The organism is Rhizobium yanglingense (assembly GCF_977109285.1).
Genome location: NZ_CDSAWY010000004.1, coordinates 1 through 55,131, shown reverse-complemented (window position 1 = coordinate 55,131; position 55,131 = coordinate 1). Strand labels below are relative to the sequence as shown.

Genomic DNA, 55,131 nt, shown 5'->3' with positions numbered 1-55,131 from the left:
GCGGCCGATCTTGACACCGGGACCTATAAGCGCGCCGGCGCCGATCCGTGTTCCCTGACCGATTTCCGCATTCGCGCCGATGACAGCCAAAGGCTCGACGATCACCCCCGGTTCCAGCCGCGCCGTCGGATCGACAGCCGCAGTCGCCGCGATCTCTGTCGCCGAAGACATTGTTGCCAGCGGCTGCAGAGCAGCCGGATAGAGATGCCCGCCTGCCATCGCAAATGCGGCATGGGGATTTTTCGACAAGAGAACCGGAATATGACGAGGTACCGCCGATCTTATCGCGGGCTCGCAAAGGACTGCCGACGCCCGACAGGTTTCAAGCTCGGCACGGCTCCTGCGTGAGATGATGTAGCAAAGATCACCGGCCTTCGCACGGCTGACCGGCGACACCGATCGGATAAGGATGTCGCCATTTTCAGGGTCGGCAAGTTCCGCCCCGAGATATAGCGCCAACTCTGAAAGTTTGACGCCGTCGCGGGGCGGAAAGAAATTGTTCTGCTCCACCGGCAAAGCTCCAGTTTTCGATTCTGGATTGCCGATATCAGAATTGGTTGTTGATGCCAAACTTGAAGTACTGTGTTTGGTCGTAATCTTCCTTCACGACGGGGATCGCGTAGTCGACGCGCAGCGCGCCGAACGGCGATTGCCAGACAAGGCCAACACCGACGGACGCACGAAGTGCTGCGCTATCGCCTCTCACGAATTCTGGCGAACTGACGTCAACATCATTTCCAAACAAGGTACCCGCATCAGCGAAGACCGCACCACGAAGACCAAAGTCACGCGGGAATCCCGGCATCGGGAAGGTCGCTTCCGCCGACACGGTAAAATAAGTCGTTCCTCCGAGCGGATCATCCGGTCCGCCACCAACGCGAGGACCGATACCCTTGTTTTCGAAGCCGCGGATGTCGTTGTTGCCCAATGTGAACTGGTCGAAGATGTTTAGGTCTTTGCCAAGGCCGACAACATGGCCCGCACCGGCCGCAACAGATCCAATGATATCGGCATCGTCAGCCAGCAGATGATAATAGCGCGCCTTGCCGTAGATCTTGTAGAACTGCGAGTCGCCACCCAAGCCGGCAATTTCCTGCGTCAACGTCGCGTATATCCCCTCGCGCGGGAGCGTCATGTCATCGAGCGTGTTATAGGTCAGCGTATTGGAAATCGATGAACGAATCCAAGGTCCATCGTTCACAAGATCCTGATAGGGTGTCGAAAGATCGCTCAGATCGCTGCCGTCGGCATCGTAGTCCATCCGCTTGAAGTTGTAGCGGAACGTCGTCGCCAGATCCTCGGTGATCGGCGCCGTCGCGCGGAGAACGGCACTATCTTCGGTATAGTCGTAATTGTCGTTGCTTGAGGTTTCGCTGTGATTGAGGTCGAAACCGGTCGCAAGGCGATAACCGAGGAAGTAAGGCTCGGTGAAGCTCAAACCATAACTCTGCGAGCCTTCGACACCGCCACCAGCAGAAACCCTGATATACTGGCCCCGACCCAGGAAGTTCTTTTCTTCAATGGACGCTTCCAGGATCAGACCGTCGCCGCCTGCGGCGTAACCGGCACCGATGCCGAACGAACCCGTCGACTGATCCTGAACATCGACGATGACAACGACGCGGTCAGGCGAGCTGCCAGGCGCGGTCGAGATGTTCACCGACGAGAAGAAGCCGAGCGCTTCGAGACGGCGCTTCGCCTTGGTGATCATTTGCTGATTGAAGGCGTCGCCTTCGCTCATGTCGAATTCGCGGCGGATGACGTAATCGCGCGTGCGGCTGTTGCCGCGGATTTCGATGCGCTCGATGTAGGCACGTTCGCCCTGGTCGACGAGGTATTCGACACCGATCGTATTGTTGCCGAGGTCGCGGTTGCCGCGCGGCGTGACGCGGGCGAACGGATAGCCTGCCGAAGCAACCTGATCCGAAATGGCCTCCATGGACCTCTGGACGTCCTTGGCGCTGTAGACTTCGCCTTCACGCGTCACTACCAGGCCTTGAAGCTGCTCGCCGGTTACACCTTCTACGGTCGACTGTACGGTTACCGGACCGAAGTCGTAACGCGGACCTTCTTCGATATTGAAGGTCAGCGTGTACTTGTTCGTGGCTTCGTCAAAAGTAGCATCCGAAGAGATGATCTTGAAGTCGGCATAGCCGCGGTTGAAATAGAACTGGCGCAGCGCCTCTTCGTCGGCATGCAGGCGATCTTCGCTGTAAACGTCCTTGCGGGTCAGGAACGAGAGGAAGTTCGAGCGCTTGGTGCTAATGACGGCAGCTAGACGACCGGTGCTGTAGGCATTGTTGCCCACGAAATTGATGGCTGCGATCTTCGTGCGGTCGCCTTCATCGATGACGAAAGCGAGGTTGACGCGACCTTCGCCAAGCGGAACGACCTGCGTCGTGACCTGCACTTCGCTGCGGCCCGTTGCCGCGTAGGCTTCCTTGATCGCCGCGATATCGGCCTGGATCAGCGCATCGTTGTAGGGACCGGAGGCGTGCGTCTGTACAACCGAGGCCAGCTTGTCGTCCTTGACCTTGCGGTTGCCGTTGAAAACGACCTGATTGACGAGCTGGGCTTCCTCGACGGTCACGACCAGCGTGCTGCCAGAGACGGAGATTTTGACATCGGAGAAGTACCCCGTGCCGTAGAGCTGCTTTACCGAGTCATCGATGTCCGTATTCGAGAAGTTCCTGCCTGGGGCGATGGTGAGATTGGACCGGACTGCCTCAGCGCCGACGCGGCTCGCTCCACGCACATCGATCCGCTGGATAACCGCTGCTTCCGCAGCCGTCGCAGAGACGATTGTAATTGCGCCTGCGCCCGAAGCAACAATACCTGCAGACAGCGCAACCGCCGATACTGCGTTCAAAAATCTTGAACCAGCCTTCATTTCACCCATTACCTTTTTTCTCGTCCCCGTCGCCGGGCGAACCCGATTCCGGCACGTGTGTCGTTTTACCCGCTTTTGCCCTACAAGCAAGGCAGCAAGTTAATTTCTGTTTACTTCATTTCGAAGCGTGACCCATTCGCCACTACAGCTTTGAAACATCGTAAATAAACGGTAATTTCGCCTCACCGCGCGCGTTAACCTATCAAGGCGCTAATGTCATTCCAGGTAGCAAAAACCATCAGTGAAAGGACCATAGCCAGACCAATGCGAAATGCAATTTCCTGGGCCGATGCCCCTAAAGGCTTACCCCTCACCGCCTCAATCGCATAGAACATCAAATGCCCGCCATCAAGTACCGGAACAGGCATCAAATTCAGTAATCCGATGGAAACGGACAACACCGCGGCAAGCTGAAGCAGGGCTGCAACACCGAGCGTTGCCATCTGGCCGGACGCCTGGGCCACGCGGATCGGTCCGCCGAGCTGATCGGGCTTCATGTAGCCCGCGAAAAGATTGCCGATATATTTGAAGGTGCCGGTGACGATATGCCAGGTCTGAACGGCGCCTTCCTCCAAGGCTGCGAGCGGCGTATATGTCTGCACGCGGAAATGGCCGACCTCCTGGTTCGTCACGATGCCGATCAGGCCGATCTCCATCTTGTTGCCGAACTGGTCCGTCATGTCGGTGCGCTTCGGCACCATCGGCAGGTCCATCTTCTCGCCGCTCCGCTCGATGGTAACGACGATCCGCTGTTCCGGGCGAACGCTGACATAGCGGCGCACATCGTCGAACGTATCGACCTTCCCGCCGTCGATTGCGATCAGCAGGTCACCGGGCAGGATTCCCGCCTCCGCGGCAGCGCTCTCCGGCTTCACTTCGGCGACGACCGGATCGGCGATCGAGCGGCCGTAGATCGAGAAAAGAACCGCAAAGATGATGATCGCCAGCAGGAAGTTGGCGATGGGACCTGCGGCCACCGTCGCTGCGCGCTTCCAGAGCTTCGCGCCGGCAAATGAGCGCGCTCTATCCGCTTCCGACATCGATTCGAGCTTATCCATGTCCGGCTTGCTCGAGGCGTCCTCGTCGCCGAAGAAGCGCACATAGCCGCCAAGCGGGATCGCCGAGATCTTCCAGCGCGTTCCATGCCGATCGGTAATGCCCGCAAGCTCTGGTCCAAAGCCCACAGAAAAAGCGAGCACGCGGATGCCACTCCAGCGGCCGACCAGATAGTGGCCCATCTCGTGCACGAAAACGAGCAGCGAGAGGACCAGAACAAACGGAATGATATAACCCGTCAGAAAGCCGAATATGCCGGTCATGCCTTCCATAAATCCTTCCGCTGCGCCCAGCGCAGATATCAGAACCCGAACAAAGCGGCGCCTAGCGGCGCCATGCCGTCACCCTTTATCAGGGAAAATAATGTCGCGAGCAAGAAGGCTGCAAAACAAGCGAATATCAGCCCGTCGACGCGATCCATCACGCCACCGTGTCCCGGAATGAGATGACTGGAATCCTTCACACCGAATCGCCGCTTGATGAAGGATTCGAAGAGATCGCCTGCCTGGCTGCAGACGGAAAGAATGAAGGCGACGGCGGCCGCCATCAGCCAGTCCGCCTCGGGAATGAAGACGTAGGCGATGACGCTGCCCGCAATCACAGCCGAAACCGCGCCGCCCAAAGCGCCAGATTGCGTCTTTCCCGGCGAAATCCTCGGTGCGAGCTTTGGCCCGCCAACTGCTCGGCCGACGAAATAGGCAAGGATGTCAGTTGCCCAGACCACCGCGAAGACGAAGAGCATGGCTTGCAGCCCTGCAGCGTCCCCGCCCCGGATTTCGGCGAGTGCGATGCCGGTCAGTCCGGCATAGACGATGCCAGCCGGAAACCAGCGGCTGGCGCTCTGCGCCGCCACGAAGCCGACAGCAATCGCAAAAAAGAAGACAAGCAGGCTCAACGCAAAATCGAAGCGTCCGAGCAGGATTGCAGCCGCGATGGCCGCCTGCCCCACCCAGCCTGCCACATTCGCGACCGGCTGTTCGGTTTGCAGCCGCGTGATTGTCGACCATTCATAATAGATAAGCAGGGCAATTACCGCCGAGAGCAGGCGGAAGGCGAAGCCGCCGTACCAGGTCACCGCGAGCACGATGATTGCCAGAATGACACCGGAGACAATGCGGAGTTTCAGTTCCTGCTGCATCAATCAGGTGCCTACTGCCGCGGCCTGCGGCGACAGGCCGCCAAATCGGCGGTCGCGCGCCGCGAACTTCTCGAGCGCGGCGTAGAAGAGCTCCCGGCCGAAATCCGGCCAGTATTCCGGCACGAAGACGAATTCGGAATAAGCGGCCTGCCACAAAAGGAAGTTCGAAAGGCGCTCCTCGCCGCTGGTGCGAATGATTAGATCGGGATCGGGAATGCCGGCCGTATCCAGCCGGGCATTGACGAGCTCGGGTGTGATCTCCCGGGCTCGCAGCCGCCCGGCCTCGACATCCTCGGCAAGGCTCACCATAGCTCTCGCGATCTCGTCGCGCGAGCCGTAGTTGAAAGCGATGACCAGCGTCAGCGCGGTATTGTCCCGCGTCGTCTCTTCGGCTTCGAGCAGGAGGTTGAGGATATCGCTGCGAAGACTATGCCGGTCGCCGATGATCCTGATCCGCACATTCTGCGCATGCAGTTCGGCGAGGTCGCGCCGAATGAAGGCCTTGAGCAATCCCATGAGGTCCGAGACCTCCGCTTCCGGCCGGCGCCAGTTCTCCGAAGAAAAGGCAAAGAGCGTCAGGTACTTGATGCCGGCATCGCCTGCGGCGCGCACGGTCTCGCGAACGGCTTCCACACCTTTGCGGTGACCCATCGCGCGCGGCAGCCCTCGCTGCTTTGCCCAACGGCCGTTGCCATCCATGATGATAGCAACATGTTCTGGCATACTCAAGAATACTGGTTCCGACATTTCCCGTCCGGTCTCCAGGGGCGCAGGCAAAGCCCTAGACCTGCATGATTTCCTTTTCCTTGTCGGCAAGCAAGCGATCGATCTCGGAAATCATCTCATCCGTCATCTTCTGCACACGATCTGATTGCGCCCGGCTTTCGTCCTGGCTTATGACACCGTCCTTTTCGGCTTTCTTAAGGCCGTCCATGCCGTCGCGGCGTACATGGCGGATCGCAACCTTGCTTTTCTCGGCGTAGTCATGCGCGACCTTGACCAGCGACTTGCGACGCTCTTCGTTGAGTTCCGGCAAAGGAATGCGCAGGTTCTGGCCGTCGACGATCGGGTTGAGTTCGAGGTTTGACTCGCGGATCGCACGTTCCGTCGCGCTTACCATCGACTTGTCCCAGACGGATACCGAAAGCATGCGCGGCTCCGGCACGGTGATATTGGCGACCTGATTGAGCGGCAAGCGCGAACCATAGGCCTCGACCGTCACCGGGTCCAGGATGTTGGCCGAGGCGCGGCCGGTACGCAGCGACGCGATATCGTGTTTGAATGCGGAAATCGCGCCGTCCATGCGGCGCTTCAGTTCCTTGATGTCTGTAGCTTCAGTCATGCTCAATACTCCTGTCAGTCGAAGACGCGCGGCCTCGCAGCGCCGTCTCTCTATCAGTTGTCCGATACGATGGTCTTGAGGCCACCGCCCGTCAAGATTTCAGCAAAACCGCCTTTCTCGTGGATCGAGAAGACGATGATCGGAATTGAATTTTCGCGCGCGAGGGCGACAGCCGCGACGTCCATCACGGCAAGGCCCTTGTCGAGCACTTCCTGGTGCGTCAGCCGGTCGAAGCGCGTGGCAAACGGATCCTTCTTCGGGTCGGCGGAATAGATTCCGTCCACCTGGGTGCCCTTGAAGATCGCTTGGGCGCCCATCTCGGCGGCTCGAAGCGCTGCGGCAGAATCGGTCGTGAAAAACGGATTGCCGGTGCCGCCCGCGAAGATGACCACGCGGCCCATCGACAGATGGTAGAGCGTCGCGCGCTGCGAGAAGCTCTCGCAGAGTTCCGGCATGGAGATTGCCGAAAGCACGACCGTATCGATGTTCAGCTTGCGCAGCGACGTTGCGAGCGCCAGCGCGTTGATCACGGTACCGAGCATGCCCATGTGGTCGCCCGTCACTCGGTCGCCGCCCTTGGAGGCGACGGCTACGCCGCGGAAGATATTGCCGCCGCCGACGACAACACCGACTTCGACGCCCATCTGGCGGGCTTCGGCGATATCCGACGCGATGCGGTCCGCTACCGCAACGTCGATACCGAATCCCTGGCTACCCATGAGCGCTTCGCCGGAAGCCTTGAGTAGAACGCGTTTATAGACAGGCTCTGACGACATCTTGGCTCCTCGTATGTTGGCATGATTGCCGGATACACGAAGGGCATCGCGTTGTCACGCGATGCCCTGCCGTTTTCACATTATATGAGGTTTTATCAGCCCTTGGCGGCAGCCGCGACTTCGGCTGCGAAGTCGGTTTCTTCCTTCTCGACGCCTTCGCCTAGCAGCAGGCGTGCCATGCCGGTGATCTCGATCGGCGCACCGACGGTCTTTTCAGCTTCCTTGAGTGCGGCACCGACCGTCAGGTCCGGATTGATGACGAAAGCCTGGGAAACCAGCGCGACTTCTTCGAAGAACTTGCGCATGCGGCCTTCAACCATCTTTTCGATGATGTTGTCGGGCTTGCCGGAAGCGCGCGACTGCTCGATGAAGACGTTGCGTTCGCGCTCGGCGACAGCAGCGTCGACTTCTTCCGGACGGATGGCGAGCGGCGAGGTCGCAGCGATGTGCATGGCGATCTGGCGGCCGATGGCGTTCAGCGCCTCCTTGTTGCCGGTCGACTTCAGCGCAACCAGAACGCCCAGCTTGCCGAGGCCGTCGGAAACGGCGTTGTGGATGTAGGTGGCGACGACGCCGTCCTCGACGGAGAGGGCAATCGAGCGGCGCAGGTTCATGTTTTCGCCGATGGTCGCGATCGCATCCTTGATCGTGTCAGCAACGGACTTGCCGGAAGCCGGATAGGTCGCGGCTGCGACGGCCTCGACTGAACCGTTGGTCGAAACGGCAACCTTTGCGATGCCACGGACGAGATCCTGGAAGGCGTCGTTACGGGCAACGAAGTCGGTTTCGGAATTGACTTCGACCACGACGGCCTTGGTGCCTTGGCTGGCAACGCCGACGAGACCTTCGGCGGCGGTGCGGCCCGACTTCTTGTCAGCCTTGGCGATGCCCTTGGCGCGCAGCCAGTCGATCGCCGCTTCCATGTCGCCATTGGTTTCAGCGAGAGCCTTCTTGCAGTCCATCATGCCTGCGCCGGTCTTTTCGCGCAGTTCCTTCACCATTGCAGCCGTAATCTCGGTCATAAGCTTCCTCTTGTCGGTTTACGGTGGTCCGCAAAATGCTCTGCGCCACCGGATTGAGGCACGAAATGTACCTTTATGTATGACAGCGTGATGAAGACGCGCCATATCAGAACTCGTTGGGCGGACCGGCCTGAACCTACCGCCCTAAAAAGGTCAAGGCCGCCGGAGCTTCGCAAAGTCTCGCGCGGCCTTTCCCAATCCAGTCAAGCTGGACGGACCTTTAGGCCCGTCCCGCCTGTTTATCAGGCTTGAGCCTCGTCGAGCGTCGGCTCGATCGGAGCTTCAACGGAAGCGCCAAGGTCGCGGCCCGATGCGCTCTGCTGACGGGCGATACCGTCGATAGCGGCGCGGGAGATCAGGTCGCAGTAGAGAGCGATCGCGCGCGAAGCGTCGTCGTTGCCCGGGATCGGATAGTCGATCAGGTCCGGATCGCAGTTCGAGTCGATGATTGCGACAACCGGGATGCCGAGGCGCTTGGCTTCGTCGATCGCGATCTTTTCCTTGTTGGTATCGATGATGAACATCAGGTCCGGGGTACCGCCCATGTCCTTGATACCACCAAGAGCCTTGTCGAGCTTTTCCCGCTCGCGCTCGAGGTTCAGACGTTCCTTCTTGGTGAAGCCCTGGGCTTCGTTGGAAAGGATTTCGTCGAGCTTGCGCAGACGCTGGATCGAGTTGGAGATCGTCTTCCAGTTCGTCATCATGCCGCCGAGCCAGCGAGAGTTGACGTAGTACTGGGCAGAACGCTTGGCCGAGTCAGCGATGAGCTCGGAAGCCTGGCGCTTGGTACCGACGAAGAGAACGCGGCCGCCACGGGCGACAGTGTCGCTGACAACCTGCAGCGCGCGCGAAAGCATCGGAACGGTCTGAGCCAGATCGATGATGTGGATGTTGTTACGATCGCCGAAAATGTACGGCTTCATCTTCGGGTTCCAGCGATGGGTCTGGTGGCCGAAGTGAACACCAGCTTCCAGAAGCTGGCGCATAGAAAAATCAGGCAATGCCATGCCTTTGACTCCTTTTCCGGTTGAACCTCCGCAAGGCGAACAGCATCCTCTTCGAAGATGCCACCGGCGGAACAATCCGGATTTCTCCCGGACGATCCCATGCCTTACGTGTGGAATGCGGCTGCCCTTACCGTCGATCCGCCGAAAATGCAAGGCGTTCGCTCAAAAAAACTGGCATCTGACTGCCCCTAGCCCCGCACTTGGATAAACTCGACCGGTCCGCCGGCCAGCGAATCTTCAAACACGGCGCAGGAAAGCGGACCGCCGAACACGCATCCGCTGTCGATGTTCGTGCGGTTGCCAACGGTCAGGGGATTCGCGTCCGAGGGCGTGTGTCCATGACACAGGTGTTTTCCCCAATAGTCCGCTGAATAGTCGTCGGGAACCCGAAGCCAGAGCAGGTCTTGGGGGGCCTGCATCTCCAGTGGCAAATCCGGAACAACGCCGGCATGCACAAAGATCCGGTGGCGATCGGCATACATCAACGACAGCTGACTGGCCCACAGCATATGGTTTGCGGCTACTTTGCCCCCATAGGAAAGCTCCGTTTCAATCCCGCCGTTTTCCAACCACCAGATACGCTCGTCATCGTGAGCGCAGGCGCGCAGCATCATGTCCTCGTGGTTGCCCTTCAGACATACCCATCGCCAGGCTTCGCTGCCCGATCCGTTCATCAGGAGATCGATCACTCCCTTGCTGTCAGGGCCGCGGTCGATATAGTCGCCGATGAAAACCACCGTGCCGGCGCGTGCGTATGTCCCGATGCGATCAAGCATATCTCTCAACGGCTCCAGGCAGCCATGGATGTCGCCAACCGCAAATGTGAAATTCATGCCGCGCCTCCCGCGGGACATTGATTTGATTGCCACCGTTTGCGCGCTCACTCAGTCCGTTGCGCAGGGCCAGTTCTTTGGCATCGTAAGACCGGAAGGAAGCTTGGTCGACGTATCGCCGCAGGCGAGTTCGATCTGCGACTGCTGAAGCCCGGTTGCAGCGGAGAGATCGAGCCCCTCTATTCTCGTCAGGAACATGAAGGCGCGATCGAAATCGATCGAACCTTCGAAGCTCGCGCCGCTGAGAACGGCGCGGGAGAGATTGGCAAGCGCAAACCTGGCTCCGGTCAATACGGCCGTTTCAAAAGTCGCGCGCCCGAGCTCGGCCTTTTCGAAGTTCGCACCTGAAAGCTGTGCGCCAGTGAAATCCGCGCGCTGCAGCTCTGCGCTGATGAAGGAAGCGCGCTGCACCGACGCATTCTGGAACACGACCCGGTAGGCTTCGATCTTGTCGAATTTGGCCTCATCGGCCTTTGCACCTTCAAGCCAAGCCCGTATCAGGGTCGCTTTCTCGAGGTTTGCCGAGGCAAGGTTCGCATTCTTGAGGCTGGTCTGCGACAGATCCGTGCCTGTGAGACTGGCTTTTTCGAAGTCGCTGCCTTCAAGCATCAGGTTCTTCTTGGTGCATTCGCTCCAGTCAACGCCTTTGCTAGGCGTGTCGTGGCAATCGGCGGCCATCACATGACCGCCCGATACCGCGGCTGCAGCAGCAAGGAGCGCCACCGCAAGACCTGAACGTGCAATCCGTGACAAGTTCTTCATATCCCACCCCCTATCGGTCCCGCCCCGTCAACGGCGGCAGGCCCGGGCAGGACAACGACCGTCCTGCACTTCTATTATGCACCAGAAAAAGAGAAATAGGGCATAACACGTTGTTTAAGATGCGCCTCAATGCCGCCAGCGGTTCACTTGCAGGTGTCGGCCTTCTTATCCAGCATTTCCAGCTTCGCGAGCCTGCCGGTCAGAACGAAATCACCATAATCCATGGTGAGATCGCGCGTAATGCCGTTCTCATAAAGCTTGAATGACATGCGATAGACCGGTAGCGCGTCTGATTTCGTATTCTCGTTGAAATAGGAGATCGTCACCGGCCAGACGGCCGTCTTGGAAAACGCGCCGGCATTGCCCGCATCCGCCTCGTCACCGGCAACCGGCGTAATTTGCTTGCCGACCACGGTCGTCGTCGCCAGGGGCTTGTCCCCATCGTCCGAGCCATCGAAGACGCGGGCTTCAAAGAAACGCCTGCCCGCCTTGGCATTCTCGATCACGTCGAGCATGTGCTCGGTCGGGAAGCGGCTTTCGGCAAGCTGCAGTTCCTTGCTTTGAGGGCGGGTCAGATCGACAGTCACGCCGTCCGGCTTGTCGTTTGCCTCGCCGTTGACTTCCTTGTCGAGCTGATCATCCGTGAAAGACTTCGTTTCGAAGGTGAAGCGGCGGTCCTTCACGTTTTCAAAGGTCTTCGTCTGCTGGTCGCTGACGCGTGTGCTGTCGCCGGTGTTGATCTGCGTCACGAAGCGGAAATTGGTGGTGAAGCCGTCGCAATAATTGCCGTTGAATTCGTAGACCATGCGGCCGTACATGCCGGCGATGCCAGAGCGCTCGGTCGCGTCCTTCAGTTCGAGATCGTAGATCGCCCGGTGGGCGACAAGACCGGAGGCGATCGCAGCGCCGGAGGCAGGCGCGGCCGCCCAAACACTTGTTGCAACGCCGGCAAGAAGAAGGGCGGCAAGACTCGGTCGGAACATCCATAATCTCCTGTTGGACTCGGCCGCGATGTTATAAGAACGCTTTCGGCCAAATCGAGGCTTGAAACCGTCATACGCACGATTCTAGTCCCGATGCATAATTTTTTGAAGAACTGAAACAAAAAGCGGAGACGAAAATGTCGATTGAAATCGCGGCCCGCCTGACGGAAATGGGGATAACTCTGCCGGAAGCCGCCGCACCCGCTGCCAATTATGTTCCCTATGTGATCAGCGGCAACCTTCTCTATATTTCCGGCCAGCTTCCTCTCGAAGGCGGCAAGGTCGCCGTGAGCGGCCATCTTGGCAGGAATGTCGACGTTCCCGCCGGCCAGCGCGGCGCGGAGCTTTGCGCCATCAACATTCTCGCTCAGGCGAAGGCTGCACTCGGCGGCGATCTCGGCCGCATCAAGCGCGTCATCAAGCTCACCGGCTTCGTCGCCTCTACCCCGGAATTCGTCGAACAGCATCTTGTCATCAACGGTGCATCAAACCTGATCGCCGGCGTCCTCGGCGAGGCCGGAAAGCATGCCCGTGCCGCCGTCGGCATGGCGGCGCTGCCGCTCAACGCCGCCGTCGAAATCGATGCCATCTTGGAAATTGCGTCATGACCTCCGCCGCCTGGATCAAGGAACTGCCGGTCGCCCATCGCGGCTACCACGACACCAACAAGCTCGTCTGGGAAAATACGCTCACCGCCTTTGCTCGCGCCGTCGAAGCCGGCTTCGCGATCGAATGCGATCTCCATTATGCCTCCGATGGCGTGCCGATCATCTTTCATGACGAGAACCTCGAACGTCTCTGTAGCATAAAGGGCGATATCCGCGATCGCACCTCCAGGGAACTCGGCCTGCTGTCCGTCGGCGGCACGGCCGACAAGATCCCGACGCTCAGGCAATTGCTCGATCTCGTGAAGGGCAAGGTTCCGCTCGTCCTCGAACTCAAGGGGCGCGAGGCGGATGACGAGGGCTTTGCCGAAGCGGTGGTCGAAGTGCTGGAAGGCTATGACGGCAAGGTCGCGCTCATGAGCTTCGACCATTGGCTGCTGCGCGACCTCAAAGCCTTGAACGCGCCCTACCCGCTCGGCCTTACCGCCGGCGGCAACAAGCCGGAAGAATTCGCGAACCACGAACGAGCCATGGAAATCGGCCTCGATTTCATCTCCTATTTCTTCGCCGATCTGCCGAATGCCTTCATCACCGGCCAGCGCGCGAAGGGCATCCCGGTTATCACCTGGACGGTCCGCGACGAGAAGGCGCGCAAGCACACCGTCGAGAATGCCGATCAGATGACGTTCGAAGGTTTCGATCCCCGCGGTTCGGTTTGACGCTCGCTTTTTGGACAAGATCGTGCGCAGACTGAAGGGGAGCCAATATCCTCCTCCCAAGGGCCTCGCATTTGCTCCATGACAGACGAACTATCGATCCGCGTCGAACGGTCCTTCACCGCGATCTCCCCGGAGAGCTGGTCCCGGCTTTCCGGAACGTCCAAGGAAGGCAAGGCGCTCGCCTATAATCCCTTCCTGTCCCACGCCTTCCTCTCCGCGCTCGAAGAGTCAGGCTCCGCCACCGCGCAAACCGGCTGGCTCGGCCATCATCTGCTGCTTGAGACGGACAGGGGCGAGCTGATCGGCGCCCTGCCCGGTTATCTGAAGAATCACAGCCAGGGCGAATACGTCTTCGACCACGGCTGGGCAGATGCTTTCGAGCGCGCCGGCGGGCGCTATTATCCGAAGCTGCAATGTTCGATCCCGTTCACGCCGGCGACCGGTCCGCGCTTGCTCGTTGCCGAGGGCCTTGAACGGCGGCCGATCCAGAACGCCGTTGCCGAGGGCCTGAAGGAAGTCGTCCGTCGCCTCGGCGTCTCATCGGCGCACGTCACATTCGTGCCTGAAGACGAGATCGGCGTCTTCGAGACGGACGGCTACCTGCACCGGACCGACCAGCAGTTCCATTTCATCAACGAGGGCTATGCCAATCACGAGGAATTCCTCGAAACGCTGGCCTCGCGCAAGCGCAAGGCGCTGCGCAAGGAGCGCCGCACGGCGCTCGAAAACGGCATCAGTATCGACTGGCTGACCGGCAGCGATCTCACCGAGCGCATCTGGGATCAGTTCTTCGCTTTCTACATGGATACCGGCGGCCGCAAATGGGGGCGGCCATACCTGACCCGCAAGTTCTATTCGCTGATCGGCGAGCGTATGCCCGAAGATGTCCTGCTGGTGATGGCCAAGCGCAACGGCCGCTATATCGCGGGCGCCATCAACTTTGTCGGCGGCGATACGCTCTACGGCCGCCACTGGGGCTGCGTCGAAGACCATCCCTTCCTGCATTTCGAGGTCTGTTATCATCAGGCGATCGACTTCGCGCTCGCCAAGGGCCTGAAGCGCGTCGAGGCGGGCGCGCAGGGCGAGCATAAGCTCGCGCGCGGTTACCTGCCGGTGACAACACATTCGGCGCACTATGTCGCCCATGCCGGCCTGCGGCGCGCGATTGCCGACTATCTGGAACGCGAACGCGAGGACGTCGAGCACATGAACGAGATCCTCGCCGAGCACAGTCCGTTCCGCAAAGGCGAGCGGCGGCAGGAGGATTGACGCTCGCGCCTTTGCTGCGCTACCCGATCACCGGAGAACGAGGAGATTTCGAGATGACCAGCGCCGCTTACGACGACAGCAATATCTTCGCCAAGATCCTGCGCGGCGAAATCCCGTCGCACCGCATCTACGAGGACGAGCATACGGTAGCCTTCATGGACGTCATGCCGCAGGCCCCCGGCCATGTCCTGGTCGTGCCGAAGGCGCCGTCGCGCAATATTTTCGACGCCGACCCCACGGTCCTCGCGCAGACGATTCCCGTCGTCCAGAAGATCGCGAAGGCCGTGAAAGAGGCCTTCGATGCCGACGGTGTCCTGGTTTGCCAATTCAACGAACCGGCCGCCGGCCAGAGCGTCTTCCACTTGCACTTCCACGTCATCCCGCGCCACGAAGGCGTTGCTCTCAAGCCGCATTCCGGCAAGATGGAGGATGGCGGCGTGCTTGCCGCGAATGCCGAAAAGATAAAGGGTGAGCTTGGGAACTAGCTTCAGGACCTATTAGTTTTGAAGAGCCCGTCGAATGACTGCGGCGAGCCTAGCCTTGACCGTTCCGAACGTCGAGCAGCTGAGATCGGTCAACATCGGCGTACACGTGTCAGGAAGAAAAGGCTCTTCAGCCATATCAGTCAGTCCGGTGGAGGTCCACGTAGGTTTCCCGCCTATCGATTTTCGGCGGGTTCGCGACCTCCCGCCAGGCGTCCAGAGACTGCTGATCGCGCCAAAGCTCAAAGATGTTGACACGCACTGTTGGAGCGGCTTTGCGCCCCGAAAAAAAACTTAGAAAAATCAAAGGCCGCATCGCTGCGGCCTTCTTCATTCACGCCACGGCGACGGACTACTTCCTCCGCGGTACCTTCGGCACTGCACTCGCCTTCTTGGGTGCATCCCTGACCTCAGCCTTCGCCTTCTTCACCGCCGTCTTCTTGGCTTTTGCCTTCGTCTTCAGCTCGCCGTCATCCTCGTCGTCGGTTTCCGGATGAACGGTTTCGGCTTCCGGCTTCGGCTTGATCGGCGCGGATTCGGGGATCGCTTCGAGGATGATACCGGGCTTGCCGTCTTCCTTCGGGCCGACGGTGACGTTCACGACGCCGCCCTTCTTCAGCTTGCCGAAGAGGATTTCGTTCGCCAGCGGCTTCTTGATCGCATCCTGAATGACGCGGGCAAGCGGGCGGGCTCCCATCTTCTCGTCGTAACCCTTTTCCGCAAGCCAGTCGATCGCTTCCTCCTGCAGGTCGAAAGTGACGTTGCGTTCAGAAAGCTGAGCCTCCAGCTGCATGATAAACTTCTGCACGACCTTGTGGATGACGGCCGTAGGCAGTGACGCGAAGGGAATGATCGCGTCGAGACGGTTGCGGAATTCCGGCGTGAACAGGCGGGTCAGCGCCTCCTCATCCTCGCCGGTGCGCTTGGACGAACCGAAGCCGATTGCGGCCTTGGCCATTTCCGACGCGCCCGCATTGGTCGTCATGATCAAGATGACATTGCGGAAGTCGATCTTCTTGCCGTTATGGTCGGTCAGCGCGCCGTGGTCCATGACCTGCAGCAGGATATTGTAGATATCCGGATGCGCCTTCTCGATCTCGTCGAGAAGGACCACGCAATGCGGATGCTGGTCGACCCCGTCGGTCAAAAGCCCACCCTGGTCGAAGCCAACATAGCCGGGAGGTGCGCCGAGCAGGCGAGAAACCGTGTGCCGTTCCATATATTCCGACATGTCGAAGCGCAGCATCTCGACGCCGAGCGACGACGCGAGCTGCTTGGCCACTTCCGTCTTGCCGACACCGGTCGGGCCGGAGAAGACGTAGGCGCCGATCGGCTTGTTCGGTTCGCGGAGCCCGGCACGCGCCAGCTTGATCGAGGTCGAAAGGGCCTCGATTGCCGTATCCTGGCCGTAGACCACCGAGCGCAGTTCCTGCTCCAGGTTGGCGAGGACGGCTTCGTCGTCCTTCGAAACGCTCTTTGGCGGAATGCGGGCCATCGTCGCGACCGTCGCCTCGATCTCCTTTTCGGTAATCAGCTTGCGGCGCCTGGATGGCGGCAGCAGCATCTGAGCGGCACCCGTTTCATCGATGACGTCGATGGCCTTGTCAGGCAGCTTGCGGTCGGAAATATAGCGGGCCGACAGCTCGACCGCCGACTTGATGGCGTCGTTCGAATAGCGCAGGTGGTGGTACTCTTCGAAATAAGGCTTCAGGCCCTTCATGATTTCGATCGCATCATCGATCGACGGCTCGTTGACATCGATCTTCTGGAAACGGCGAACCAAAGCCCGGTCCTTCTCGAAGAACTGGCGGTATTCCTTGTAGGTCGTCGAACCGATGCAGCGGATCGCGCCGGACGAAAGCGCCGGCTTCAGAAGGTTCGATGCATCCATCGCGCCGCCAGAGGTGGCGCCCGCACCAATGACGGTATGGATTTCGTCGATGAAGAGCACGGCCCCCGGATATTCTTCGAGTTCCTTGACGACCTGCTTCAGGCGCTCTTCAAAATCGCCACGGTAACGCGTGCCGGCAAGCAGCGTGCCCATGTCGAGCGAGAAGATGGTGGCGTCGGCGAGTGCTTCTGGCACCTTGCCTTCGACGATGCGCTTGGCGAGGCCCTCAGCAATCGCCGTCTTGCCCACACCCGGATCGCCCACATAAAGCGGGTTGTTCTTGGAGCGGCGGCACAGCACCTGGATCGTACGGCTGACTTCCGAGTTACGGCCGATCAACGGATCGATCTTGCCGCTCTTGGCCTTCTCGTTGAGATTGACGCAATAGGCCTTCAGAGCATCCTGCTGCTTCTTGGCGCTGCCTTCATCCTCACCGCCGCGCGATGCAGTCGGCTTGCTTTCCGCTTCCTCGTCGGCGCCCCGCGGCGTGCGCACTTCCGAAGAGCCCGGGCGCTTGCCGATTCCGTGGGAGATGTAGTTGACCGCGTCGTATCGGGTCATTTCCTGCTCCTGCAGGAAATAGGCCGCGTGGCTTTCGCGCTCGGCAAAGATCGCGACAAGGACATTTGCCCCCGTCACTTCTTCGCGGCCGGACGATTGCACATGGATCACGGCACGCTGGATGACGCGCTGGAAGCCGGAGGTTGGCTTGGAGTCCTCGTCATATCCGGTGACCAGATTGGAAAGTTCGTTGTCGACGTATTCGATCAGCGTCTTGCGCAGCGCGTCGAGGTCGACATTGCATGCACCCATGACAGCTGCCGCATCGGCATCGTCAATCAAGGCGAGCAGCAGATGCTCGAGCGTCGCATATTCGTGATGCCGCTCGTTGGCAAAGGTCAGTGCCTGATGGAGCGCCTTCTCAAGACTCAGGCGAAAATGTTGGCACGTTGAGATCCTCACTTCTTTTCCATGACGCACTGCAGCGGATGCTGGTGCTGACGGGCGAAGTCCATCACCTGGCTTACCTTCGTCTCCGCTACCTCGTATGTAAATATCCCGCATTCGCCGACGCCGTGGTTATGGACATGAAGCATGATGCGGGTGGCACTTTCACGATCCTTCTGAAAGAAACGCTCCAGAATGTGGATGACGAATTCCATGGGAGTGTAGTCGTCATTCAGGATGAGCACGCGGTAGAGATTGGGCTTCTTGGTCTTCGGCTTTGTGCGTGTGATGACCGAGGTTCCGCGATTTCCGTTGTCCCCGTTCCTTTCGCTGTCGTTCTGCATCCGGATCGGCTTTGCGATCATTGTCATTCATTCCTCGGTCTATCCGGTGGTGCATGGGAGGCTGCTTTACCCGCCGGATATCTGAAACACTAACTTAGTTCATAATAGAGCGATTTTAAGCCCCTTGTTTGCGACTGCAATCACAATTCCGCAGGACTCGACGCAAAGACCAAAAAAGTCCCACTCGAATTCTTGAAGGGCTTCTGGAAACAAAAAAGACCGGCCGCAGATGCGTTGCCGGTCTTCGTTTTTCAAGGGGTGCGCTGTTCGCACCATCGCATTTACGCAGCTGCGGGCGTCACCTGAGGAGCCTTGGGCGACTTCGCGGACGGAGCCGATACCGGCGGTTCGTAAGGCTTATAGGCGCCCTTGGCGAGATCGGCGTACATTTCCCCCATCTTCGTCGCCTCGGCGATAAAACTCTCGTAGGAAGACTTGATGAAGCCGGTCTGCAATTCGAAGACCGTTTCGAAGCTTCGGGCGCCCGAGAGCGTCTCGAAATGATTGACGGCGTCCTGGAAGGATTTCTTGGAATATTCGGCAGCTTCGGTGGCGATCGCCTGGACGCCCTTGGCCGTGTCGGAATAGCTCTTCAGCATCGTGTCCATGGCTTCCTTGCTCTTCCGGCTCGTGTCGTCGAAGTTGAACATGTTCGTCTCCTCCTTTTGTGGTACTGGCTGCTGCAAAAGGTAGCTGCGTCGCACAAATAGTCAAGCGATTTTGTGCGTTGCACAACTACCGGAGATTGCATGACGCTGCTCTAAAGCGACTTGAAAAAAGAGCAACGTACGTCGCCGATTGATTTTCAAAACATATATCAGGGGTCCACAACCTGAGGCTTCATAAAAAATCTCGCGAAGCCACAATCTTGAGGTCGGCAAAGGCTGTCTCAATCCATCAGATCTGCGGGAACCTTGCCGCCATTTTCGGACAGCTTCTTCATGAGCGCCTTGTGAAGAAACATATTCATTTTGGCGGAATTGCCTGTGTCTCCCGAATATCCGAGCTCCGCGGCAAGTTCCTTGCGCTCGGAAAGGCTCGCATCCATACCGACCGCTTTCATCAGGTCGACGATCGAGTGCCGCCAATCCAGCTTCTGTCCGCTTTTTTTGACGGCAGCATCGAGAATCGGAACGATATCGACCGTCGCGATCGCGGGCGCGGTCGTTGGGGTTACGGATGGTGCTGCCGATGGCGCCGCCGGCCTCTGCGCAGGTTCCATTTTCGGCGCGGCCGCCGCCTCGGTCACCGGTGCTGCCTGCGCTTCGCCGCCGAAAATCGCGTTCTTGATTTTATCGAAAATACCCACGTCTCATCCTCCAATTTAGTTCGGTTGCATTCGCAGAAACTAAAATGGGGCGGAGGACGAACTCATCCAGCGCGGATGGCTAAATTGTTGCCGAGCAGGCTGCCGACGAGCCGAGCCGTCCGGCAAGGCAAGCCGCAATGATGCGGCCCGCCCTAGGATCAGAGATCGACGTCGAGGATCGCCATCGAAAAGTTGTAGGAACGATCGCCGTCTTCGTCGTCGACATAGACGACACCCAGGAATTCTTCGCCGAGATAAACTTCCGCGGAATCATCCTTGCGCGGGCGCGCCTTGACGACGATCTGCGGATTGAGCGTCTTCTTGAAATAGGCGTCGAGCTTCTTGAGTTCTTCAGGCTTCACACTTGGTCTCCTAGCGGTCTTCGTTGGCCGCTTCTTGCACAGGAAAAGCGGAGCTGTAAAGGTTGCCGCGGCATATCTGCCCCGGCTTTCCCCTCAGGATTTCGCCAGCTTTTCCGTTCTGACAAATATAATCGGATCAGATATCGGCGCCGATCACCTGGTCCATGATGCGCGACGGTTCCGAACACCCGGCCTCCCCGACCACCTTCGCCGGCACGCCGGCAACCGTCGTCTTCGGCGGGACGGCCTTTAGAACGACCGAGCCGGCCGCCACGCGCGAGCAATAGCCGATCTGGATATTGCCGAGAATCTTCGCGCCCGCACCGATAAGCACGCCGCTGCCGATCTTCGGATGACGGTCAGCACCCTCCTTGCCCGTGCCGCCAAGCGTGACGCCATGCAGGATCGAGACGTTGTCGCCGATCACCGCCGTTTCGCCGACGACGAGGCCGGTCGCGTGATCGAGGAAGATTCCCCGGCCGATGCGCGCTGCCGGATTGATGTCCGTCTGGAAGACGCTGGACGACCGGCTCTGCAGATAGAGCGCCAGATCCCGACGCCCGTGATTGAGCAGCCAGTGGGCCAGGCGATGCGTCTGCAGCGCATGGAATCCCTTGAAATACAGCACCGCCTCCATGAAGCGCAGGCATGCCGGGTCCCGGTCGTAGACGGCCTGAATATCGACGCGCAGGATATCGCTCCATTCCGGCCAGTCTTCGAGCATTCCGTCGAAGACCTGGCGAAGCAGCGTCGCCTGCATGTCGGGATGGTCGAGGCGTTCGCAGATACGATGAATGACGCATTCTTCCAGCGAACGGTGGTTGATCACCGTCGAATAGAGGAAAGCCGCCAGCACCGGATCCTTCTCGGCAGCAACACGCGCTTCTTCGCGCAGGCTGTCCCAGATTGGATCCATGACCTTCAGCGGGTTTGGTGCCTCAAAACGAACGTCAGTCTTCGCGACCATTCCAGGTCTCCTCGTTTCCGTCGAAACAACATTATATAGGGCATAATGTCCAGAACATAAATGGGTGCCGGTCCTATGCATTTTTAGGATGATTTTTCGGCAATCACGGCACTCTGAGACGGACTGTCACCGCCCGGCGACTCTCTCATAGAACTCGAGAACCGCCTTCTTGAATACCTTGTCTCCAACCGCCAACATATGGTCGCGGCCCGGAATGTCCAGCGCCTCGGCATGCGGCATCAAGCCCGCCAATTCCTGTGCCGAACCTGCAATATCGTCCTTTGTTCCAACGCCGATCAAAGTCGGCGCATCGATCCTGCCCATGTCGGCCCGCGCCACGAGATCGCGCGATCCCCGGATGCAGGAAGCGAGCGCCTGCCGGTCGCTCCTGGTCTGCTCGGCGAAGGCGCGGAACATGCGCCCGCGGGCATGCGTGACGTCGTCCAGCGAGGGCGCGAGCAGCGCATCGGCAATCGGATCCCAATCGCCGACGCCATCCGTCATCCCGATGCCAAGGCCGCCTAGCACCAGCGAACGCACGCGATGCGGATGGGCAAGCGCCGTGAAGACCGAAATCCGCGCGCCCATCGAGTAGCCCATGACACTGGCTTCCGGAATACCTAGATGGTCGAGTAGCGCCACGGCATCTCCCGCCATGATCCACGGCCGGTAGGCTTCGGCATCGTGGGGTTTGTCGCTTGCCCCGTGGCCGCGATTATCCATCGCGATCACGCGATAGCCTGCATCGCCCAGCGTCTTTACCCAGCCGGGATGCACCCAGTTGACGTTGGCGGTCGAAGCAAAACCATGAATGAGCAGCACCGGTGGGCCGTTGGGATCCCCTTCGTCGAAAAAGACGAGTTTCAGGCCGCCGTGGGTGAAACTGGAAAATGCGGGCGTATTCAGATTTATAGTGCCGTCCTTTTTGGCCCGGACCATATTTTATCGAGCAGCGGAGGTGAACCCTCGCCGCGCCAAAAAACCATGTGCCGTGCGGCGCTTTGGCTCTACACATTTGAGACGAAGGATTATAATGTCCGCGCACATTTCAAAGCATTCGGAGACAGACATGGCCGGCCACAACATTCCCCACTTCCAGAACGACGGCGGACACCGCGTGATCGAAGTCGGCGTGAAGGAGTTCATGTGCACCGGCGCATCCGTGCCCTTCGATCATCCGCACATCTTCATCGACATGGGCGACGACAACGAAAAGGTCTGCTCCTACTGTTCGACGCTTTATCGCTTCAATGGCGCGCTGAAGCCGAGCCAGACGAACCCGGCCGGTTGCGTCTTCCACGTCAAAGCAGCGTAAATTCACTCAAGATCGGACATCGGATGCCGGTCGAACACGCCGCCATCATCGGCGCCGGAACTGCGGGCCTGACCGCGGCTCTGGCCCTGGCTAAACGCGGCATCAGTTCGGATATTTTCGAGCAGGCTGCGGCGCTTGCAGAGGTCGGCGCCGGCCTGCAAATCTCGCCGAATGCCTCGCGCATCCTCGCAAAACTCGGCGTCCTGCAGGACATCGAAAAAGTCTGGCTCGAGCCGCAGTTCATTCGCCTTTTCTCCGGCGATACGCTCCGCCCGCTTGCGGCCGTGCCCGCAGGCGACTTCGCTCGCATCCGCTGGGGCGCTCCCTACGGCGTCCTGCACCGCGCGACGCTGCAGAGGGCGCTGCTTACGGCAGTCGAAGCAAACCCTCGTTGCACGATCCATCTCGGCCATCGGATCGCCCCGGGCGCGCTTCCTGAAACCACCCGCCGGCCGGATGTAATCATCGGTGCCGACGGCGTCTGGTCGAAGCTGCGGCAGTCGATCAGGGGCAGTCCCTCGCCGCACTTTTCCGGCGACATAGCCTATCGCTTCACGATCGCCGGCAATTCCGCGCCCGCGTTCCTCGATCGCGCCAATGTCTCGGCATTCCTCGGGCCGTCGGCCCATCTCATCTGCTATCCGCTAAAGGAGGCCGGCAGCCTCAATCTCGTCGCCATCACAGCCGGCAATGCTGCGCCGCAGGACTGGCGCAACGATCCGACGGAGCAGCAATTGAAGCAGCTCTCATCGCGCTTTTCCGGATGGAGTGCCGATATCAAATCGCTGTTCGGTGACGCCCGGATTACCTTTTGGCCGCTCTACGAGGCGACGGAGGGCAACTGGCAAAACGGAAGTGACACCGTCCTTATCGGCGACGCGGCTCACGCCATGACGCCTTTTGCGGCCCAAGGCGCGGCGATGGCAATCGAAGATGCCTACGAGCTCGCGGCACTGCTTGCAACCCATCCTGTAAAGGAAGCTCTGCTTCGCTTCGAACAACAGCGCACACCGCGCGTCGCAAAAATTCGCAAGCGCGGCGCCTTCAACCGCTTCGCTTATCATGCCCGCGGTCCGGTGCGCATCGGCCGCGATATCGTTCTCTTGCTGAAGGCGCCGCAAAGACTCGCGGCGGATCTCGACTGGGTCTACGGCTACCGTCCGACCGACTGATCAGACGGCATTGGCGGCTGCAAAACCATGTTCGATATCGGCCTTGATGTCTACCACGTCTTCAAGACCGATCTGAAGCCGGATGACAGGCCCTTCCTGCGGCGCCTTGCGGATACGGCGATCATTGAGATTGACGTGGACTGCAAGGCTCTCGAAGCCGCCCCAGGAATACCCCAAGCCGAAGATCTGCAGTGCGTCGAGGAAGGCATGCGCCTTCGCCTTGAATTTCTCCGGCGCATCGGCTGCGAGCACGAATGAGAAGATACCGCTCGCTCCCTTGAAATCACGCTTCCAGAGTTCATGCGACGGGAAGCTTGGCAGAGCCGGATGCAGGACGCGCGCGACCTCCTCCCTGCCCTCAAGCCATTTGGCGATCGTCAGCGCGCTTTCATAGTGCCGCTCAAGCCGTACACCCATGGTGCGCAGGCCGCGTAGGATCTGATAGGCGTCGTCCGGAGCGCCGCAAATGCCGAGCGTGATATTGGCTTCCTTCAACTGCTCCCAATGCCTGGCATTGGCCGAAACCGTGCCCATCAGGATGTCGGAGTGGCCGGAGGGATATTTCGTCGCGGCATGGATCGAAATATCGACGCCGAAGTCGAGCGGCCGGAAATAGACCGGCGTCGCCCAGGTATTGTCCATTGCAACAACCGCGCCATGCTTGTGAGCGATTGCGGCAATTGCCGGAATGTCCTGCATTTCGAACGTATTCGACCCTGGGGCCTCGGTGTGCACCAGCTTCGTGTTCGGCTTGAAAAGCTGCTCGATGCCGGCGCCGATCGCCGGGTCGTAATATTCGACGTCGACGCCGAGACGCGTCAGCATCGTGTCGCAGAAATGCCGCGTCGGCGTATAGACCGAATCGACAATGAGAACATGATCGCCGGACGAGAGAAATGCGAGCAACGGCACCGTAACGGCGGCAAGGCCCGTAGGAACCAGAATGGTTCCGGCAGACCCCTCAAGTGCATTGATCGCATCGCAGAGCGCATCCGTCGTCGGCGTCCCGCGGGTGCCGTAAGTATATTTCTGCGACCGCGTCTCCATCGTCCTGGCATTGGGGAAGAGCACCGTAGAGGCATGGACGACCGGCGGATTGACGAAACCGAAGTAGTCCGAAGGATCGTTGCCGATATGCGTCAGTCGCGTATTGATGCCCGCGTTCTGCAGTAAATTGTCTCTGTCGTTCATAATCTGGAATGGCCCTTGGCGGAATGATGCAAAGCTGCACTTCTGGACCCGCCCCGCAAAACGGTCAACCCCGAGCTCGGACTACACAAATTCTCCAGTTCGTTACTTTAGCAGATATATCAGTGGATTACGCGAGAATTTTCCGCAAAGGGCTGCTCATTTCCTGCTCAAATGCCTATCAAGGCGGCGCATTTTACCAAAATGCCAATTTCTGCCGCAATTGTGAACCGCGACACTTGACCGTGGTGATATTTGCGACTGTGATAGAACCGCTCGCGCCGGGAGGGTGTCGAGAATTGGGGGGCGAATGGTTTGCTTCAGCCGTCCCCTCCACAAAAACATAAGACAACAGATAAAGGTTGGGAAAAATGAAGATTAAGCTCCTGTCCGCCGCCGTCGGCGCAGCAGTTTTCGCCCTTGGCGCCTCGGCTGCCTCAGCAGCCACTCTCGCAGACGTGAAGGCAAAGGGTTTCGTCCAGTGCGGCGTCAACAGCGGCCTCGTCGGCTTTGCTCAGCCTGACGCGTCGGGCAACTGGGCCGGCTTCGACGTCGATTTCTGCAAGGCGGTCGCTTCAGCCGTGTTCGGCGATCCGACCAAGGTCAAGTATACGCCTCTTTCCGCGAAAGACCGCTTCCCGGCCCTGCAGTCCGGCGAAGTCGACGTCTTGTCGCGTAACACGACCTGGACGATCAACCGCGATACCGCTCTCGGCTTCAACTTCCGCGCGGTCACTTATTACGACGGTCAAGGCTTCATGGTTCGTAAGGGCTTGAACGTTAAGTCGGCTCTCGAGCTTTCCGGCGCTGCCGTCTGCGTTCAGGCCGGCACGACCACCGAACTCAACCTCGCCGACTACTTCAAGGCCAACAACCTTCAGTATAACCCGGTCGTTTTCGAAAAGCTCGAGGAAGTCAACGCCGCATACGACTCCGGCCGTTGCGACGTTTACACGACCGACCAGTCCGGCCTTTATTCTCTGCGTCTGACGCTGAAGAACCCCGACGAGCACGTGATCCTTCCGGAGATCATCTCCAAGGAACCGCTCGGCCCGGCCGTTCGCCAGGGTGACGACCAGTGGTTCGATGTCGTCTCCTGGACTGCCTTCGCTCTGGTCAATGCTGAAGACTTCGGCATTACCCAGGCCAATGTCGACGAGATGAAGAACTCGCCGAACCCGGATATCAAGCGCTTCCTCGGTTCCGAAACCGACACCAAGATCGGCACCGACCTCGAACTCACCAACGATTGGGCGTATAATGTGATCAAAGGCGTCGGCAATTACGGCGAAGTCTTCGAGCGCAACGTCGGTCAGGGCAGCCCGCTCAAGATCGAACGCGGCCTGAACGCTCTGTGGAGCAAGGGCGGCATCCAGTACGCGCCCCCGGTCCGCTGATCGCCGGCCTGGAATGAAATACCGGAAAGGCGGGAAACCGCCTTTCCCATGTCCAAGAAAAAAGCCCAAAACGGGCACATAGGGGAATTGGCTCGGCATGACGCAAGAGGCTCTGGGCACGACACCGTTGCCTAAAACCGGCGGGACCTTCCGGTCCGCAATGTATGATCCCAAATACCGGGGTATCTTTTATCAGGTTCTCACCGTCCTCGTGATCGCTGGAGTGGTCTGGTGGATTGTAGACAACACGATCGAGAATCTCGCACGCAGCAATACGGCCTCTGGTTTCGCCTTCCTCAGAGGACGCGCCGGCTTCGAGGTCGGTCAGTCGCTGATTTCCTACTCCAGCGACTCGACCTACGGACGTGCGCTCGTCGTCGGCTTCCTGAATACCCTCCTGGTCGCGGTTACCGGTATCATCACCGCGACGATCATCGGCTTCATCGTCGGCATCGGGCGCCTGTCGCACAACTGGCTGATTGCCAAGCTTTGCACGGTCTATGTCGAAGTGTTCCGCAACATCCCGCCGCTGCTTGTCATCTTCTTCTGGTATTCCGGCGTTCTTGCCATTCTGCCCGCGGTCAGAGAATCGTATCACTTGCCCTTGAACATGTTCCTGAACAATCGCGGCCTGGCCTTCCCGAAGCCGATCTTCGAAGCGGGCATGTGGGCGGTTCTGATCGCCTTTGTCGTCGGCATCATCGCCGCCATTATAACCGCGCGCTGGGCGCATAAGCGCCAGGCCGCGACGGGCCAGCCGTTCCACACGATCTTGGTCTCGATCGCACTCATCGCCGGCCTTCCGATCCTTGCCTTCCTGGTGACCGGCCTGCCGATGTCCTTCGACCTTCCGGTCGCCGGCAAGTTCAACCTGACGGGAGGCTCGGTCGTCGGCCCGGAATTCATGTCGCTCTTCCTGGCGCTTTCGTTCTATACGGCAGCCTTCATTGCCGAGATCGTCCGCGCCGGCATTCGCGGCGTAGCCAAAGGACAGTCGGAGGCGGCAGGCGCCCTTGGGCTCCATCCTTCCGCCATCACCCGCCTTGTGGTCGTGCCCCAGGCCTTCCGTATCATCATTCCGCCGCTGACGAGCCAGTATCTGAACCTGACGAAGAACTCGTCGCTGGCCATTGCGATCGGCTTTGCGGACCTTGTCGCCGTCGGGGGAACGACCCTCAACCAGACCGGCCAGTCCATCGAAATCGTGCTGATCTGGATCGTCGTCTATCTCAGCCTCAGTATCCTCACGTCGCTGTTCATGAACTGGTTCAACGCCAAGATGGCACTGGTGGAGAGATAAGATGTCCGTTGCCAACACCCCCTTTGTCAGAACGGCGATCCTCACGGCTGAACCGCCGCCGCCCGGCGAACGCGGCGCTGTCGCCTGGGTCAGGCGCAACCTGCTTGCAACGCCCAAGGACATCCTGCTGACGGTGCTTGCGATCGCCGCCCTCGCCTGGGCCCTACCGCAGATGATCGACTGGCTCTTCATCCAGGCCGTGTGGACGGGTAGCGACCGCACCTTCTGTGCAACCGCGGTTCAAGGCGGCATTCAGCCCGATGGTTGGAGCGGCGCCTGCTGGGCCTTCGTCAATGCGAAATTGGATCAGTTCATTTTCGGCCGCTATCCGCTCGACGAGCGCTGGCGTCCGACGATTGTCTTCATCCTCTTTGCAGTGCTGCTGATCCCGCTGTTGATCCCGTCGGTACCGCGCAAAGGTCTGAACGCGATCCTGCTCTTCGGAGTGCTGCCGATCGTCTCGTTCTTCATGCTCTACGGCGGCTTCGGCCTTGAAGTCGTCAACTCGCCGCTCTGGGGCGGCCTGCTCGTGACACTGGTCGTGTCCTTCGTCGGCATGGCCGTCTCGCTGCCGTTCGGCATCGTGCTGGCGCTTGGTCGGCGATCGACAATGCCCGTCGTGAAGATGGTCTGCGTCACCTTCATCGAAGTGATCCGCGGCATACCGCTGATCACAGTCCTCTTCATGGCAAGCGTCATGCTGCCGCTCTTCCTGCCGACCGGCTGGAATGTCGACAAGCTGATGCGCGCGGTGATCGGTGTCTCGATCTTCGCCTCCGCCTATATGGCGGAAGTCATTCGCGGCGGCCTGCAGGCGATCCCGAAGGGCCAGTATGAGGGAGCCGATTCACTCGGTCTTGGCTACTGGCAGAAGATGCGGCTCATCGTTCTGCCGCAGGCGATCAAGCTGGTCATCCCGGGCATCGTCAATACGTTCATCGGCATGTTCAAGGATACGTCGCTCGTTTCGATCATCAGCATGTTCGACCTGCTCGGCATCGTCCGCCTGAACTTTACCGATTCCAACTGGGCAAGCTCGGTCACGCCGCTGACAGGCCTCGTCTTCGCAGGCTTCATCTTCTGGATCTTCTGCTTCGGCATGTCGCGCTATTCCGTGTTCATGGAACGCTACCTCGACACCGGCCACAAACGATAAGAATGAGGGAATAAACATGGCTGAACCCAAGAAAATGACCGTTTCCGCAACGGACGTGGCGGTCGAAATCATCAACATGAACAAGTGGTACGGTGATTTTCACGTGCTGCGCGACATCAACCTCAAGGTCATGCGCGGCGAGCGCATCGTCATCGCTGGCCCGTCGGGCTCCGGCAAGTCAACGATGATCCGCTGCATCAACCGTCTGGAGGAGCACCAGAAGGGTCACATTCTCGTTGACGGCACAGAGCTCACGAACGACCTGAAGAAGATCGACGAAGTGCGCCGCGAAGTCGGCATGGTGTTCCAGCACTTCAATCTGTTCCCGCACCTGACGATCCTCGAAAACTGCACGCTGGCGCCGATCTGGGTGCGCAAGATGCCGAAAAAGCAGGCCGAAGAGGTCGCCATGCACTTCCTGAAGCGCGTCAAGATCCCGGAACAGGCGAACAAGTATCCCGGCCAGCTTTCCGGCGGCCAGCAGCAGCGCGTGGCGATTGCCCGCTCGCTCTGCATGAACCCGAAGATCATGCTTTTCGACGAGCCGACCTCGGCGCTCGATCCGGAAATGATCAAGGAAGTGCTGGATACGATGGTGGGCCTTGCGGAAGAAGGCATGACGATGCTCTGCGTGACCCACGAAATGGGCTTTGCTCGTCAAGTCGCAAACCGCGTCATCTTCATGGACCAGGGCCAGATCGTCGAACAGAATTCGCCCGCCGAATTTTTCGACAACCCGCAGCACGAGCGCACCAAACTCTTCCTCAGCCAGATCCTGCATTGAGCGAAAGAACTTCCTTGAGAAAAGCCGCCGGAGAGGCCCTCCGGCGGCTTTTCTTATCGCCAGCGAGCCTTCTCATCGCTCGCAACCACGGTTGCCGAAATACCCGCCTGAACGGCAGCGTAGACTGAAGGATCGGCGTTCGTTCAGCCATGGAAAAGCAAAGGGGCATACCTATCTCAGGATAGCATTGCCGACCCACGTCATGGAGCACCCGATGAAAGCCGAGTTTGCCGCAATTCTTATCGTGGGGGCATTGATCGCAGGATGTACGGCCGTAGGCGACATTTCCGGTCCCGGCTTGGAGCCCATCCCCGGCAGCATCACCTTTAGCGGCCAGCCCCGCACGAAGCTGACGAAATCACCGATCGGTTCCGCATTCCCGCACACCTTTTACGATAACAGGGGACGCGAGGTGGAGGAGACCTACATCATCCGTCCCGACCGCAGCCTGATGATTGCAAGGCGCGTCTACCGCCCGTTTTTCGACTGGGGTGATGACCGCTAAGGCACCGCGACAGGGCATGGTGGCATTCCAGCCCACCAATTCGCCAATGCGCGGTTTGCTAAAATGTCGTCAAATGACGTCATGCAACGGTCTGCTTTAACTCTTGATTAGGCATCCATTTGCTTCAGCGTGAAGTTATGCGATGCTCTTTGCCTAAAATGGCGCCTGAAATAGCACGGGGTCCAAAACACGGGGGCAGAGAAAATGATAGAAATTCACGGTTCACAGCATGCAAATGGCAGACCGGAGCATCCTCTGAACTGCCGGACGGAAGTCGAAGCCGCGATGTTCGAAATGATCAAGCGCTTGCAGCAGCACGGCTGGACGCCTGCCGAAGTGGCGCTCGCGCTTGCAGACGCGGCCGAAGACTATGTGATGCTGCTCGCCAGCAAGAAGGCCGGAAGCCACTGACGGCTTCACCTTCCGCCTAACCGCCCTGCGAAGCGTACAGCGTTTGCGCGCATTCCAGGGCGGCAACGCAGGCCATATCCACCGGCGATCACCCGGATGCCCAAAGATGGCGCAGCCGCGGGAGCTGGCGAATGTCTGACGCGGAAACGAACGGATTTGCGTCCCAGCCGGCCTGCCTCGCCACCGCCACGATTTCGGGCTGGTCGTCGAAAAATATCGGGCGCTCGCCGGAGCCGATGCTCAATCGGGAATTGATCGCCTCGAAGAAGCGGATGTCGTTCTTCGGGTATCGAATTTCCGCGCTGTAAAACATACGGTCGAACAGCTTCGAGAAGCCGAGCTCGTCCCAGAGAAATCGCGCCCGGTGATGCTCCTGGCCGGTTGCGACGTAGAGCTCGACATCACTGCCGCGCGTTATGCTCTCGACCAGATCAAAGACCTCCCTGTTGAGATTCGAATCCTTTTCGAACCAATATCTCATGAAGTCCTTCGCATCGCCGTGATATCCAACCTCCGGGAGAACCTCGGCAAGCGCCTCCGCGAGATCGCGTTTGCCGTGATGCATTCAGCCATAAGCGAGCGCTGCGATCTATCTCAGCCCACCTGTGACGATGTTGTGCGGTTGGATGCTGTTTTCCGAACCGCTGACAACAGCGATGTTCGCGGGGCGGCCCTGCACATTGCGGGGCCGCACCTCCCAGAACGATTTTCCGTGTTTCCAAGTTAAGCGGTCGGCTATACGCCGTCATGGCAGCCGTTGGACACAGACTTATTCGATCCCGTAAGCAGGCGTTCGGACATTGTAGCCGCACGAGTTGCGCCCGCACCTTTCGGCTCCGCCATGCTCGTCGACATGACTTTCGTCGCCTAGCCGCTGCCGGGCCAGTTCGGCGAGTTCAATCGCCTCGACTTCAAGGTAAGTATGGCCCAAATGGCAACGCAACAGCCCGTCTACCGACTTGGAATCCTGAGGCCGCTCCAGGGGCGCTACGACCCCTTCTTGACGTCTGGAAGGTTCGTCACGCTCCGCGAGTGCGCGCGCAAACGCCCGCAGTGTTGCCGTGTAATTGGTGAAGCGCTTCTTATCGAGCTTGATGGGATCGCCCTCCTTGAGCGCGACATTGCGCCCTGCCGCCGTCGTTACTCGAGTGATCGCCTTGCGGTTGAACACCGTGATGTCGTGAGCGCAGAGATTGCGGACCGTCACTGCTCGACGACCGTGCGCGCTTGCCGCCTTTGATCCCCGACCAGTCGCGGCCGCCCGCTTTTAAGATGGCATCGCCCCAAACTTCCATTGCGTCAGTGACGTAGCGCTCGGCTGCGTCACGAATCGGCTTGAGTCAAGAAGATTCCGGCTTGTGGGCCGGCTATTTTGCTGACATTATTCCCTGTTAACGGGGTTGCACTGTGGCAGGTGTTCAAATGGGGGGCATAAGGATGGCAAAGGAACCTTCGAGTACCGCTTCTTCTGCGAATAAGGCGGACGAAAATCTGATAGGTAATGCAGAGGGAAACGGGCTGAACTTCATGGCGGCCCAGGCCCGCGAGGGCGGGATCTCCGGTGACGCTGTAGGTGTCGACAAGATACGCGATCTGCTGTTCGGCAACCAGATGCAGGACTATGACCGCCGTTTTTCCAAGCTTGAAGACCGGTTCTTGCAGCGCTTTAAGGATGTCGAATCCGAGGCCAAGCGCAATCTTGAAACGTACGAGTCAAATGCAAAGAAGCAGGTCGAATCGCTCGCGGCGCAATTGCGGAGCGAAAAAGATGCACGAGCCGAGGCCGACAAGGAGATTGACCGGAATCTTCGCGAGCAAAATCAGGCACTTGAAAAGCAGGTGCGCGCGTTGTCGGATCAATTGAGCGAGCTTGAGCGCGACGTTGCGGACCGGATAAATCGAAGCGATCATTTGCTGCGTGAGGAAATCAAGCAAAAGAATGAAAGCATTCAGATGCTAATGGAGAAAATGTTTTCCGATCTCAGCAACGTCAAGACCGACAGAAATCTTTTGGCTGGCCTGTTTGTCGAGGTTGCAAAATGCATAAATCAGGATTCCGGCGGTAGCAAGAGCAACTCGGAACGTGGCTGGAAAGTGAGTTGATCGGAACTTGACGTCGACCGTCGACCCAATCAGGCTTCCTCAAAAAGCCGCCTCGAACGATACCGAGATTGATCGCGCGGCTCTGGCTATTCTTTTGGTCGAAATTGCTCGGAACATTGATCCGGACCATCATGCGCGTTTCGACGGAGTTCCAACCGCCGATCGTCGCATGGAAACGCTGCGCCAGTTGCTGGTCGGCCGCGAAATTTCGGAGCTTTCACGAGTTACGCATCTGCTGCGCGAACCGGAGCAGCTTGCGGAAGCAGTGGGCGGCGTTCTTCCCAGTGCAGCCGCACGGGCGCCTCATGCGCAGCTCGGCGAGGCCCTTGCGCCAGCCGTCGAGAGGGCTGTGCAACGGTCGATCCAGAAGAGCCCGCGCACGCTGACGGATATATTATACCCGGTGTTTCTGCCGGCAATTCGCAAGTCGATCGGGGAAAAGATCGACCAGACCTTTCAGTCGCTGAATGAAACTTTAAGACATATATTTACCTGGCATGGGCTCAAGTGGAGATTTGAATCTTGGAGAACTGGTGCCAGCTTCTCGGAAGTTGTTCTGAAGCATTCTCTTGTCTATCGTGTAGAACATGTCTTTCTCATTAACCGAAATTCCGGGCTTTTGATCGCGCATGTAACTGCCGATAATGCAACGAGCGAGGATCCTCAACTCATTTCTTCGATGCTCAGTGCAATTCAAGACTTTGTTAAAGACTCATTTAACGAGAAAGAACAGAGCGGCCTGGACACTATCCGCTTTGGGGAGCTTCGTCTCTGGTCAGAAGTTGGACCGTTTGCGACTTTGGTTGCGGTGATCCGGGGAAATCCGCCAGAGGAATTACATGAAATAGTTCGCGATGTGTTGCTTCGCATCCATGATGAATACTCACAGGCTTTAGAGCAGTTTGACGGCGACGGTTCTCAGTTAGCCGGCATAGAGACGCAGTTGCAGACCTGCGTTGAACTGAAGCAGGAGGACTCAAACCAGGGATTTCCGTGGCTGGTGGTGGCTGCAGTCCTGCTGGTTTTGATTCCGGCAGGCGGTTGGTTCTTTCTTTCCTGGCAATCCGGGCAGCACTGGCAGGCCTATGTGTCGCGACTGGAGGCCCAACCGGGCATCATCGTCGCCCAACATACGGTGCGCGATGGCCAATTCTACATTTCCGGCCTGAGAGACCCGCTTGGCGCCGACCCGCAGTCGCTGTTGTCTGGAACGCATGTCGATCCCGCCCGCGTTCATTCGCAATGGCAATTCTATCAGAGCCTTGAGCCGGAGTTCGTGTTGAAGCGGCTGACGGCGTCGCTGGCTCCGCCGGATACAGTACGACTTTCGATCGTCAAGGATCGCATCGTTGCCGAGGGTGAGGCTGCCGACACCTGGATAGATCGGGCGCGCGCAGCGGCCCGACAGCTTTCGGCAGGCGGACCGGAATTCGACATCTCCAAGGTTCGTGATGTGAGCCCCGAAGCACGCGCGGCGGAGCACTGGCAGGCCTATGTGTCGCGACTTGAGGCCCAACCGGGCATCATCGTTGCGGAACAAAAGGTGCGCGATGGCCAATTCTACATTTCCGGCCTGAGAGACCCGCTTGGCGCCGACCCGCAGTCGCTGTTGTCTGGAACGCATGTCGATCCCGCCCGCGTTCATTCGCAATGGCAATTCTATCAGAGCCTTGAGCCGGAGTTCGTGTTGAAGCGGCTGACGGCGTCGCTGGCTCCGCCCAAATCTGTTCTGCTTTCGATCGTCCAGGGTCGCATCGTTGCCGAGGGTGAGGCTGCCGACACCTGGATAGATCGGGCGCGCACAGCGGCCCGACAGCTTTCGGCAGGCGGACCGGAATTCGACATCTCCAAGGTTCGTGATGTGAGCCCCGAAGCACGCGCGGCGGAGCACTGGCAGGCCTATGTGTCGCGACTTGAGGCCCAACCGGGCATCATCGTTGCGGAACAAAAGGTGCGCGATGGCCAATTCTACATTTCCGGCCTGAGAGACCCGCTTGGCGCCGACCCGCAGTCGCTGTTGTCTGGAACGCATGTCGATCCCGCCCGCGTTCATTCGCAATGGCAATTCTATCAGAGCCTTGAGCCGGAGTTCGTGTTGAAGCGGCTGACGGCGTCGCTGGCTCCGCCCAAATCTGTTCTGCTTTCGATCGTCCAGGGTCGCATCGTTGCCGAGGGTGAGGCTGCCGACACCTGGATAGATCGGGCGCGCGCAGCGGCCCGACAGCTTTCGGCAGGCGGACCGGAATTCGACATCTCCAAGGTTCGTGATGTGAGCCCCGAAGCACGCGCGGCGGAGCACTGGCAGGCCTATGTGTCGCGACTTGAGGCCCAACCGGGCATCATCGTTGCGGAACAAAAGGTGCGCGATGGCCAATTCTACATTTCCGGCCTGAGAGACCCGCTTGGCGCCGACCCGCAGTCGCTGTTGTCTGGAACGCATGTCGATCCCGCCCGCGTTCATTCACGCTGGCAATTCTATCAGAGCCTTGAGCCGGAGTTCGTGTTGAAGCGGCTGACGGCGTCGCTGGCTCCGCCGGATACAGTACGACTTTCGATCGTCAAGGATCGCATCGTTGCCGAGGGTGAGGCTCCTGCCAACTGGATCAACCGGGCGCGGGCAGCCGCCGAACAACTTTCGGCGGACGGAGTGGTTCTGGATGTCTCGCAGCTGCGTGAGCTGAACCTTGCAGAACTTAATTATTTGAGAGAGGCCATCCAGGCGACCGATATTTTCTTCTATTCCGGCAAAGCTGTGCCGGGACCAGAGCAGATGCCGGTCCTCGACAGGTTGGCGGATCAAATAAAGGAATTCGCCCAAAATGCCCGCAAGTCAGGCGTAACAGCGCGGTTCATGTTGACCGGCCATGCGGACGCCACGGGCCGTGAGACGGCCAACGTGTCGATCAGCGCCGCCCGCGCCGAGACAGTTCGTGCGCTTCTCAACAAGCGCGGCGTCGCTCCGGGACTGCTGCTGGTTCGGGGCGCTGGCACCTTTGAGCCGGTGGTGCCTGAAAATAGTCGAACTGGGAGCTCCACCAATCGCCGGGTTTCGATTACGGTAAGCCTAGAGTAGTGCGGAGCTAGGATATTGCAAAAAAAGATCTGCATGTTGGGTGGGTTCGCTGTCGGAAAGACGAGTCTGGTTCGCAGGTTTGTGCAAAGCATCTTTTCAGATACCTACTTGACCACGGTGGGAGTGAAAATCGACAAGAAGAGTGTCGCACTCCCGGACAAAACCGTGGATCTAATTTTGTGGGATTTGGCCGGCGAAGACGATATCGGCTCATTCCGCGTCAGCAATGTGAGGGGTGCGACCGGGCTCGTGCTTGTCGTCGATGGAACCCGCGCCGCTACTCTTGCCGTGGCGCTCACTCTGCGCGAGCGGGCCGAGGCCGAATTCGGCGCTATGCCGTTTGTATTGCTGTTCAACAAATCCGACCTGGCCGATCGGTGGGCAATATCGGATAGTGAGATTAACGAACTCAGGCAACTTGGATGGCAAATCTATCGAACAAGTGCGCTTTCGGGTGAACATGTTGATGATGCGTTTCGTCAGCTTGCTTCGATGGTCACCAAATAGACCATGCATAGATTGCCAAGAGAAGTCGGAAGCTGGATTTACGATTTCTTCTACAATGAGCACTCTGTCGCATATCTGAAAATTGACGCCCAGCTTTGCGTAGCTGCGAAGGGCGGTAACGTTAAACATTACGGGCTCTCATCGCTTCGCATTGGCAAGCCTGTTGCCGATCAGCTTGAATTTATGGAAGGTTTGCTGCCTTGCCCGGAGCTTCCATATCATATGGCCATGGTCGAATTGCCCAGCGGGCGTGTCGCGGACCTTCATCTTTTTGCCGGCAATGCCTGCGTGTGGCTGCTCTTTCTTGACGCCACTGCCGAACGCGACAACAAGCAGCGGCTTCAACAGAAGGCCTATGAAATGACGCTCCTGCAAGAGAGGGAGCGTCAACTCAACGAGAAATTACAATCGACGAACGAGGCGTTGAGGAAGAGCCAGGAGGGATTGTCGCGTGAATACCAGCGCGCCGAATCCCTACTCCTCAACATTCTTCCGGCGTCGATCGCGGAGCGGTTAAAAGCGCACAAAAAAATTGCAGACAACCACGCTGAGGTGAGTGTGCTTTTTGCCGACATCGTCGGTTTTACGGAAAGAACGCGGAGCGTCGGAGCCGTGACGACGCTCGCTATCTTAAATTACTTCTTCAAGGCGGCGGATCGGCTCTCGGAACGATACGGCTGCGAAAAGATCAAGACAATCGGCGATTGTGTGATGGTGGTCGCTGGCCTGCCCACCGCGCGATCCGATCATGCAGAAGCCCTCGCGCACTATGCACTTGAACTGCGGAAGGCGGTTAAGCGCGAACGCTTCGCAGGAGAACCGCTGAGAACTCAGAATTGGAATTCACTCGGGACCAATCGTCGCTGGCGTCATAGGCAAAAGGCGGTTCGCCTATGACCTGTGGGGCGAGACCGTTAATCTCGCCTCACGCATTCAAACGTCCGCGGAGCCCGATGAGATCCGTATTTCGGATGCAACTCACCAACTGCTTGGACCAAAATTTGCTTGCGACCTACTCGAGGAAACGGAATTGCGTGGTACAGGTCGTGTGCGAATGTGGCGGCTCCCGGCTTGATTTGCCGCTTGGCAGAGCTGCCGATCCCCTGGGCCAGATTGACGAGCATCCACGAACTGTGTGAATTGCAGCGATGGGAGTGAGCAATGTTTAAAGAGCCCCCTCGCAGGTTTCACCGCTGCTACATTTCGGCGCCCTTTGGCATCGACCTGGGATCGTTGCCGAGTTCTTTTGGGTCAACGTCAAATCGCTTGGAACTGGGCCGCCGCCGACGTCCCGAGTGAACTAGGTTACGCGACGGGGATCGAACGATGCGATTTCGTCGTTGCCGATTTAGATGCCCGGCTGATATGCAATTCGTCCGCACATCCCGGATCAGTTGCGAAACTGTCGGACGGTTTCGCGTCAGGTAGTATTTGCTAAGGGTAACGCGGATGATCTCTTCCCGCTTTGCATCCAGTACCCAGTAACCCTCAGGCCGGCCACGTTTACGGTCGACTAGAGAGGTGACCTTCCCACCTGATCGAAACAGTTTGATAAGGCGGTAAACCGTTGATCGGCTGACGTCGAGCTCAGTTGTAAGTTGTTTCACGTCTGCGGCGGTCATCGGACCAGTTCGATGCTTCAGGAATTCCCGAATGCCGTCTGCGCGTTTGCACGCTTCATCCCAAAGCGCTTCATCGACTTCATCAGGAAAATGGCTCATCCCGTTGGCACAGGTAGAAACTTCTAATAGAATATAGAGGGAGTGGAAATCCGTTCCCAGATCGAGGGAGAAGCGGTCCTCAGGCCCGAGAGGGCGCGGAATCAAACGAGGTCAGGATCAGGCAGATTCGCCAAGCTATTTCGCATCAGGCCGTAGCGCTGGCCGACTGGTCCACAGATGTTTTCGGATTTAGGTAGCAAACGCCACCAGCGCAAGGCGCAGCATTCGGCCCGAAGCTGCCCCTCTACAGAAACGCGTCGAAAGTCCTGATAGGTGGTTTTCTGCCGTACGTCTTACCGATCCGAACGTGCAGGTGGGGCCAACAGTGGACATTCCTGCATATAGATCGCCCACATGGCGGCAACGACGTCTCCGGCTCCCTCTTAGAGCCGCCGTTGCCGCACTTACGCACATTAACTGCTAAATCCCAAATTAAGTGGCACGGCAACCAATTGAAATCATTGGCCAACGAGTTCTTACATTTATAGATAAAGCGACAGTCCTCGCAGCCCTACCCGCCGGCATGACCGCGACATCGTCGAATTACGGTCAGGTTTCTCGCATAGCGAAATGAGCCGTCACGGTGGCAGGCCTGCGTTTCGCAAACCATCGGCCCATCGTACGGCGTCGTCCGGTCGCCGGATCGGGAAGAAATCGTTGAGGCTGGAGAGGCGGAAGTCGGGATCAAGCTGACGCAATCGTGTCATCGCCTCCGTGGCCTCTGGAGCTTGTCCAGCCAGTGCGTGGCTTGCTGCAGCGACGCAGGTTGCGATGAAGTGGACCGGCTGCTCACGAATGGCCGCGTGCGCCCATGATGACGCATCCGCGTATTGGCCAGCAAAGAAGTAGGCGGCGGCCATTGCGGCTTGCGCATTACAAATCTGGGGGTCTTGTGGGTTCAGCCGCATGGCCCGCGTGAGATGATCGATTGCCCCCTCCGGTTCGCCAAGCCAAATCCTGGCCCACCCGCTGAACAGCCATGCTGAGGCCAAATTGGGATTGAGCCCAAGAGCACGTTGCAATAAATCTGCTCCATAATCGTGTGCGCCAAGAACATACGCGAAGGCAATTCCAGCGGTGCAGAGCGCCACCGCATCATCCTTGCCCAGGGCCGCTGCATGCCGGGCCAGCCGCTCGGTTTCGGCAGCCTCCTGCGCGTGATCGACCATCCAACCACTTGCCTTCCGCTGAGAATAGCAGCGCGCCGCCATGCCGTAAGCCGCAGCAAATTCCGGATCGAGTTCGATGGCGCGGTAAAAGAGCCGCAGAGCCTCATTGTTGGTTTCTCGGCTCCAGCAATGCAAGGCTGCCAAGCCCCGCAGGAAGTAATCGTAGGCGTCGAGGTTCTCGGTAGGCTTGTGCTTGGCCCGCTTGATCTCAGCCTGCTCGAGCTTCGGTCCGATGGCGCCGACCACGCTCGAGGTTACTCGGTCCTGCAGTTCGAAAATGTCTTCCAGTTCCCCTTCAAAGCGATCCGCCCAAATATGTACGCCCGTCGTGGCCTCAACAAGCTCGGCAGATATGCGCACTCGATTGGCCGCCCTGCGCACGCTGCCTTCCAGCACGTAGCGCACGCCTAATTCGCGCCCGACCTGCTTCACGTCGACAGCGCGCCCCTTGTACGTGAAGCTGGAATTGCGGGCGATAACGAAGAGCCAGCGAATGCGCGACAGCCCGATGATAATCTCTTCGACGATGCCGTCGCCAAAATAGTCCTGTGCTGGATCGCTGCTCATGTTCCCAAACGGCAGTACTGCGATCGATGGCCGGTCCGGTAACGCGGGTCCAGGCGCCCGCAACGGGATGATCTGCTCGAGGTGCGCTCGGAAGGTCCTCAGCGGGCGCGCGATATTCTTAAGGTGGTGCAAGCCCATATCGGCAAAACTAATATCGACCTTGCCATCGATCTGTCGGTACACGTCTTCGGAGATGCAGATTCCGCCGGCCTCGGAAATCTCCTCAAGCCGGGTCGCCACGTTGACACCGTCTCCCAGAATGTCATCGCCCTCGATTAGGACGTCGCCGAGATTGATTCCGATGCGGAACAGCATCCGTTGATCGGCGGGTGCCACCGCATTTCGCTCCGCCATCAACTTCTGGATGGCCGCTGCGCACGCGACGGCCGCGACGACCGAGGGGAACTCCAGTAGCACGCCGTCGCCTATGGTCTTTACAATCCGACCGCCGTGGTCTGTGATAATCGGCGAGATGGCTTCGCGGTGGCCCCGCAGCGCACGCGCCGTTCCGGCTTCATCGACTCCCATCAGCCGACTGAAGCCCACGACGTCGGCAGCCAGAATAGCTGCCAGTCTGCGTTCCACCTGGGGCTGGCCCACGGACTCGTACCTTTCTCCCAGTTTTAAGGCACGCACTATAGCACGAGCCTCCCATGGGGCGCTCGGCTCAATTTCGAAAGTCCTTGGAAGAAGGCCGGTGCATCGCCATCCAGCCCCTCTCTTGCTTTTCGACTAGGGTGTGAAGGCAGGTAATCCTGCTTTGTCACGTTCATTTCGCGCACCGTGCGCATGGCAAACAGGTCGCAATGACCGCGTTGGCGGAGCTGCGTGCCTCTGATCTGAATGGCCGCTATTGCAGTTCGGGCCTTGAAAGCGGACAGCGCGCTCCCAGCCCCCGAACCGCCAGTCAGGTATGCGCCCAATACCGGACATTCCGGGAAAGCATTCGTTATTTGCCGTTCATTTTCGTGTCGTAAAGCTCCATTGAGAGGGCCATAACATGCCACAACTGATGACTACGCTTGCAACTGACCGCTTAACGCTTCGTCCGCAAACATTAGAGGATTTTCCCGCTTATGAGGCTCTCTTAGCGTCGAAACGATCAGCCGGAATGGGTGGACCATTCGACAAGCGCACTATTTGGGGATTTTTTTGCGGTGACTTGGCGATGCGGTACTTCTTCGGCCACGGCGCACTCATGGTCGAACTGACTAAAACTAGAGAGTGTGTTGGACAGGTCAGCATCAATCACGGACCTCTTTTTCGTGAAAAGGAACTAGGCTGGTTTCTATACGATGGATATGAGGGGCACGGTTATGCCACGGAGGCCGCCAGAGCATTGCGTGACTGGGCCTTCGAGACGTTAGATTTACGATCTTTAGTGAGTTACGTGGCTCCAGACAATTTCAGATCAACGGCCGTTGCAATGCGGCTTGGAGGAATTCTCGACACATCAGCTTTAAGAGACGACCCCGAGGACCTTGTGTATCGTTATTCCAAAGCTTGAGTGACGCGATTGCGCTGCTTAGCACTTGCTCCGGTGAACGGCCGCAATGGGGGCGGATAGCGGAAGATGCCCCGTCCGGATCGCGCCCAAAAGCAGCCCCAGCATCAATCGCGAGCCAGTGCCAGGCTATCCCATTTGCGTACTACTTTCGACCGATTGCCATTTCTTCTCTGACCGCGGCTGCAAAGCGAATCTTTTTATGGATATGCTACCTTCAACTCGGCAGCCACCACACCCACATCGGGCGGTGGATTGGCTGACTGATTCGGGCCGAAAGGTGCCCGCCATCAGGTCTCGAACGCGGACTCAGCGGTGAGATTTCAGCGGCCGATGACATATCCGCCGCCGCCGCGACAATGGCGCGCCTCAACCAGATGTGCCTGGGAGTGTCCTGCTGACGCGCGTGCCAGGCGAGGCTCATCGTGAAGCTCCCAAGATCAAGGGGCGGCGGCCGCGACACGAAGCGCCTCATGTCGGCGGCGGATCGCGCCAGGCTCGACGGCAGGGTCATGATCAGGTCTGAGCGGGCGGCTATCTCCACCGCTGCAAAGAAGTTCGGCACGCGCAGCTTCACCCTTCGCTTCCGCCCCATGAGCGCAAGCACCTCATCGACGGGCGCAGGCCCGACGCCGGTGACGCTGACCACGATATGCTCAAGCGCCAGAAAGCGGTCGAGCGTGAGTTTTCCGACAGCGGCCGGATGATCCGTGCGCATCAATGTCACAAGTTTTTCGTCATAGAGGCGGCGGCGGCGGATGCCGGCGGGTGCTTCGTCAATCAGCGCCACCATCGCATCCGCGTCATCGTGCTCCAGCGCTTCGATTCCGTTCGCGCCCGGCGCGACAATGTCAAGATCAAGGGACGGTGCCTCGCGTGCGAGGCGGGCGAGCAAATGCGGCGCGAGCGCGGCGGCCTGAAGATCGGGCATCAGAAGCCGAACTTGCCCCATCGCCGTCGCGGGATCGAACGGATTCGCCTCCAGCATCTCGCCGATGCCGGCCAGTATCCGGCGCAAAACCGGGCGCACCTCCTCAGCGCGGGCGCTGAGGACGTAACCGCCCGGCCCGTTGACCAGCAGCGCGTCCGCAAACAGCGCGCGCAATCGCCCCAAAGCACGGCTGGCGGCCGGCTGGCTCATGCCAAGCCGGTGGGCTGCCCGTGTGACGTTCATTTCGGCCAGCAGCGCATCGAGCGCCACCAGCAGGTTGAGATCGATCTGAGGTAAATCCATTTCACGCATACTGACTATATACCTCATGCATTGGACGCATGGAAATCCCCCGTCTATCGTCTTTTGATCGACCAACCAATGACGGAGAAGAAGTCATGTATGTTGTGCTTGGAGCAAATGGGCGCGCTGGTGGCGAGACAGCGCGCGCCCTCATCGATCACGGCGAGGCCGTGCGTGTCGTCGTGCGTCACCCGGAACAGGGTGAAGAATGGACGGCTCTCGGCGCGACGGTCGCCGTCGCGAACATCGAGGATACCGAGGCCTTGGCCGATGCGCTGAAAGGCGCGTCGGGCGCGTTCCTGCTCAATCCGCCGCCGGTGAGCGGTGATCCGTATGCACGCACGGACGAACTCGGTGCTGCGCTTGCCGAGGCAGCACGGCGGGCGCATCTGCCCAAGGCCGTTGTCCTGTCGTCGATCGGAGCGCAGCATGCTTCGGGCACTGGCGTCATCGCCACCCTCAACAGGTTCGAGGCGCGGCTTGCCGGCGTAGCACCGGCGACCGCCTTCCTGCGGTCAGCCTATTTTGTCGAGACGTGGAGCGAGGTGGCAGGAACCGCCGTGTCCGAAGGCCTGCTCCCGACCTTCCTCGAACCGTCTCAGGAGATTCCAATGGTGAGCACGATCGATGTCGGGCGCACTGCGGCAGCCCTGCTCTGCGAGGACTGGACCGGGAAGCGCGTCGTGGAACTGGCCGGACCGGAAGACTGGAGCGCCGGCGATGTGGCGTCGGCCTTCGCGGAGGTCCTTGACCGCCCGGTGGTGCCGATGCTGGTCCCGCCGGAGGGTCGCGTCGCGCTTCTTGCCGAGGAAGGCGTGCCCGCCGAGGTGGCGGACGCGCTTCTCGGTATGTATGAGGGCATCGCCAACGGCCTGTTCATGCGCCAGGACGGCAGCGAGCACCGGCGCGGCACGATCTCCCTGGCAGCGGCGATAGAGCGCATTGTCGCAACGGTTGAACCAGCGATCGGCGCTCTGCTTCCCAGTAGCGGGCATTAGGGATGTGCGCACCGCTTCGGGGGCCTGCCATTCCCGTAGCTTGCACAGTGCAAGATTCGAATGCAGTTCAATGGCCACTGGGTTCAGGGGTAGACGGTCCGGTCCCCTTCCGGATTGTGCCACTTCGGGACCTTTGGCCGCGATAGGCGAAGGTCCCGGCTCGTACTTCGACGCGGATACTACCGCTGCATTGCTTCGAACGCGGCAGATCAATGGCGCAGAGGGAAAAGCAAGTCTTGCGAGCACGCGGTGTTCACACGCCCTCCAAGGCGACTAAACAGCTGCATGCGTTGGCGAGGCGGAACGGCTTGGCGATGGCGTACTCGCTTGAGCTGTACCATGCCTGCAGCGTCGCCATGTCAGGAAACTCCAGCAGGACAAGCCTCGTTGGCATCCAACTTCCTTCAAGGACCTCCTGGTCTCCGCCACGAGCCAGGTAGCGCCCACCGAACTGCTTGATCGTCGACGACGCCCTCTTCTTGTATTCCTCATACGCCTGAGCGTCGTGGATCTCTATGTCTGCGATAAGATAAGCGGCCATTCGAATGCCCCTGTGTACGGTACGCTGACCTAGTCGACAATCCTCCCTCGCCGCCGCTGATGCAATAGCCACTTTCCACCCGTTGAAGACATGGAGTGGCCGCTTGGGCCGGAAGCAATCCCTCTTGGCTGTTCACCGGATCGGACACAGGCGGTGAGCGCGCCGCCGCAATCATGTCACTCGTCGAATCCGCGAAGCTCGACGCTCTCGATCCGGAAGCCTAACTTCGCGACGTTCTAATCTAACGCGCATCGCCTGCAACCAGCCGCCTGGTTGGAGGCTTGCACGCAGCTACAACTATTTGTCAGCACCCCGGGTCCGGAAAGCGCGCCAGGCTGAGATGATAGCGAGCAACAAGAACAACCCTGCAAAACCCGCCCACAAAGAACCGCCTTGCGTTAGATTGTCACCGTTGGGAGTGAGGCAACTGGAAAATGCTTGGGATATGCAATCTCGAAACTTCCAGTACCTTTCATAAAATAACCACCCAGAAAAAATCGACATAGACGTTAAAACAAATACTGAAGCGTATTTCATTTTGTTCCTGCTATGACCTTGTCCCGCCGACTAGGGAAGGCCACCCGTTTGAATTTGATTCACTCGACAGGCTTTAGACTATTGGTTCCACCCATGTCGTTGTCGGAAAACCGTTGCATATTTTGGGCTCTTATGTGGCAAACGCAACGGCAACACGGGTATCCAGTTCATGTAAAGGGCCCTGTCGCGCGGCCTTGCATCGCCCGCTAGAGTAATGGCTCTTTCGAATGCCTGAGACCAGGTCTGTTGGCCGTCCGTCAACAGTCGTCTGACACCTTCCCATTCAAGCATTTGACTGGCCAGCGTTGTCTACGATCGCAGCGAACTTGAGGGGGTGGAGGCTTCAAGCCTCCTGTTGAGCTCGGTTCCGCGGGGAAGCCGACGAGACCTCTGCCAACCTGGAATTAAGAACGATCGTTTTTCTACTTCGGGTGACGTGTCCATCTTGGGCGCTAACACTGCTAAGAACTTGCCCGTCACGGTAGACGTTCATGCTGCCACTCCGAACGGCACGACTCTTGCACAGTTACTAATGTGTTTACCGCTAGGAGTTCAAGTGTAATGAACTGGCACAAATTCGGAGCGTTCGCGCCGCTGATGCTGGTGATGAATGGCTCTGAAAAATACAGGTTGGTGAAGTCGCTGGGAGACGCTGCAGAAGCCCTGTTCGCGTCGTGGCCCCTCGACGATGGCGAGGAATACCTCGTGGCCGTTAAGACGTGTTTGGAGGCCTTGCACGGCACGACGTCGCCGGCAGAGGCGAGATCTGCACTCATCCGAGCGGCCAAGGAAGCTGGCATTCCGGTGATCACTGTCGTTCACTGAGGGTCGCAGGAACAAATCAACACTGGAATGGTTTGGGACCATAGAAGGGAGCCCGCCATGACGACCATTCCGCCTGAGCCGACGCCAAGCCCAAAGCCTAGGCCGGTTCCTGATCGGCCGCCCGATGTTCCCGAACCGCCCATCGAAGAGCCCATTCCGGATTTGCCGCCGGAAGAAATTCCGAATCCAACCCCGCCCCCAAAAGAGTTTCCGCCGACGATGAAGTGAGTTCAAGCGCTCCCTCATGCCGCGCTCCTGTCGTTCCGCTGCTGCAGGAGCGCCATGAACGCGGCTTCGGACCGCCGTATGTGGAGCTGTGTGCCGCGCCAGCAATGGCCAATGCAGGCATCGGCAGCGTTGTGGGCTATTTTCTTCTGCGGCGGCAATGCCCTGCACTCGCATTCAGCCACGGCTGCAAGCCTTCCAGTTCTTCTTGCCTTTGGCGTCGAGTGTTGGCGGGAAGCACGACCGAAGAACATGACGCGCCAGGACGTGGCCGGGATCGTGCCATACATGTGCATCATCCCAATGGCGCCGATTTCGGCAAGCTCGTCGTCCGCCGGCTGGTCAAGGTCAAGACGGTCAAAGTTTCCGTTTGGGAAGACGCCACGCTTTAGGAGACCTCTTTGGCATCAAGACGAGATAATCCACTGGCTCGCGCGCGCCGCAAGAAAAGGCCCTTGGACGAGGCTCTCTTCTTCAATAGCAAGTTGGAATGAAGCCGGATCGCGAGCGAGGCGTAACATGCGCGCCTTCCTTCATAGACTACGGATGGCTGCTGAAATGCGTGCCCGACAAAGATCTAAAAATGGCTGAACAGCGATTTCTACGTGGAGAACCGGTCGAATGAACTCGGCACAGGGCCTTGATGATGAAATTGCTGATCGGGAGTTTGAAGCGGACGATTAGGAACATTCAACCGCCACGGATGTTCGGGGGAATGGATCGCGCGGCCAGATCTCCTGTAACCGTGCTTTAGCCCCTTGCACGTGGCCGTGCGGTCCGCCTCAACTCTTCGCGCATCGGTCTGTTAGCGTACGGAAACCATGATCCCTATCAGGCGTTCATCTTTTGAACGTCACGTCATCCGACGTTCCTCTGCGACGTCAACAACTAGCCCCGCTCCGGCGGGATCTGCTTCGGCGGGGCTCTTTTTAATGAAGGAGCGAATGTGAAGGCGAAGGAGCGCCGGCTGTGCCGGCAACTTACCCATTCGGCAGTCCGGTCGACCTTCGAAGAACTCCCATGCGGCCGGCGCTGGACAAACAAAAAGATGGCTTCGTTTGCCTTATGGGGCATTTAAGCGTACCCTCATTTATCGGTCCGACAATTTCAACCGGGTGCCCCGGGCCGCTTGAGAGACGATCTGCTCTTGCCTGAAATAGGAGAGCTGTTATGTCTCTTTTCGAATTAATTTCCTTTACCGATGATGAGATTGAACTGATAACGTCCGTAGTCGGCCGTTGGTCAGAGAGAAATCATGTCGATGTCAAAAGCGAACACGGCCAGGCTGCGCTAACGCAGGCCATCGCCCTCGTCAGTTCCGGGATGAGTTCGCAGGGTGCCATCGTGGGGAGGCTCGATGAGGTTTGCGCGCCGCCCGCCCCCGAGTATCCTAGGTCTCTTGTTGACTAGTAAACGCTAGTGGCGACGAGGTAGCCCTTCGTCGTATTGCACTACCGTCCAAGAATAATCACCCTATCCGCCGGATCGCGTCTGCGAACGTAACGCCCATCGCCATGCCGCCGATGCCGATGTCGGCAAGCGCGCCGATCCCCATCAGCTTCCAACGCTGAACATCATCGGTGACCTTTCGCATTTCCGGAAGATCCTCCTGAATGGCCGTGACGCTGCCTGAAATAGCGGACCTCTTCCGCGCAGTCGATAATTACAAATGGCTAATATATAGAGCAGGTTCGTCGTGTTATTCAGTTCGTTTCCAGTTGTGAGGTAAGTCACGGAGGGTAAGATGTTTCGATTGAGCGCTCGGTTCGCGTTTTTAGCCGCCTCTGCATTGGGTCTGCAGCCGTCCGTGGCAGCGGCTGCCGACGATTCGCAGATTGCGCGCGGCGAATATCTCGTCACGATCGGCGGCTGCAACGACTGCCACACACCGGGATACTTCTTCGGAAAACCGGACAGCTCGCGATTTCTGGGCGGCTCGGATGTCGGTTTTGAAATCCCGGGGGAAGGTGTTTTCGTCGGCAGCAACATTACGCCTGATAAGGAGACCGGCATCGGGAGCTGGACCAGGGAGCAGATCGTGACTGCAATTCAGACCGGGCAACGGCCCGACGGTCGCGCCCTGGCGCCAATCATGCCGTGGCATGCATTCGCGAAGCTCACCGAAGAAGACGTGACATCGATTGCAGCATTCCTTCAAAGCCTGAAACCGGTAAGCCATCAGGTACCTGGTCCTTTCAAGTCAGGGGAGAAGGTTTCAACCTTTATGTTCCGGGTCTTGCCGCCGGGCGAAACCGCAGCCGCCGCGCCAAACTAGGAGGTAACGGATGCCGGGTGAAGGTGACGGTGGAGTTGCGGGCGTCAGGCAGCAACCGAAGCAGCCGTTGAACGCTGCATCCATTCCGGCTATCGCACTTGCTCCGCGATGGGTGCCGTGTCGTCCTTGGCCACGACTTGGCTCACTCAGCATGACGATTTTGCGGATCGGCGCAGCAGAAAAGCGTCGCGCCGCGAACGGCTGTTCGCCGAATACATTGATGAGGCGTCGCAGGCCTACGGCGATACTCTCGTGCATGACGGCCTCAACGATCCCGCCAAAGCTGGATTTCGCTATACGCCATCATGAGCAAACTGCGTTTCTTCGCAATGCCTGAAACGCTCATAGCTGCCGAGGGTATCTGACCCGGATCTTCGAAACCTACGACGCCCCCGGCCGGGAGCGATGTCCGAAATCTACACGAAGGAAGCCGACAAGAAGAAGTTCGCCCGCGGCGCGTCGAAACGCCTGTCGAACAGAATGTGGGTCGCAGCTTTGGCCCTACGCGGTCGCACCTATAATGAAATCAATAACTTGGAATATGGTTTGGCGACCCCTGCAGGAATCGAACCTGCGACAACCTGCTTAGAAGGCAGGTGCTCTATCCAGCTGAGCTAAGGGGCCATCCGGCCGCTGCGTCCGTGCAGCGGCGAGAAGCGACATGCCTGAGCGCTCAATGCGTCCAGGGCTGCGTGCGGGTATAGCGGAAATTATCAGGATAAGCGACTGTCTGGCGAGCCGGTTCCTTCGGCGCGATCACGCGGTATTCGATGCCGTTGCGCTTGGCATAGGCTTCCGCCAGTTCCTGCGTCTCGAAGGTCAGCCTCACCTGCTGGCGCATATCGCCGGAGGACGTGTAGCCCATGATCGGATCGATCTTGCGCGGCTGCTCCTGATCGAATTCAAGCATCCAAAGATGCGTCTTCGCCTTGCCGGACTGCATGGCGGTCTTGGCTGGACGGTAGATCTTGGCAGACATCAGCTGCACGCCTCCGGATATGCGGGCCTGACCCGCTGTAACTTACCCTTCCACCCCGTCTCCGGAATGGTCTTCATCGCCTCTATAACGCGAAGAGATGAATTTTGCTTAGCCGCGAATCCCTCCACTTTCAAGAAAAAAGCCAACTGAGGGGAATGCTTGCGCCGCAAGCCAGGATCCAGCCCGCGGAGGGCTTGGTGATTGAAACGACAATGCCGTGTTGAAGACGGGGAAGACGCGAATTAGATATTGCGGGGCCGGGGTGAAGCGTGTATTGCCCCCTCTCACGGAGTGTAGCGCAGTCTGGTAGCGCATCTGGTTTGGGACCAGAGGGTCGGGAGTTCGAATCTCTCCACTCCGACCATCCTTTCAAAAAATGTTGTCTTCGCAGACGGCCAATGGCCCTGCGCAGGAGCCGTAAATGCAAGTTGAAGTCCCCTGCCCCAAGTGCGGCAAGACCCGGATGAACTTTCCGCGCCCGCAGCCGCTCGATAGCGACATCATCACCTGCTATCACTGCGACTTCGAACTCGGCACCTACGGCACCATAAAGCGCAAGATGGCGCTCTTCATGGACCGCCTGATCCAGGCCAAGGCCAAGCCGGTGAGAAAGCAGTAATTCCAAGAGATCGGGCCGACGCTTCGGCGCGCCGCTACTTTTTCCTCGTCACCGTGGCGCTTGCGACCTTGTCGCCGACCTTGATTTCGAATTTCCTGACGATGCCGGCATTCAGCTCGACGACGTATTTCACCTCGCCCATCGAATCAATGATCGCCCTCGAATAGGGCACGGCATTTTCCTTGATGTGGCGGATGGTGCCGCCGCTATCGATGAAGAGCATGTCGAGCGGCAAAATGGTGTTCTCCATCCACATGGTCACCCGCCGCGGCTGGCCGAAGTCGAAGATCATTCCGGCATCCTCGGCCATTTCCTTGCGGAACATCAGGCCGTACTGCCGCTGCTCATTGCTGGCGGCAATCTCCACTGTGAAATTCAGCATCCTGCCGGAGGCAGTCTGGATCACCAACGGCTCCTTGTCGAAATGCGGTTGCTGCTGGGCAGAGGCGGAGACGGCCAGGATGAAAAAAAGCGCCAGAAAGGCGCCTTTGATCGCCTGTATTGCGATGCCGCGAGGCATCAGTGCGACCGGCTTGCCGGGCTTGGCATATCCGGGTGGATTTCGGCTGCCATCAGGCCCTTGTCGCCGTCGCCGTAGCGGACGAGGACGACCTGGCCGGGGCGAAGCTCCGTCAGGCCAAAGCGGCGAAGCGTTTCCGATACGCACGAAGATATCTTCCGTACCCTCGCCGCGCGTCAAGAAGCCGAAGCCCTTCGTGCGGTTGAACCACTTCACCAATGCCCGCTCCAGGCCGCTCGTCGGGGGCGACCTGCACGTGGGTGCGCACCGGCGGCAGCTGTGACGGATGGACGGCGGTCGACTGGTCCATGGAGAGAATCTTGAAGGCCTGATAGCCGCGCTCGCGGCGTTGGATCAGCGCGACGATGCGCGTGCCCTCGAGGATCGTCTGGTAACCGTCGCGGCGAAGGCAGGTTACGTGCAGCAGGACATCCTGCATGCCGTTGTCCGGGACGATGAAGCCGAAGCCCTTGGCAACATCGAACCACTTGACGACACCGGTGATTTCAACGAGGTCGACGGCATCCCCTGGACAGCTCGTCGATATCGGTGAATTCCTTCGATGAAATCCTGTCAGCCATGTCGCCAGCCCCTCAATACGCGTCACACTGTTACGGTTAACTGATTCTTGCAATCAAGATTAACATCTTGGTAACGGATAAGCGCAAGTCCTGTTTTCGGTTATTCCCAACTGCTCATTTTAGTCGCATGCCTTGCCCGAAGCTGACCCCCCGCCACATAACGAAGCAGCTCCCACATTTTAGAGAGGAAATAGAATGCGTTATCTCCACACTATGGTCCGGGTGACGGATCTGGATGCCTCCCTGCATTTCTACGGCACGCTGTTCGGCCTGAAGGAAATCCGGCGCTCCGAAAACGAAAGCGGCCGTTTTACCCTGGTTTTCCTCGCCGCAAACGAGGATATCACAAATGCAGAGAAAAATGGCGCCCCCTGCCTCGAACTTACCTACAATTGGGATTCCGAGGAGTATACCGGCGGACGCAACTTCGGCCACCTCGCCTACGAGGTCGACGACATCTATGCGACCTGCCGGCATCTGATGGACAATGACATCACCATCAACCGTCCACCACGCGACGGCCGCATGGCCTTCGTTCGTTCGCCGGATCGGGATTTCCATCGAAATCCTGCAGAAGAACGGCAGCTTCCGGCGGCCGAGCCGTGGCTTTCGATGGGCAATACCGGCGCCTGGTAAGCTGAGGCTTTTGCGAGGCTTGCGGTTTTTGCGATTTCGGGCCGCCGCGCCCGCTTCGCGCTTGCCGCAAGCCCGCCCCGTAGGCACTCTCCGGCCGACTCGAAGCGGAAGACGACGCGGTTGAATTGTTCTCCGCACCAACGGAGACCGTCGCTTGCTCATTCTCCAAAAGCGGATGCCCGCCACGGGCGCGCTTCTCATCGCTGTTGCCGCGGTTGCCCTGTCGGGCTGCGTCTCGAACCAGAAGGCCCTCGATTCCGCAGCTGCCGTGGCTGCCGATCCTTCAGCCGAGCAGCTTGCCGCGAACACGCCGGGCAAAACCGCCAACGGCGCCTATCGTGATCCGATGGTCACGAATGTGTCGGGCGCGCAGCAGACGGCGGCAGCGCAGGATCCCGAACGCCGCCACCATGTCCGCCGGCACTGCGGCCACGCAGCCCGCCAATATCGGCGGCTTGGCGATGCAGCCAAGCCGCATCAATGCGAACGCGATGAGCATCTTTTCCGCCCAGCCGGCGAGGCCGCAGAACAACACGACCTCAACGATCATGCAGCCGGCGGACGCCAACGCCTATGCACCCGTTCAGGGCATCGATGCCGCGCGCAGCAGCGTCTTCAGCGCGCCGCCGCCCGCCCAGCCGGCACAGGACGGCGCGATGCTTCTGCCGCAGCAATCCTCCGAGAAAACCAGCGCACGGCTTGCACCTGCCTATCAGACCGGCAATCGCTCGCGACAGGAAACCTGCAAGGCGGGTCGATAAGAATGCGCTCTATGCCGCTCCGAAGCAGAACCTCGTCGGCGGCCTCGCCGGGCTCCTTGAGAAGGCGTCTCTGCCGGGCATGACGCGCGTGGCACCGAACGGCCTGCACATCCAAAATGGCAATGTCGAAGTCGGCTGCGTTAAGCCCGGGATGCTCAATGTCATCAAGGCGGTCGAAACCCATTTCGGCAAGCCGGTCATCGTCACCTCCGGATATCGCGACGCGGGGCATAACCGCATGGTCGGCGGCGCCGAGAGAATTCGATGCACAAGACCTGCCGATGCCGCCGATATCAAGATCGAGGGCGTCTCCAACGGGGATATCGCCGCCTTTATCCGATCCCTGGCCGGACCGCGGCGGCGTCGGCACCTATTGCCACGCCGAATCGGTCCATCTCTGACACCGGCAAAAGCCGCGACTGGAACTGGAGCTGTGGCGCCGGACGCGCCAGGGCACCGAATGCAAGAGCCATCTGACGGGCGCGCAGTTCCCGCATCACGTTGCGGCAACGCCGCAGCATCCCGTTAAAGGAACAGTCGGCAGCCTATTGATTCAGCTCGGATAATCGGTCTCTCACACAGGCTCTGATTTCCTATCATTTTTTTGAAAGAAATCCGAAATTCCCGCTTGCCGGATCCAAAGCGCCTGACTATAAGGGCGCCACCACGAAGGAAGCGCCCTTCGTCTTATCGGTTAGGACGCCAGATTTTTCATTCTGGGAAGAGGGGTTAAAGACTTCCTCCTAGGGCGTGCCATCAATCCATCGATAAAATCAGCAATCCGGACAGTTTTCCGGTAGCTCCACGGGTAAACATTTACCTCGACCCCGCTAAAAAGCATGTTCCCCGGAACCCCAACCCTTTTCAACTATCAGAAAAGCAGTTCGGCGGCGTCCCCCGAGACGGGTTCCTTCGTTGAGTTCGCGGCCCAAGTACGTCTGCACTGCTACATTCTTATCCCTGTAGCGGCCATGATCTCGCTCGGGAGCATCCTACTTCCACGGTTCGGCGGTATGGCGTGTGGTTTGCGTCGTCATTTGGAGACGGCCGGGGGCGAGAGGCGCCCCGGGCGTGCCATTTTTCTTTTCATTGTGTCTGTTTATCGGTACGCTTGAGAAAGCGGTCGAGTGTTCCTATCGGCACCCGACACAACGCGCCCTTCGTCGTTCGGTTAGGACGACAGATTCTCAGATTCTGTAAAGACCAGTTCGACTCTCGTAGGGCGTACCAAATTTATCAAATAAAATCATATGGTTATTTAGAATAGAAAATAGAGTAACGATCCATGATTCGGGCAGGCCGGGAACAGCTTTGCGGCGGGCGCCCTCGCGCCGAGCAAAGCAAGCGCCGACGGTATTGCAGAGCAGGATTTTTCCGCCGACAAGTCCGAAATGATGATCCCGGCGACGCGCCGACATCGAAGGTTGAACAAATCCGCGCAGGATGATTTGTTCGTCCCGACACGGGCTGCAACAACCGTCTTTTCCACAAGCCTCGAAAAAATCTGCGTGATCGCAAATTTTTCGCGTTTTGCCGCTTGCGGCGCACAAAAGTGCTGACTATAAGGGCGCCACCACGAAGGAAGCGCCCTTCGTCTATCGGTTAGGACACCAGATTTTCATTCTGGGAAGAGGGGTTCGACTCCCCGAGGGCGTGCCATTTTCTCCTCTCAGTTACAATTACATCGCCGGGCGAGCCATTGCGGTCTTGCCTACCGCCTGGCCCTCCGCAAGCCTCGTGCAACTCGCGCTCTATGAGCATGGCAAGCGGGTCTGCTTCGGTTCTTCGGAGCGCCGACCATCGCTCTTGCCGGCGGAACGGGGCAGACGTTTTAAACGGCTTGAGAGAGGTACCTGAGGGGAGAAACATTTGCCGCGCGTGTCGATCTGTATACCGGCCTACAAGCCCGATTTCTTTGAACTCGCGCTGAAAAGCGCGATCGCGCAAAGTTTCGATGACACGGAAATCATTGTCTCCGACGATTGCCCGACGGATGCGATCGAGAAGATCTGCCAAAGATACTCAGGCGTTGTTCAGTACAGCCGCAATCCGGATCCTGCCGAGTACAAAAACGTCATACGGCTCGCCGGGCTCGCCAGCGGCGAGTACATCAAATATCTCTTCGACGACGACGTCCTCAATCCGTTCTGCATCCAGTACCTGCTTCAGGCGCTTGAAGCCACACAGAACCGAGGGACGAAACTTGCGTTTTCCCCGCGCTATTTCATCGACGAGCGGAACCAGGTTACGAATTTCGGCAACGGATTGATGGTCGAAGGCTCTCTGAAGGTGATCGAGGGCCGCGACTTCATACGCATCACCGCCGTCAAGCATCATAACCTGCTTGGGGAATTCTCGTCGGTGCTCATGCGAACGGCCGATTGCTTCGATGAATCTGGCCGTTTCGGTCTTTTCAAGGTCGTGGACGGCATCATTTCCGGACCGCTCGATCTTTCGTCCTGGGTTGGGCTCTCCCTCCGCGGAGCGATCGTCGGGCATCCCATGCCCCTCTCCTATTTCCGCCAGCACTCCAATTCGCAGTCCAATCCGGTGGCCAACCGCTATTTCATCTACTCGATCACCTACTACGAGGAAATGCTCGATCTCGCGATCGAGAAGGGCTACCTGCAGCCCTCCGATCTACCCATCGCCCATCGGAACCTCATCAATCACTATTCCTACTGGAGAGGATTGTTCCCGGAACTGGATGAACGGATCGCCCGCATCAGCACACGTCTCTAAGTCCATGCAGGCGCAATAGAAATCGCAAAGGATTAAATCATAATGGATGGAATCACGGGATCAGGGATGCAAAAGCTCATTGAAAGTGCCGCGACGTTACGCTCCGCGCTTGCCGCGAGATCGGAAGTTCACGAACTGAAGTTGCGCGCGCTTTTGGAACTCGCCGACGAATTGAAGATCGCGAAAGAGTATACCGCCAGCCTGCCGCCGATTGAAATCGGCAGCATCACGCTTGTCGACCAGGTTGTCCTGGTGCTGCTCGCCAAGATCGTGACGCCGCGCAAGATCATCGAGATCGGCACGTACAAAGGTTTCACCACACGCCTTTTCATCGAAAACACGCCGAGACTGCGACGTGGTCTCCATCGACTTGCCGAAGGGCCTCACGGCGCATCTAGCCGAGACTGACGAGCGCAGCGCCTTGTCGTCCGCCGAGCAGAATGACGACTATCTCCGCAAGCGCCAGGAAATCGACGGCGAGGCCTATCTCGCGTCGATCACCGAGGCGCAACGGAAGCGCCTCACGCTCGTCAAGGAAGACTCGACGACGATCAATTTCAAGGAGGCCTTCCAGTCGGCCGAGATGATCTTCATCGATGGCGGGCATGAGCACCAGATCGTCCGGGCGGATACGGAAAACGCATTCGGCATCGTCAAACGCGGCGTTATCGTCTGGCATGACTACAATTCTAAGATCCACGGGGACGTCACCGAGTATTTGGCGGAGTTCTCGAAATCGCAGGTGGTCTTCCATGTCGCAAACAGCCTTGTGGCCTTTGCGCTGGTCAACATAGAGCTCTGATCATGGGTGCTAGCGAGATCAAAATCGGCAGCCTGTTGACGAAGGACGAGTTCCGGGAACTCACGGCACCGAACGACCGGATCGCTTATTCCCACCTTGCGCTCAGGATCGGCATCCATGCCGGCCTGCTCTTCGCGATGGTCCGCGCATGGGAAGGCGCCTATCCCGCTCTTGCTTTCGCAGCCTTTTATATTAACGCCGTCCTATGGCAGTTCGCCGGCTACGCCGGCATCGGCCATGAGCTGTTTCACAAGAAGGTCTTCAGCAGGAAATGGCTGA

General features: G+C 58.8%; 59 protein-coding genes, 4 tRNA genes and 5 pseudogenes (1 of these 68 only partly in view). 36 read left to right on the top strand and 32 right to left on the bottom strand.

The window, feature by feature from the left end:
• From lpxD to ACW4PC_RS05030, 12 genes are all read right to left on the bottom strand, one after another.
• On the bottom strand, positions 1-510 hold the 5' end (the start) of the coding sequence (gene lpxD / locus ACW4PC_RS05085) for a UDP-3-O-(3-hydroxymyristoyl)glucosamine N-acyltransferase (RefSeq protein WP_455873047.1). It extends 552 nt beyond the left edge of the window; only the first 510 of its 1,062 coding nucleotides appear in the window; its start codon is at positions 508-510; the stop codon falls past the left edge of the window.
• A 37-nt stretch (positions 511-547) separates the two neighbouring features.
• Positions 548-2,890, bottom strand: coding sequence for an outer membrane protein assembly factor BamA (gene bamA / locus ACW4PC_RS05080; RefSeq protein ID WP_455873609.1), 2,343 nt, complete (start codon positions 2,888-2,890; stop codon positions 548-550).
• A gap of 194 nt (positions 2,891-3,084) precedes the next feature.
• On the bottom strand, positions 3,085-4,218 hold the full coding sequence (rseP, locus tag ACW4PC_RS05075) for an RIP metalloprotease RseP (RefSeq protein ID WP_455873046.1): 1,134 nt from the start codon (positions 4,216-4,218) through the stop codon (positions 3,085-3,087).
• Positions 4,219-4,247: 29 nt separating this feature from the next.
• Positions 4,248-5,084, bottom strand: a complete 837-nt coding sequence (locus ACW4PC_RS05070) for a phosphatidate cytidylyltransferase (protein ID WP_455873045.1) — start codon at positions 5,082-5,084, stop codon at positions 4,248-4,250.
• A 3-nt stretch (positions 5,085-5,087) separates the two neighbouring features.
• On the bottom strand, positions 5,088-5,831 hold the full coding sequence (locus ACW4PC_RS05065; protein WP_039844800.1) for an isoprenyl transferase: 744 nt from the start codon (positions 5,829-5,831) through the stop codon (positions 5,088-5,090).
• A 34-nt stretch (positions 5,832-5,865) separates the two neighbouring features.
• Positions 5,866-6,426 carry a ribosome recycling factor gene (gene frr, locus ACW4PC_RS05060; RefSeq protein WP_455873044.1) on the bottom strand — a complete coding sequence of 187 codons (561 nt, stop codon included), beginning with the start codon at positions 6,424-6,426 and terminating at the stop codon, positions 5,866-5,868.
• 53 nt (positions 6,427-6,479) lie between these two features.
• Positions 6,480-7,202, bottom strand: coding sequence for a UMP kinase (gene pyrH, locus ACW4PC_RS05055; RefSeq protein WP_022715485.1), 723 nt, complete (start codon positions 7,200-7,202; stop codon positions 6,480-6,482).
• 95 nt (positions 7,203-7,297) lie between these two features.
• The gene (tsf, locus tag ACW4PC_RS05050; RefSeq protein ID WP_074067979.1) at positions 7,298-8,224 is read right to left on the bottom strand and encodes a translation elongation factor Ts; all 927 of its coding nucleotides are present in this window, start codon (positions 8,222-8,224) and stop codon (positions 7,298-7,300) included.
• A 242-nt stretch (positions 8,225-8,466) separates the two neighbouring features.
• On the bottom strand, positions 8,467-9,231 hold the full coding sequence (rpsB, locus tag ACW4PC_RS05045) for a 30S ribosomal protein S2 (RefSeq protein ID WP_022715483.1): 765 nt from the start codon (positions 9,229-9,231) through the stop codon (positions 8,467-8,469).
• Positions 9,232-9,419: 188 nt separating this feature from the next.
• Entirely contained in the window at positions 9,420-10,064 is a 645-nt protein-coding gene (locus ACW4PC_RS05040; RefSeq protein WP_455873043.1) for a metallophosphoesterase family protein, read from the bottom strand.
• A 51-nt stretch (positions 10,065-10,115) separates the two neighbouring features.
• Entirely contained in the window at positions 10,116-10,826 is a 711-nt protein-coding gene (locus ACW4PC_RS05035; RefSeq protein WP_455873042.1) for a pentapeptide repeat-containing protein, read from the bottom strand.
• Between the two features lie 143 nt (positions 10,827-10,969).
• A complete protein-coding gene (locus ACW4PC_RS05030) occupies positions 10,970-11,809 on the bottom strand; it encodes a cell envelope integrity EipB family protein (RefSeq protein ID WP_455873041.1) in 840 nt (279 codons plus the stop codon).
• Positions 11,810-11,946: 137 nt separating this feature from the next.
• Between ACW4PC_RS05030 and ACW4PC_RS05025 the strand changes: the two genes are divergently transcribed.
• The 4 genes from ACW4PC_RS05025 (at position 11,947) to ACW4PC_RS05010 (ending at position 14,887) form a co-directional block, all read left to right on the top strand.
• Positions 11,947-12,417, top strand: coding sequence for a RidA family protein (locus ACW4PC_RS05025; RefSeq protein ID WP_455873040.1), 471 nt, complete (start codon positions 11,947-11,949; stop codon positions 12,415-12,417).
• Complete coding sequence (locus tag ACW4PC_RS05020) at positions 12,414-13,133, top strand: glycerophosphodiester phosphodiesterase (RefSeq protein WP_455873039.1); 720 nt, start codon at positions 12,414-12,416, stop codon at positions 13,131-13,133. The genes ACW4PC_RS05025 and ACW4PC_RS05020 overlap by 4 nt, the downstream gene beginning before the upstream one ends.
• 78 nt (positions 13,134-13,211) lie before the next feature.
• The gene (locus ACW4PC_RS05015) at positions 13,212-14,402 is read left to right on the top strand and encodes a GNAT family N-acetyltransferase (protein ID WP_455873038.1); all 1,191 of its coding nucleotides are present in this window, start codon (positions 13,212-13,214) and stop codon (positions 14,400-14,402) included.
• 53 nt (positions 14,403-14,455) lie between these two features.
• Positions 14,456-14,887: an HIT family protein gene (locus tag ACW4PC_RS05010; RefSeq protein WP_074070251.1), complete on the top strand. Its 432-nt coding sequence runs from the start codon at positions 14,456-14,458 to the stop codon at positions 14,885-14,887.
• 349 nt (positions 14,888-15,236) lie between these two features.
• Here ACW4PC_RS05010 and clpA read toward each other — a convergent pair.
• From clpA to ACW4PC_RS04975, 7 genes and pseudogenes are all read right to left on the bottom strand, one after another.
• Positions 15,237-17,724 (bottom strand): annotated as a pseudogene (gene clpA / locus ACW4PC_RS05005) (ATP-dependent Clp protease ATP-binding subunit ClpA).
• 10 nt (positions 17,725-17,734) lie between these two features.
• Positions 17,735-18,088 (bottom strand): ATP-dependent Clp protease adapter ClpS, encoded by a 354-nt coding sequence (gene clpS / locus ACW4PC_RS05000; RefSeq protein WP_027509391.1) that lies wholly within the window; start codon positions 18,086-18,088, stop codon positions 17,735-17,737.
• A gap of 260 nt (positions 18,089-18,348) precedes the next feature.
• Positions 18,349-18,717 (bottom strand): phasin family protein, encoded by a 369-nt coding sequence (locus ACW4PC_RS04995; RefSeq protein WP_455873037.1) that lies wholly within the window; start codon positions 18,715-18,717, stop codon positions 18,349-18,351.
• Positions 18,718-18,956: 239 nt separating this feature from the next.
• The gene (locus tag ACW4PC_RS04990; RefSeq protein WP_455873036.1) at positions 18,957-19,376 is read right to left on the bottom strand and encodes a DUF3597 domain-containing protein; all 420 of its coding nucleotides are present in this window, start codon (positions 19,374-19,376) and stop codon (positions 18,957-18,959) included.
• Positions 19,377-19,534: 158 nt separating this feature from the next.
• The gene (locus tag ACW4PC_RS04985; RefSeq protein ID WP_022715471.1) at positions 19,535-19,738 is read right to left on the bottom strand and encodes a DUF3126 family protein; all 204 of its coding nucleotides are present in this window, start codon (positions 19,736-19,738) and stop codon (positions 19,535-19,537) included.
• 136 nt (positions 19,739-19,874) lie between these two features.
• Positions 19,875-20,705, bottom strand: coding sequence for a serine O-acetyltransferase (gene cysE, locus ACW4PC_RS04980; RefSeq protein ID WP_039844787.1), 831 nt, complete (start codon positions 20,703-20,705; stop codon positions 19,875-19,877).
• 126 nt (positions 20,706-20,831) lie between these two features.
• On the bottom strand, positions 20,832-21,617 hold the full coding sequence (locus ACW4PC_RS04975; RefSeq protein ID WP_455873608.1) for an alpha/beta fold hydrolase: 786 nt from the start codon (positions 21,615-21,617) through the stop codon (positions 20,832-20,834).
• A 157-nt stretch (positions 21,618-21,774) separates the two neighbouring features.
• On the opposite strand from ACW4PC_RS04975, the gene ACW4PC_RS04970 reads away from it, so the two are divergent.
• Both ACW4PC_RS04970 and ACW4PC_RS04965 read left to right on the top strand, forming a co-directional pair.
• Entirely contained in the window at positions 21,775-22,020 is a 246-nt protein-coding gene (locus tag ACW4PC_RS04970; protein WP_028739675.1) for a zinc-finger domain-containing protein, read from the top strand.
• A gap of 23 nt (positions 22,021-22,043) precedes the next feature.
• Positions 22,044-23,192: an FAD-dependent monooxygenase gene (locus ACW4PC_RS04965; RefSeq protein ID WP_455873035.1), complete on the top strand. Its 1,149-nt coding sequence runs from the start codon at positions 22,044-22,046 to the stop codon at positions 23,190-23,192.
• Here the strand turns inward: ACW4PC_RS04965 and ACW4PC_RS04960 are convergent, their stop codons facing one another.
• Positions 23,193-24,383, bottom strand: coding sequence for a cystathionine beta-lyase (locus ACW4PC_RS04960; protein WP_455873034.1), 1,191 nt, complete (start codon positions 24,381-24,383; stop codon positions 23,193-23,195).
• 368 nt (positions 24,384-24,751) lie between these two features.
• Here ACW4PC_RS04960 and ACW4PC_RS04955 point away from each other — a divergent pair, with 368 nt between their 5' ends.
• From ACW4PC_RS04955 to ACW4PC_RS04930, 6 genes are all read left to right on the top strand, one after another.
• Positions 24,752-25,777 carry an amino acid ABC transporter substrate-binding protein gene (locus tag ACW4PC_RS04955; protein WP_455873033.1) on the top strand — a complete coding sequence of 342 codons (1,026 nt, stop codon included), beginning with the start codon at positions 24,752-24,754 and terminating at the stop codon, positions 25,775-25,777.
• Between the two features lie 97 nt (positions 25,778-25,874).
• On the top strand, positions 25,875-27,077 hold the full coding sequence (locus tag ACW4PC_RS04950) for an amino acid ABC transporter permease (protein ID WP_455873032.1): 1,203 nt from the start codon (positions 25,875-25,877) through the stop codon (positions 27,075-27,077).
• 1 nt (position 27,078) lies between these two features.
• Positions 27,079-28,233, top strand: a complete 1,155-nt coding sequence (locus ACW4PC_RS04945; protein WP_455873031.1) for an amino acid ABC transporter permease — start codon at positions 27,079-27,081, stop codon at positions 28,231-28,233.
• Positions 28,234-28,249: 16 nt separating this feature from the next.
• Positions 28,250-29,017, top strand: coding sequence for an amino acid ABC transporter ATP-binding protein (locus tag ACW4PC_RS04940; RefSeq protein ID WP_022715463.1), 768 nt, complete (start codon positions 28,250-28,252; stop codon positions 29,015-29,017).
• Positions 29,018-29,231: 214 nt separating this feature from the next.
• Positions 29,232-29,522, top strand: a complete 291-nt coding sequence (locus ACW4PC_RS04935; protein WP_455873030.1) for a hypothetical protein — start codon at positions 29,232-29,234, stop codon at positions 29,520-29,522.
• A gap of 285 nt (positions 29,523-29,807) precedes the next feature.
• Complete coding sequence (locus ACW4PC_RS04930) at positions 29,808-29,933, top strand: hypothetical protein (protein WP_275593272.1); 126 nt, start codon at positions 29,808-29,810, stop codon at positions 29,931-29,933.
• A gap of 88 nt (positions 29,934-30,021) precedes the next feature.
• On the opposite strand, the gene ACW4PC_RS04925 is transcribed toward ACW4PC_RS04930, so the two are convergent.
• Complete coding sequence (locus tag ACW4PC_RS04925; RefSeq protein WP_455873029.1) at positions 30,022-30,498, bottom strand: HAD family hydrolase; 477 nt, start codon at positions 30,496-30,498, stop codon at positions 30,022-30,024.
• 13 nt (positions 30,499-30,511) lie between these two features.
• On the opposite strand from ACW4PC_RS04925, the pseudogene ACW4PC_RS04920 reads away from it, so the two are divergent.
• Positions 30,512-30,718, top strand: a pseudogene (locus ACW4PC_RS04920) (hypothetical protein); the annotation flags it as partial.
• Here the strand turns inward: ACW4PC_RS04920 and ACW4PC_RS04915 are convergent.
• Positions 30,703-31,140 (bottom strand): hypothetical protein, encoded by a 438-nt coding sequence (locus ACW4PC_RS04915; RefSeq protein ID WP_455873028.1) that lies wholly within the window; start codon positions 31,138-31,140, stop codon positions 30,703-30,705. The pseudogene ACW4PC_RS04920 and the gene ACW4PC_RS04915 sit on opposite strands and share 16 nt — an antisense overlap.
• 230 nt (positions 31,141-31,370) lie before the next feature.
• On the opposite strand from ACW4PC_RS04915, the gene ACW4PC_RS04910 reads away from it, so the two are divergent.
• From ACW4PC_RS04910 to ACW4PC_RS04890, 5 genes are all read left to right on the top strand, one after another.
• Positions 31,371-32,036, top strand: coding sequence for a DUF3450 domain-containing protein (locus ACW4PC_RS04910; RefSeq protein WP_022713150.1), 666 nt, complete (start codon positions 31,371-31,373; stop codon positions 32,034-32,036).
• 943 nt (positions 32,037-32,979) lie between these two features.
• Positions 32,980-35,109, top strand: coding sequence for an OmpA family protein (locus tag ACW4PC_RS04905; RefSeq protein ID WP_455873027.1), 2,130 nt, complete (start codon positions 32,980-32,982; stop codon positions 35,107-35,109).
• Between the two features lie 15 nt (positions 35,110-35,124).
• Positions 35,125-35,616 carry a Rab family GTPase gene (locus ACW4PC_RS04900; RefSeq protein WP_239595794.1) on the top strand — a complete coding sequence of 164 codons (492 nt, stop codon included), beginning with the start codon at positions 35,125-35,127 and terminating at the stop codon, positions 35,614-35,616.
• 12 nt (positions 35,617-35,628) lie between these two features.
• Positions 35,629-36,513: an adenylate/guanylate cyclase domain-containing protein gene (locus ACW4PC_RS04895; RefSeq protein WP_455873026.1), complete on the top strand. Its 885-nt coding sequence runs from the start codon at positions 35,629-35,631 to the stop codon at positions 36,511-36,513.
• Positions 36,452-36,691 (top strand): adenylate/guanylate cyclase domain-containing protein, encoded by a 240-nt coding sequence (locus tag ACW4PC_RS04890; RefSeq protein WP_455873607.1) that lies wholly within the window; start codon positions 36,452-36,454, stop codon positions 36,689-36,691. Before ACW4PC_RS04895 ends, ACW4PC_RS04890 begins: the two co-directional genes overlap by 62 nt.
• Positions 36,692-36,812: 121 nt before the next feature.
• On the opposite strand, the gene ACW4PC_RS04885 is transcribed toward ACW4PC_RS04890, so the two are convergent.
• Complete coding sequence (locus tag ACW4PC_RS04885) at positions 36,813-37,238, bottom strand: helix-turn-helix domain-containing protein (protein WP_455873606.1); 426 nt, start codon at positions 37,236-37,238, stop codon at positions 36,813-36,815.
• 677 nt (positions 37,239-37,915) lie between these two features.
• Positions 37,916-39,673: an adenylate/guanylate cyclase domain-containing protein gene (locus ACW4PC_RS04880; protein WP_455873025.1), complete on the bottom strand. Its 1,758-nt coding sequence runs from the start codon at positions 39,671-39,673 to the stop codon at positions 37,916-37,918.
• Between the two features lie 400 nt (positions 39,674-40,073).
• Between ACW4PC_RS04880 and ACW4PC_RS04875 the strand changes: the two genes are divergently transcribed.
• Entirely contained in the window at positions 40,074-40,580 is a 507-nt protein-coding gene (locus tag ACW4PC_RS04875; RefSeq protein WP_455873024.1) for a GNAT family N-acetyltransferase, read from the top strand.
• A gap of 214 nt (positions 40,581-40,794) precedes the next feature.
• Here ACW4PC_RS04875 and ACW4PC_RS04870 read toward each other — a convergent pair whose 3' ends face one another.
• Complete coding sequence (locus ACW4PC_RS04870) at positions 40,795-41,820, bottom strand: LysR family transcriptional regulator (protein WP_455873023.1); 1,026 nt, start codon at positions 41,818-41,820, stop codon at positions 40,795-40,797.
• An 86-nt stretch (positions 41,821-41,906) separates the two neighbouring features.
• On the opposite strand from ACW4PC_RS04870, the gene ACW4PC_RS04865 reads away from it, so the two are divergent.
• Complete coding sequence (locus tag ACW4PC_RS04865; RefSeq protein ID WP_455873022.1) at positions 41,907-42,809, top strand: NmrA family NAD(P)-binding protein; 903 nt, start codon at positions 41,907-41,909, stop codon at positions 42,807-42,809.
• 253 nt (positions 42,810-43,062) lie between these two features.
• On the opposite strand, the gene ACW4PC_RS04860 is transcribed toward ACW4PC_RS04865, so the two are convergent.
• Positions 43,063-43,350 carry a DUF1330 domain-containing protein gene (locus ACW4PC_RS04860; protein WP_455873021.1) on the bottom strand — a complete coding sequence of 96 codons (288 nt, stop codon included), beginning with the start codon at positions 43,348-43,350 and terminating at the stop codon, positions 43,063-43,065.
• A gap of 95 nt (positions 43,351-43,445) precedes the next feature.
• Between ACW4PC_RS04860 and ACW4PC_RS04855 the strand changes: the two genes are divergently transcribed.
• From ACW4PC_RS04855 to ACW4PC_RS04845, 3 genes are all read left to right on the top strand, one after another.
• Positions 43,446-43,574, top strand: coding sequence for a hypothetical protein (locus ACW4PC_RS04855; RefSeq protein WP_455873658.1), 129 nt, complete (start codon positions 43,446-43,448; stop codon positions 43,572-43,574).
• 874 nt (positions 43,575-44,448) lie between these two features.
• Positions 44,449-44,712: a DUF982 domain-containing protein gene (locus ACW4PC_RS04850; RefSeq protein ID WP_455873020.1), complete on the top strand. Its 264-nt coding sequence runs from the start codon at positions 44,449-44,451 to the stop codon at positions 44,710-44,712.
• Positions 44,713-45,164: 452 nt separating this feature from the next.
• Positions 45,165-45,329, top strand: coding sequence for a hypothetical protein (locus tag ACW4PC_RS04845; protein ID WP_455873019.1), 165 nt, complete (start codon positions 45,165-45,167; stop codon positions 45,327-45,329).
• A 1,076-nt stretch (positions 45,330-46,405) separates the two neighbouring features.
• Here the strand turns inward: ACW4PC_RS04845 and ACW4PC_RS04840 are convergent.
• Positions 46,406-46,573 (bottom strand): annotated as a pseudogene (locus ACW4PC_RS04840) (DUF1515 family protein); the annotation flags it as partial.
• 108 nt (positions 46,574-46,681) lie between these two features.
• Here ACW4PC_RS04840 and ACW4PC_RS04835 point away from each other — a divergent pair.
• Together ACW4PC_RS04835 and ACW4PC_RS04830 are read left to right on the top strand one after the other, a co-directional pair.
• Positions 46,682-47,212: a c-type cytochrome gene (locus ACW4PC_RS04835; RefSeq protein ID WP_455873018.1), complete on the top strand. Its 531-nt coding sequence runs from the start codon at positions 46,682-46,684 to the stop codon at positions 47,210-47,212.
• 108 nt (positions 47,213-47,320) lie between these two features.
• Positions 47,321-47,521 (top strand): hypothetical protein, encoded by a 201-nt coding sequence (locus ACW4PC_RS04830; protein ID WP_455873017.1) that lies wholly within the window; start codon positions 47,321-47,323, stop codon positions 47,519-47,521.
• A gap of 238 nt (positions 47,522-47,759) precedes the next feature.
• Here ACW4PC_RS04830 and ACW4PC_RS04825 read toward each other — a convergent pair.
• Both ACW4PC_RS04825 and ACW4PC_RS04820 read right to left on the bottom strand, forming a co-directional pair.
• Positions 47,760-47,836 (bottom strand) — tRNA-Arg (locus ACW4PC_RS04825).
• A gap of 49 nt (positions 47,837-47,885) precedes the next feature.
• Positions 47,886-48,191: an ETC complex I subunit gene (locus ACW4PC_RS04820; RefSeq protein ID WP_455873016.1), complete on the bottom strand. Its 306-nt coding sequence runs from the start codon at positions 48,189-48,191 to the stop codon at positions 47,886-47,888.
• 287 nt (positions 48,192-48,478) lie between these two features.
• Between ACW4PC_RS04820 and ACW4PC_RS04815 the strand changes: the two genes are divergently transcribed.
• Together ACW4PC_RS04815 and ACW4PC_RS04810 are read left to right on the top strand one after the other, a co-directional pair.
• Positions 48,479-48,555, top strand: a tRNA-Pro gene (locus ACW4PC_RS04815).
• A 57-nt stretch (positions 48,556-48,612) separates the two neighbouring features.
• Positions 48,613-48,810 (top strand): ECs_2282 family putative zinc-binding protein, encoded by a 198-nt coding sequence (locus ACW4PC_RS04810; RefSeq protein WP_455873015.1) that lies wholly within the window; start codon positions 48,613-48,615, stop codon positions 48,808-48,810.
• Between the two features lie 34 nt (positions 48,811-48,844).
• Here the strand turns inward: ACW4PC_RS04810 and ACW4PC_RS04805 are convergent, their stop codons facing one another.
• Together ACW4PC_RS04805 and ACW4PC_RS04800 are read right to left on the bottom strand one after the other, a co-directional pair.
• Positions 48,845-49,330 (bottom strand): DUF192 domain-containing protein, encoded by a 486-nt coding sequence (locus ACW4PC_RS04805; RefSeq protein ID WP_455873014.1) that lies wholly within the window; start codon positions 49,328-49,330, stop codon positions 48,845-48,847.
• Positions 49,330-49,911, bottom strand: a pseudogene (locus ACW4PC_RS04800) (cold-shock protein). The gene ACW4PC_RS04805 and the pseudogene ACW4PC_RS04800 overlap by 1 nt, the downstream one beginning before the upstream one ends.
• A gap of 195 nt (positions 49,912-50,106) precedes the next feature.
• Here ACW4PC_RS04800 and ACW4PC_RS04795 point away from each other — a divergent pair.
• A pseudogene (locus ACW4PC_RS04795) lies at positions 50,107-50,547 on the top strand (VOC family protein).
• A 283-nt stretch (positions 50,548-50,830) separates the two neighbouring features.
• Here the strand turns inward: ACW4PC_RS04795 and ACW4PC_RS04790 are convergent.
• On the bottom strand, positions 50,831-51,097 hold the full coding sequence (locus ACW4PC_RS04790; protein ID WP_455873013.1) for a hypothetical protein: 267 nt from the start codon (positions 51,095-51,097) through the stop codon (positions 50,831-50,833).
• Between ACW4PC_RS04790 and ACW4PC_RS04785 the strand changes: the two genes are divergently transcribed.
• From ACW4PC_RS04785 to ACW4PC_RS04750, 8 genes are all read left to right on the top strand, one after another.
• Positions 51,096-51,308, top strand: a complete 213-nt coding sequence (locus ACW4PC_RS04785; RefSeq protein ID WP_455873012.1) for a hypothetical protein — start codon at positions 51,096-51,098, stop codon at positions 51,306-51,308. The two genes, ACW4PC_RS04790 and ACW4PC_RS04785, sit on opposite strands and share 2 nt — an antisense overlap.
• Positions 51,247-51,837, top strand: coding sequence for a D-Ala-D-Ala carboxypeptidase family metallohydrolase (locus ACW4PC_RS04780; RefSeq protein WP_455873011.1), 591 nt, complete (start codon positions 51,247-51,249; stop codon positions 51,835-51,837). Before ACW4PC_RS04785 ends, ACW4PC_RS04780 begins: the two co-directional genes overlap by 62 nt.
• Positions 51,838-52,461: 624 nt before the next feature.
• Positions 52,462-52,538: transfer RNA gene (locus ACW4PC_RS04775), tRNA-Glu, on the top strand.
• A gap of 354 nt (positions 52,539-52,892) precedes the next feature.
• Positions 52,893-52,967, top strand: a tRNA-Glu gene (locus ACW4PC_RS04770).
• A 219-nt stretch (positions 52,968-53,186) separates the two neighbouring features.
• Positions 53,187-54,050, top strand: coding sequence for a glycosyltransferase family 2 protein (locus ACW4PC_RS04765; protein WP_455873605.1), 864 nt, complete (start codon positions 53,187-53,189; stop codon positions 54,048-54,050).
• A 66-nt stretch (positions 54,051-54,116) separates the two neighbouring features.
• Positions 54,117-54,458 carry a hypothetical protein gene (locus ACW4PC_RS04760; RefSeq protein WP_455873010.1) on the top strand — a complete coding sequence of 114 codons (342 nt, stop codon included), beginning with the start codon at positions 54,117-54,119 and terminating at the stop codon, positions 54,456-54,458.
• Positions 54,406-54,852, top strand: a complete 447-nt coding sequence (locus ACW4PC_RS04755; protein ID WP_455873009.1) for a class I SAM-dependent methyltransferase — start codon at positions 54,406-54,408, stop codon at positions 54,850-54,852. The genes ACW4PC_RS04760 and ACW4PC_RS04755 overlap by 53 nt, the downstream gene beginning before the upstream one ends.
• Positions 54,853-54,854: 2 nt before the next feature.
• Positions 54,855-55,131, top strand: a 277-nt coding sequence (locus ACW4PC_RS04750; protein ID WP_455873008.1) for a hypothetical protein, incomplete at its 3' end; no start/stop codon positions are given.

Coding starts and splice junctions, on each gene's coding strand:
- bamA (WP_455873609.1), bottom strand. CDS start 2,890: ATGAAGGCTGGTTCAAGATTTTTGAACGCAGTATCGGCGGTTGCGCTG.
- rseP (WP_455873046.1), bottom strand. CDS start 4,218: ATGGAAGGCATGACCGGCATATTCGGCTTTCTGACGGGTTATATCATT.
- ACW4PC_RS05070 (WP_455873045.1), bottom strand. CDS start 5,084: ATGCAGCAGGAACTGAAACTCCGCATTGTCTCCGGTGTCATTCTGGCA.
- ACW4PC_RS05065 (WP_039844800.1), bottom strand. CDS start 5,831: ATGTCGGAACCAGTATTCTTGAGTATGCCAGAACATGTTGCTATCATC.
- frr (WP_455873044.1), bottom strand. CDS start 6,426: ATGACTGAAGCTACAGACATCAAGGAACTGAAGCGCCGCATGGACGGC.
- pyrH (WP_022715485.1), bottom strand. CDS start 7,202: ATGTCGTCAGAGCCTGTCTATAAACGCGTTCTACTCAAGGCTTCCGGC.
- tsf (WP_074067979.1), bottom strand. CDS start 8,224: ATGACCGAGATTACGGCTGCAATGGTGAAGGAACTGCGCGAAAAGACC.
- rpsB (WP_022715483.1), bottom strand. CDS start 9,231: ATGGCATTGCCTGATTTTTCTATGCGCCAGCTTCTGGAAGCTGGTGTT.
- ACW4PC_RS05040 (WP_455873043.1), bottom strand. CDS start 10,064: ATGAATTTCACATTTGCGGTTGGCGACATCCATGGCTGCCTGGAGCCG.
- ACW4PC_RS05035 (WP_455873042.1), bottom strand. CDS start 10,826: ATGAAGAACTTGTCACGGATTGCACGTTCAGGTCTTGCGGTGGCGCTC.
- ACW4PC_RS05030 (WP_455873041.1), bottom strand. CDS start 11,809: ATGTTCCGACCGAGTCTTGCCGCCCTTCTTCTTGCCGGCGTTGCAACA.
- ACW4PC_RS05025 (WP_455873040.1), top strand. CDS start 11,947: ATGTCGATTGAAATCGCGGCCCGCCTGACGGAAATGGGGATAACTCTG.
- ACW4PC_RS05020 (WP_455873039.1), top strand. CDS start 12,414: ATGACCTCCGCCGCCTGGATCAAGGAACTGCCGGTCGCCCATCGCGGC.
- ACW4PC_RS05015 (WP_455873038.1), top strand. CDS start 13,212: ATGACAGACGAACTATCGATCCGCGTCGAACGGTCCTTCACCGCGATC.
- ACW4PC_RS05010 (WP_074070251.1), top strand. CDS start 14,456: ATGACCAGCGCCGCTTACGACGACAGCAATATCTTCGCCAAGATCCTG.
- clpS (WP_027509391.1), bottom strand. CDS start 18,088: ATGATCGCAAAGCCGATCCGGATGCAGAACGACAGCGAAAGGAACGGG.
- ACW4PC_RS04995 (WP_455873037.1), bottom strand. CDS start 18,717: ATGTTCAACTTCGACGACACGAGCCGGAAGAGCAAGGAAGCCATGGAC.
- cysE (WP_039844787.1), bottom strand. CDS start 20,705: ATGGTCGCGAAGACTGACGTTCGTTTTGAGGCACCAAACCCGCTGAAG.
- ACW4PC_RS04970 (WP_028739675.1), top strand. CDS start 21,775: ATGGCCGGCCACAACATTCCCCACTTCCAGAACGACGGCGGACACCGC.
- ACW4PC_RS04965 (WP_455873035.1), top strand. CDS start 22,044: ATGCCGGTCGAACACGCCGCCATCATCGGCGCCGGAACTGCGGGCCTG.
- ACW4PC_RS04960 (WP_455873034.1), bottom strand. CDS start 24,383: ATGAACGACAGAGACAATTTACTGCAGAACGCGGGCATCAATACGCGA.
- ACW4PC_RS04955 (WP_455873033.1), top strand. CDS start 24,752: ATGAAGATTAAGCTCCTGTCCGCCGCCGTCGGCGCAGCAGTTTTCGCC.
- ACW4PC_RS04950 (WP_455873032.1), top strand. CDS start 25,875: ATGACGCAAGAGGCTCTGGGCACGACACCGTTGCCTAAAACCGGCGGG.
- ACW4PC_RS04945 (WP_455873031.1), top strand. CDS start 27,079: ATGTCCGTTGCCAACACCCCCTTTGTCAGAACGGCGATCCTCACGGCT.
- ACW4PC_RS04940 (WP_022715463.1), top strand. CDS start 28,250: ATGGCTGAACCCAAGAAAATGACCGTTTCCGCAACGGACGTGGCGGTC.
- ACW4PC_RS04935 (WP_455873030.1), top strand. CDS start 29,232: ATGAAAGCCGAGTTTGCCGCAATTCTTATCGTGGGGGCATTGATCGCA.
- ACW4PC_RS04930 (WP_275593272.1), top strand. CDS start 29,808: ATGTTCGAAATGATCAAGCGCTTGCAGCAGCACGGCTGGACGCCTGCC.
- ACW4PC_RS04925 (WP_455873029.1), bottom strand. CDS start 30,498: ATGCATCACGGCAAACGCGATCTCGCGGAGGCGCTTGCCGAGGTTCTC.
- ACW4PC_RS04910 (WP_022713150.1), top strand. CDS start 31,371: ATGGCAAAGGAACCTTCGAGTACCGCTTCTTCTGCGAATAAGGCGGAC.
- ACW4PC_RS04885 (WP_455873606.1), bottom strand. CDS start 37,238: ATGACCGCCGCAGACGTGAAACAACTTACAACTGAGCTCGACGTCAGC.
- ACW4PC_RS04875 (WP_455873024.1), top strand. CDS start 40,074: ATGCCACAACTGATGACTACGCTTGCAACTGACCGCTTAACGCTTCGT.
- ACW4PC_RS04870 (WP_455873023.1), bottom strand. CDS start 41,820: ATGCGTGAAATGGATTTACCTCAGATCGATCTCAACCTGCTGGTGGCG.
- ACW4PC_RS04865 (WP_455873022.1), top strand. CDS start 41,907: ATGTATGTTGTGCTTGGAGCAAATGGGCGCGCTGGTGGCGAGACAGCG.
- ACW4PC_RS04860 (WP_455873021.1), bottom strand. CDS start 43,350: ATGGCCGCTTATCTTATCGCAGACATAGAGATCCACGACGCTCAGGCG.
- ACW4PC_RS04850 (WP_455873020.1), top strand. CDS start 44,449: ATGAACTGGCACAAATTCGGAGCGTTCGCGCCGCTGATGCTGGTGATG.
- ACW4PC_RS04835 (WP_455873018.1), top strand. CDS start 46,682: ATGTTTCGATTGAGCGCTCGGTTCGCGTTTTTAGCCGCCTCTGCATTG.
- ACW4PC_RS04830 (WP_455873017.1), top strand. CDS start 47,321: ATGGGTGCCGTGTCGTCCTTGGCCACGACTTGGCTCACTCAGCATGAC.
- ACW4PC_RS04820 (WP_455873016.1), bottom strand. CDS start 48,191: ATGTCTGCCAAGATCTACCGTCCAGCCAAGACCGCCATGCAGTCCGGC.
- ACW4PC_RS04810 (WP_455873015.1), top strand. CDS start 48,613: ATGCAAGTTGAAGTCCCCTGCCCCAAGTGCGGCAAGACCCGGATGAAC.
- ACW4PC_RS04805 (WP_455873014.1), bottom strand. CDS start 49,330: ATGCCTCGCGGCATCGCAATACAGGCGATCAAAGGCGCCTTTCTGGCG.
- ACW4PC_RS04785 (WP_455873012.1), top strand. CDS start 51,096: ATGCAGCCGGCGGACGCCAACGCCTATGCACCCGTTCAGGGCATCGAT.
- ACW4PC_RS04790 (WP_455873013.1), bottom strand. CDS start 51,097: ATGATCGTTGAGGTCGTGTTGTTCTGCGGCCTCGCCGGCTGGGCGGAA.
- ACW4PC_RS04760 (WP_455873010.1), top strand. CDS start 54,117: ATGCAAAAGCTCATTGAAAGTGCCGCGACGTTACGCTCCGCGCTTGCC.